Genomic DNA, 57,671 nt, shown 5'->3' on the forward strand with positions numbered 1-57,671 from the left:
CACTCACTGATTCACAATCACCTTCGTGGTGTTTGCCTCTGTGAGGGGCGCTGTCGGTCGCGGCGACTCACATAAAGTTACACACCACTTACAGAACACACAAATCCCCAGCTCAGAACATGTTTTTTAAACAAAGAGTTAACTACTTAATCCGAGAAAGCGTTCCACTGCGCCCTGTTGTGGCTCTGCACGTCGGATAAGGATCCAAGCCAGGGCCAGAAGGACACCCACCATCAGAAGGCTTATGGCGATGATCGTCGTCGAGTTGAGGGAGTAGATCGCCGCTCCGATACCAATGCCCACGCAAAGTAGAAGCATCGTGCTTTTCCATTCGCTAAGAGGCGAAGCCATGACGGCGGCTACTGGAGCTAGCAACCCGATCACAACAATTAGCGCAGCTGGATGCACGACCGCCCCGGGAGCCACGATCTGCAATAGCCATACGAAGACAGCAGCAGGAAGGATCTGAGCCAGAGCCGCACACACCAGAAGTCGTATCCATGCGAATCGAGGTAGCAGCCCTAAAGCCAGCCATTCCCGGAATCCGGTTCGTATCTGCCATGAGTCCACAGCCACCATGACAACTCCGGAGACAACAAGGCCTACGAATCCCGCCGTGCTTTCAAGCGAAAAGAAGCTAAAGCTGACCCATAGCCCGCCAAGCCAGATGAAAAGAATTGCCCAGGTAAGAGCAAAAATGCCAAACACCCATCGGATAAAAGGCATCCACACCGAGGAAACCCGGCTCGACCTTTGTGCCTCCTCGCTATTGCCCTCGGGTCCTTGCGATAGCCGTTCTGCGTAATGACGCAAGGTAGATGTAGGCGATAACAAAATTGCAGCAGCTAGCACCACGGTCACCAGTGCAAGGGTCCAAGCGAGCGAGTGGGATTCCCTGCTCAAGATGACAGTGCTGAATGCGAGGTTTAAGGCGGCCACCGGAGCTGCAGTTATCCGTAGGTCGCGTCACCATGCAGCTCCGCCCAAGTCAAACGCTTGGTAGGTGGCAATAACGGGACACAGGGCTAGCTGCCAGATAATCCCGGCGACTTGGAAAAGGAGAAGGAGCACGATGTTCCAAAGATCTGCGAGAGCCCCAGTTATCGCACCGATATAGAAGAGCCCAGCTAGCAGAAGGTCAAGCTTTTTCTCACCAAGCCAGAGATACCTCAACCGAGTCTTAAGCATCATGAGCCTCCGTGAAAACAGCTTGTTCTAGCGTCACGCGCTGTACACGTACGCCATGTAGTTCGCTTACCGACGCCACCTCGTTATGCGTTGCCCTCACCAAGGCTTTTGTCACCCCAGATACGGTTTTTTGCATAATCACTTCCACGTTGAGCTCACTAAGAGCCAGGTCAATGGCCGTGGTTGTACCCATGAGCTCCACCACGGATTCTGCGATGTCGTCTGCTGCTCCGCCATCTGCAATCGCACCGTTACGCAGAATGAGAAGCTCGTCGAAAAGCCCGGCAGCTTCATTGAGGTGATGCGTGGACAAAATGAATGTGCTCGGATGTTGTTCCTGCTCGTGACGCAGCTCTTGGTAGAAGGCTTTGCGCTTGTATACGTCAAGGCCCAGGTAGGGTTCGTCGAGAAGCGTTAATTCGCAGCGTGCCGCAAAAGCCATGACAATACCCACGACGGCAGATTTTTGCCGTCGAGAGAGCGAGGAATAGCGCTTAGCGAGGGGGATTTCAAAGATCTCTATGAGTTCTTCACAGCGCTTCTGATCCCATCGCGGATAACGGCATGCGGCGAAAGCGAACAGCTTCCGGGGACTCCAGGACTGAGGAAGCGGTGCGTCGATACCCACCAGGACGGTCCTGTCCATGACTTTTTGATTATCAAAGGAGGGCTCACCAAAGACCTCCATGAGATCCTCGTGCGGAATTTGCCCCGCAATAATTCTTAAAAGTGTGGTTTTACCAGCAGCGTTAGCTCCCACGAGGCCATGGATGCGCTCGCCCTGCAGCTCAAAGTTAAGCCCAGCAAATACGGCATGTTTGCCATAGTCCTTCTTCAATTGAACACATTTAATAACAGTGTCTTGATAAGTCATGCGTAGAGTCCTCGGCTTTCAGCCACTCGGTCGATCAAGTTGTGCAGTTCAGCTCTGGGAATATCGAGTTTGACGGCCTCGTCCACCAGCGGCGCCAGAAAAGCCGCCGCAAATTCATCCCGCCTCCGAGCTCGAATGAGATCAGCTGCCCCTTCCGTGACAAACATCCCCAGGCCGCGGCGCTTCTCCAAAACGCCCTCTTCCACCAGAATCGCAAGCCCTTTGCGGGCGGTCGCGGGATTAATGGAGTGAAACGCAGCAAGTTCATTGGTGGATGGCGCACGCTCACCCGCAGCAAGAGAGCCATCCACAATCGAATCTTGAATGAGCACGGCTATCTGCTTGAACAAAGGTGCCGTTGTTTCATCCATTCAGCCCTCCTCCATGCCAGTTGGTTGGTTACTCATGTAACTAACCATATAACGAACCATCGGCAGCCACAACCCATGCACGCTTAAAAGCAACGACAGCGTGAAGCGACATCGGGCGAAAAATCCCACACCATACCGCGACAACCTTGGCTTTTGCAAAGTTGTATCGACTAATTAGGTGGGCATGATGCACACTAGAAGCACAAGACTTTTAAATTTTTAGAACAATGAAACGGATAAAACAGGAGCCATGCTTGAGCGCACACAGGTCTTCGTCGATACCTCATACCTACTCGCGAGCTTTTATAACTCGTGGGAAATCGGCGCTAGAGCCCAATTAGAAATCGATCTTCCCGAGGTCGTGGCAACCCTGGGGAACATGATCCAAAGCCAGCTAGGACAACCCGTACACCGCCAGCTGTGGTACGACGGCATCCCGGATTCCGGCCCACACCGCTATCAGCGAGCATTACGTACCTGCGATGGGGTCCAACTACGCGCCGGTCAGCTCATTGAGTGGGGCGAGCGTCGTACGCAAAAAGGCGTGGATACTCGCCTTGTAGCAGACATGGTGCTTGCAGGGGCGCGTCGAGAGTTCACTGACATCGTTCTCGTCTCTGGCGACGCTGACATGATTCCAGGCGTACAAGAAGCCGTTAATGCCGGCGTCCGCGTCCACCTCTACGGATTTGGTTGGGACTCCATGTCCTCAGCGCTGCGCCATTGCTGCGACTCCACGACCATCCTCGACCCCCGCGAAGACTTCACCGACTGCATGCAGCTGGAGATCCTCGAAGGTCCTCTGCCACCCGTTGTTCGCACTCACGCCGACGAATTGCCGCACGAGGGCGCCGAACACGTGGATACCATGGCAGTTCGCGATGATAGTGCGGCCCCCGGATTCCCAGTGGAAACCCCCGAGACCAGCGATCTCACCGACACTGCAGCGCCCCCAATGTTCCCCATGGGCTCCGCACTGCCGCACCGTCCCGGCGAGCCAGTCCTATCCGTTGAGGACTGCCTTGCAGAGACTCCAGAGGATCGTAGCCAGCCCATAGGTCATGCCAGCTACACGCCAGGCAAAGACCTCGATAAAGACGGCGTTAGCGACAAAGTTACCGACAAACCAGAAGTCATCAACGCCACAACCACAGAGCCGCCGAAGCCCGGCGCGCATCTGGGCGGCGATAATGCCTCAATCAAGATAACCTCCACCGTGGAGGAGTCAGTGGAGGTAACGCTCGGGCGAGCAGCAGCCGAGTCCGAGGACAAAGACTCCTCGCCTCGACCGACCCCCAGCCCATCCATGATGGCACCGCGGCGCAAACTCCGTTCCCGGTACGTCCCTCTGCCCAACGAGGTATGGTCCTCCGCTGGTTACCAGACGCCCTACGACGTGGGCCGTCAGTACGCCCTATGGTGGTACGACAATGCTGCAACACCTGAACAGCGCGATTCTGCCCACCTCTTGTCCGGAGGCGGGCTCCCCCCAGAGATCGACCGGCCGCTGCTGCAGTTCGCATGCGAAACACTCCACGAGTACACGCTCACAGAAGCTCAACGCGTGGGTCTACGCGACGGATTCCACTCCGGCATACGAGGGCTTCTAATCAACAACCAGAAGGAAAGCTAACGGGATTAGCTCACAAAACCGAACAAGGGGCTCATACTCCCCGCAGTGGAATTCTGCCGGAGTATGAGCCCCTTGGTTGTCCTGAGGTTAGTTACGCCCGATGAGAATTACTCAGCGGATTTTCTCCCTTAGCGCTTTCTTTTTCGCCTTTTTCGTCTTTTCCACCCGTCGAAGCTGCTTCCTTAGGAGCTTTGGAGGTCTCATCGGCTTCACCCTTAGGAGCCCCGTCTTCTGCTGGCTTTTCCGGCTCGGCATCCCCAGATTTCAGCTCTTTTGCCGGCTGCGCCGCTGCGTCTAGCTGTGCACGGATTTCCTCCAGCTTGGCAGAAGCACGCATGTCCGCTCCGGCAGCGTCAATTTCCTGGATCCGGTCTCCCATGGTGTTATGCATGAGTTCTTGGGCACCGAGCGCGTCAGCGTAGCGTCGCTCGATCTTCTCCCGAACCTGGTCTAACGATGGAACATCGCGGTCTGGATCGAGCGCGGTGATCTGATCCATCGCCTTGATTGAGGCCTCTTGCATCTTGGTCTGCTTGACCTGGCTCGACAGCTGGTCGATCTGACCAAGCTGCTCATGGAGGCGCGCCTCGGACTCCTTGACCTGCCGAGTCGCCTGCCCGGAGGCGGACACCGCCTGAGTGTGCAGGGCTTTGGTTTCCTCGATTTGCTGCTCAACGCTCACCAGCTGAGTCGCATAGATCTCTGCAACGTTGAGCGATTCTTGCTTCTTTAACGGATCGGCTTCATTATCGCTCACCTCGATAGCGTTGCGAGCCTTCTGCTGCAGGTCCTTTTGGTCCGTGAGCAGGCGGTTGAGCTTCATCTCCAGCTGGTTTTTATTACCAATCACCGAGGCAGCTTGCTCACTGATCTTCTGGTGCTGCTCCTTAGCGGCATCGGTAGCCTGCTTAATTTGCACCATCGGATCGGCATTTTCATCGATCTTCTGGTCCAAGGATGCAGTCAAGTACTTCCAACCTTTAGCGAATGGGTTTGCCATGGAATGCTCCTAGTCTGTTCCTCAAGTAAAAGAATCGCTTGTGAAAATGTGTGCGCCTTCAGCGAAAGCCAGATCATCTAGACCTTTGCTTATCGACGTCCACTAGCGGCACGTTACGGTCAGCCCTGCCCTCGACCTGTAGGCCGGGTACACTCCACAATTCTAGGTAATTCTCAGCGCTCCTGCCGGTAATTCGCTAACAGAAACCATCAGCCCATCCCCCAATAAAAGGCATCTTTTCGGATATATTCGCGAAGGTGACAGACACTTTCCAAAAGAATTTTCCCCAATCTGGGATTTACATTAAAAATTCCGACAACGCTAAAACCACGGAATATTCGCCATCTCCGACCATTTTTCCACTTTTCAAAAGAAGAATTTATATACCAAATATAGGTAACGTAGATTAAATTTTAGATTCCCGTAAGTTTAAGATCATTTCGTCGACAACCAGTGACATTCGCCTCTACGATCGCCAAAGGTAGATTCTGGAATATAAGCGGCAAAAACAAAACGAACTTTTTAACGATTCCTCTTAATAGATCAGGAAGCCTTTCAGCGTCTCCCCGCGTAGCGAGCACAGCCAGCAGCAGCCTTTCCAGCAACGCTCAAAACCACAAAAGTAAGAGCCTGATTCCGGTAGTACAGCGGAATCAGGCTCTTAACGTTCATGCCATAACGCGGGAGATACGCGCGCCTATAACCGCGCGTTATTGCCTTTAAGCGTTATTATTCTGCTCGGCAATCTGACGCTTCACATCCTCCATGTCAAGGCCCTTGACCTGGCCAATAAGGTCTTCCAGAGCAGTAGCCGGAAGCGCACCGGCTTCGCGGTACACCAAGATCCCCTCACGGAAAATCATGAGCGTAGGAATCGACTGAATCTGCAAGGCAGCCGCAAGACCCTGGTTTGCCTCTGTGTCGAGCTTGGCAAAGACAGCGTCAGTGTGGTTCTCGGAAGCCTTCTCAAAAGTCGGCGCGAATGCGCGGCAAGGACCACACCGGGATGCCCATGCATCGACGATAACAATCCCGTCCGTGGTAACTGTCTGCTCGAATGTGTCTTCCGTTACATCAATCGTTGCCATTGCAATAACTCCTCACGGTTATTTGTCGTGTTCTAATGAAAGCCAACGAGTATCAATTCAACAATATTCCCGTGGGGTCTTGTTGGAGCAAAGCGCGGTAATAGCAACACAGTTACTAGCCCAGAACTCGCGGCAATACTTCTTGGGTAGCGTAGAAAGAGTGGCGCAACCTCTGAAGCCGGCCACTAAAGATGCGTTTTATTAAAAGATAAGGGTGAATATTCAATGACTAAGAGCTATTTTGTTGAAGGCATGACCTGCGCACACTGTGTTGCTTCCGTCACCGAGGAGGTCAACGAGGTTCCAGGCACTCAGGGCGTTGAGGTTGATCTTGAGACCGGCCGCCTTATTGTCACTGGCCAAGATTTCACCGACGCTGAGATAGCTGCAGCGGTCAAAGAAGCTGGTTTCTCCCTCAAAGAGCAGTAATTCTGCGGTATCCCCGGCGATGTAGCATTCACCACCCGCTACGTCGCCGGTTTTACTGTTTATAGGAATAGGCCAGCCTCCCCAATCGTTGGATAAAAGCATCAGGGTATAGAAGCGAGGTTAAGCATCCGGAAATGACTAACACCACCCCCATCGCACCAGTCACGATCGAGCTTGGTGTCACAGGCATGACGTGTACGTCCTGTTCAGGACGAGTGCAGCGCAAGCTCAACAAGTTGGACGGCGTGGAAGCCAGCGTGAATTTTGCCACGGAAACGGCTCAGGTGAGTTTCGACCCCGCTGAGATGACGTCGACGCAGCTCATCGACGTCATCCGTGGCGCCGGATACGACGCTTTTATCCTCGCCGATGAGACGCAGGGTGGCGTCGATAATGCCCCCGAGGCTGCAGTAGACGCTACTGAAGCGGCCCGCGATCACCACGCTGAAGAGCTTAAGAGCCGGCTCGTCTACTCCGCAGTGCTAGCCATCCCCGTGTTCGCGATGTCCATGATCCCCGCCCTACAGTTTGATAACTGGCAGTGGCTCTCCTTCGCGCTCGCGTCGCCAGTTTTCTTCTGGGGTGGGGCCCCCTTCCATAAAGCCACCCTAGCGAACCTCAAACACGGTTCTTTTACCATGGATACGCTCATTACCCTCGGGACGAGCGCAGCGTATGCATGGTCTGTGTGGGCCCTCTTTATAGGCAACGCGGGCGAACCCGGAATGCGGATGCACATGAGCCTCTCGGCCCATGCACACGGAGGCATGGATGAGATTTACCTGGAATCCGTTGCGGTTGTGATCGTGTTCTTGCTGCTGGGACGCTGGTTTGAGACACGAGCAAAGGGCCACAGCAGCGCGGCCTTGCGTGAGCTGCTTTCCATGGGAGCAAAAGATGCAGCGGTGCTTCGCGACGGACGCGAGATACGCGTACCCATCGGGGAACTCGCAGTCAACGATGTCTTTGTGGTGCGCCCCGGGGAGAAAATCTCCACGGACGGCGTAGTCGTGGAGGGGCACTCTGCCGTCGATGAGTCGATGCTCACCGGCGAACCCGTCCCCGTGGAGGTTATTCCAGGGTCAGCGGTGACCGGTGCCACCCTCAACACCTCGGGCAGGCTATTGGTGCGTGCAACACGCATTGGCGCGGAAACCACTCTGGCCCAGATGGGGCGGCTCGTTTCCGACGCTCAGGCTCGCAAAGCCCCTGTCCAAAAACTCGTAGATCGTATCTCCCAGGTTTTTGTCCCCGTCATCGTCGTCATAGCCTTGATCACCTTGGGAGTTCATCTGTGGCTAGGAAACCCCACGGCGGATTCTTTCGGCGCAGCGGTCGCAGTCCTCATTATCGCCTGCCCCTGCGCGCTAGGGCTAGCCACGCCTACCGCCTTGCTAGTAGGCACCGGCCGGGGCGCACAACTCGGCCTGCTCATTAAAGGCCCAGAAGTCTTAGAGTCCACACGCAAGGTGGACACAATCGTTCTGGATAAGACCGGAACGCTAACGCAAGGCACGATGACAGTCACGCACGTCTCTCCGGTAGAGCACTGGGCTACCCCCGAGATTCTGCGGTTTGCTGGTGCCGTAGAAAATGCGTCAGAGCATCCCATCGCCCGGGCAATAACAGCCGCTGCCCGCCAATCCGTTGCGACGGCCCTCCCCTCCGTTTCCGGTTTCAGCAGCACGCCCGGCGCGGGAGTCCACGGAATGGTCCTCGACGAGGAAGGGGTCGAACGTGAGGTGAGCGTGGGCCGCCTTAACAACGTAGCCCCCCAAAGCTCCCAAGAGATCGTCGATCTTGTGGCGACGGCGGAAGCCGCTGGCGGAACTGCCGTGGTGGTCACTGTGGATGGAAAACCCAGTGGGGTTATTACCGTTCAGGACGAGATCAAGGAAAGCGCAGTGGAGGCCGTCGACAAGCTACGAGGTCTAGGGCTTACTCCCGTGCTCTTGACGGGCGACAACCAGGGAGCAGCCAACGCAGTCGCAGAGCAGCTCGGTATTCAGACGGTTATCGCAGGGGTGCTTCCCGAAGGCAAAGTGACGACGGTTCGCACGCTGCAGGAGCAGGGCAAGGTAGTGGCCATGGTCGGCGATGGCATTAACGACGCCGCCGCCCTCGCACAGGCAGATCTGGGCCTTGCCATGGGCACCGGCACCGACGTAGCCATTGAGGCCGCCGACATCACCCTTATGAACGGCGATCCCCGCGCCATTGTCGACGCAATCCTGCTATCCCGTAAAACGCTTGCCACCATCAAAGGCAACCTGTTCTGGGCATTCGCCTACAACGTGGTACTGGTTCCAGTTGCCGCGGCCGGACTCCTCAACCCGCTGTTTGCGGGAGTGGCGATGGCATTTAGCTCAGTATTTGTGGTGAGCAACTCGCTACGATTGCGATCCTTCCAGGGCAGCGTGCGCTGACTCCTGGCGCAGTTATTGCCCATATTCATCCCCGTGCGAAACACATGATAGATCCCTGTTTCGCACGGGGATTGTGCCGTTCAAAAGGATGTTTACGGTGTTTCACGCCGTGCAATCGTTACCAAAAACAGGCCGTTATTATTTCAGCATTAAGTAAATTATTAACCCTTGCAATGCTTTCTTTAATGTAGATAATATGTCGTGAAACTTATTGTTTCGTCGACAGGAATTGTGATGCATTTGAAGAAACTAGAAACTTCACTCATTAGCACTCGCCACCGCCGTAGCTACCAGCTACTCCGTGGTACATACAGGAATCGCACAAGCCACCGAGGCAGAACACCTAGACGGCAACTGCATTCCCGTCACCCAAGGCGTCAGTGCTCAGCCCGCAGCCGACACAGGAGTCCTTTGCAATCTCCCCAGAGATATTCGGGTTGCCGATGAGAACAACTCCTCTTCCCGCGTGGTCAAGAAAGGAAAAGAAAATGGAAAGTACTACTACCTCATCGAGGTAATCCTCAAGGACAAAGACGGCCTTCCCGTTACTCGCGACTGGTTAGATGACGGAGATCGATTAGTACGCTATCTTGAGCTAACTCAGCACAACCCCGGCCAAGACTTTACATTTGAACGCTTCCGTAACGGCATAGACGGAGAGGGGCTGGTCTTTAAAGCGTCCTTTGATGCACTAGATACAAACGGCACAAAACCAGTCAAGCTTAAGTATCGCTCCGCGCAGGCAAGCGCCGTCGTGGTGCCCAGCACCGAAGCCCCCCTTTGAATCAAAGTTCCCCCACGGATCCTCACCACATGGACACGGCTTTATCCCCTGGCTCATCGGCGCTGGTGCCGGCATTCTGGCGCTTACCGGCTTGGGCTGGCTGTTCACCCATAAAGATCTTCCATAGATAAACCAGCACTCAGTCCTTTGCGCTGATCAACAGTGGTTTTTAACAAAAGCCCATGTAAAGAACCCTCCGTTCGTCAGCCTAAAAAGCGCCATTTTAGTAGTGTTTACGTATTTATCTTTGTGAAAGACACAATAAGCTCTAGGAAAAGTGGCAAAAATCTCTAGCGCGCTTTCCTTATAAAACTTGTATCGCTTCTCACACTGTGGTGTTGTTGGGAAATAAAGTGACCGCTGCATACCTCTTGGGTGCAGCGATCATCCTTTTCTCGCAAAAGTGGATACCCCTCTTTTCTTCGTGCGCCTGGAGAACACACCTATGCCCAGCTCAGCTTCCGTCTCTGCAGATCGTCTGACTAGAAACGACAGACTTGATCGGCTTCCGTTCACTCCAAAACATCGCCGGTTGCTATGGGGGTCCGGCGTTGGCTGGGCCCTTGATGCAATGGACGTGGGGCTCATCTCGTTTATTATGGCGGCCCTCGTTTCACACTGGGGCTTGAACCATACGCAAACATCATGGCTGGCATCGGCAGGATTCATCGGAATGGCGATCGGCGCTACTTTTGGTGGTTTGCTGGCAGACCGCTTCGGTCGTCGGCATATTTTTGCTATCACGTTGCTGATCTATGGGCTTGCTACTGGCGCTTCGGCGCTATCCATGAGCCTGGGCGTGCTGATCGCGTTCCGCTTTATCGTCGGGCTCGGGCTTGGCGCAGAGCTACCTGTAGCGTCCACGCTGATTTCCGAGTTCTCCCCACGGGTTATCCGGGGCCGCATGGTTGTGGCGCTCGAAGCTTTTTGGGCACTGGGGTGGATTGCTGCGGCGTGCATCGGCGCCTTTGTCATTAGCGGTTCCTCCAACGGCTGGCGTTGGGCCTTAGCATTGGGTTGCGTCCCTGCGCTTTACGCTATTTATGTGCGCCTAGGGCTGCCTGAATCGGTTCGCTTCCTTGAGGCTAAGGGGCGTCACGACGAAGCCGAGCAGGTTGTGCGTTCTTTTGAACAAAGCGCCGAAAAAGATGGCTGCGATCTAGCTCAGCTGAAGGAACTCCCCCACGCTGATAGGGAAGACGACGCGGGAGAAAACCAGGGCATCTTTTCCGGTATGTACCGGAAGCGCACCGTTGCGTTGTGGATTATTTGGTTCTGCATCAACCTCTCTTACTACGGCGCCTTTATCTGGATCCCATCGCTGCTTGTCTCTAGCGGTTTTCCGCTGGTCAAGTCCTTTGAGTTCACGCTGATCATCACACTAGCTCAGCTTCCGGGATATGCCGTGTCCGCATGGTTGATCGAAAAGTGGGGCCGTCGCTCTACGCTGGTGCTCTTTCTTATTGGTTCTGCGTGCGCCGCGGGGTTCTACAGCGTATCGAGCACAGAGACCATGATCATCATGGCGGGATGCTGCTTGTCCTTCTTCAACCTTGGCGCTTGGGGCGCTCTCTACGCCATCGGGCCCGAGCTGTACCCGTCTCGTATGAGGGGCGCTGGTACCGGGGCTGCCGCTGGCTTTGGCCGCATCGCCTCTATCATCGCCCCCCTCATCGTGCCGCCCATCGTAGCTATCGGTGGCACCATGGCACTCTTCGTTCTTTTCGGCGCTGCTTTTGCCATCGCAGCTGCCGCCACCCTCTTACTGCCGGAGCAAAAGGGTAAGGCGCTTACATAAAAGAGCGAGTTAACCGCGGGCCATATCAACAAACCGTGAGTAGTGCAGCTGGTGGGCTACCTGCACGGTATCAATCGGCCCGCCACGGTGCTTGGCCAGGATAATGTCGGCTTCTCCGGCGCGCTCGTTTTCCTTGTCCTGCGAGTCTGGGCGATAGAGAAGCATAACCATGTCGGCATCCTGCTCCAGGGAGCCCGACTCACGGAGGTCCGCGAGCTGGGGACGTTTGTCGGTACGCGACTCAGGGCCACGGTTGAGCTGGGAGATAGCGATCAGAGGGACGTCGAGTTCTTTAGCCAATAGCTTTAGTTGACGGGAGAACTCCGAGACCTCTTGCTGGCGCGACTCTACCCGACGGCCAGAGCTCATGAGCTGCAGGTAGTCCACCACGATCATCTGTAGATCGTATTTCTGCTTCAGCTTTCGCGCCTTCGAGCGAATCTCCATCATGGTGAGGTTGGCGGAGTCGTCGATAAAGATAGGTGCCTGCTCAATCTGGCCGACGCGAATTGCCAATTTAGACCAGGCGGCGTCGTCAAGCTTGCCCGAACGCATGTCGGAGAGCCGGACCTCCGCTTCCGCAGAGATCAAGCGCATAGCGATCTCGGATTTTGACATTTCTAGGGAAAAAATCACCGCGGCTTTTTCATTCTTAATCGCACAAGAGCGCACAAAGTCCAACGCCAGCGTGGATTTACCCACACCAGGTCGAGCCGCAACAATGATCATCTGGCCGCCATGCAGACCGTTGGTGAGGTTATCCAGGTCAATGAATCCGGTGGGAACGCCCATGGCTAAGCCACCGTGGGCTGAAATATCATCCAGCTCTTCCATCGTGGGACCAATGATGTCCCCCAGCACCGTGTAATCCTCAGCGCTGCCTTTCTGATTGACCTTGAAAACCTCTTGTTGCGCAAGGTCAATCACAGACTCGATCTCAGCGCCCTCAGTACCTTCATAGCCAAGCTGTACGACGCGCGTCCCGGCGTCGACAAGCTGGCGCAATAAGGCTTTCTCCGCAACGATTTCCGCGTAATAGCGGGCGTTAGCAGCAGTGGGGACAGAAGAGATCAGGGTATGCAGGTACGGTGCCCCGCCCACTCGCTCCAGATCGTTGTTACGATCAAGGCGCGCGGCGACGATAACCGGGTCGATCTCTTTGTTGTCGGAGAACAAATCGATCATCGCAGAGTAAATCAACTGATGCGCCGGGCGATAAAAATCTTCTGGAGTTAAAACCTCCACAATTTCTATCACCGTCTGAGGGCTCAGCAGCATGGCCCCCAGAACGCCTTGCTCAGCCTCCACATCATGCGGAGGCTGGCGGAACTCGCTCGTGGGAGCAGCCTCTCGACGCCGAAGGGAATAGGATCGCCCCTCTCCATCCGGCATACGCGGCGCATAGACCCCTACGTCGCTTGGGGCATCCTCGTCACTGGGAGGAACGTAGGCATCATCATCAAAACTTGGCGAGATTCCCGAGGTCATGGAGTCATATCACCTATTTCCCTGCTCGTTTTCATCATCGCGCGCATAGACACGACGCTCACCTACTCTACCCCCAAGTACATCAGCTCTTAGTCACCCCTGCCCTTCTTATGCCGCTCTATGGCATCAACAGCGCGGATAAGCCCAAGATGGGAAAAGGCTTGCGGGAAGTTTCCAGCCAGTCTCTGCGCCTGCGGATCATATTCCTCACTGAGCAACCCTAGATCATTGGCATATGCAGCCACGCTATCCAGGCGTTGCTGAGCTTCTTCTATCCGGCCAGACATGGCGTACTGCTCAATCAGCCAGAACGTACAGATAAGGAACGGATACTCATGGCCGGAAAGACCATCAATTCCGCCGTCGGTGCGGTAGCGGTACACCAGCCCATTGGAATCGACCAGCTGTTTCTCAATCTGGGCAACTGTGCCCAGCATGCGTGGGTCATCAGCAGCCAAGAAACCAGTGTGCGGGATCTGCAGCAAAGACGCATCCACGTGCGTGTTCTCATAGGCCTGGGTAAAGGATCTCAGCTCCTCGTTATAGCCACGCAGCAGCAACTCGTCCCGCAGACTGTCGCGGTGATAGCGCCACACGTCTGCGTCGCCGTCTAGCCCGTATTCTTCTACTGCCCGAATCCCCTCGTTAAAGGCGGCCCACATCATGACCCGACCATGCGTGAAGTAATGCAGGTCCCCGCGCATCTCCCAGATGCCGTGGTCCTTCTGGTGAATATTCGTGATCGTATAATCCAGTAGTTTCTTTTGCAGCCCCCAAGAAAACTCATCCTCGGGATAACCGGCGTCGCGTAGCTTGGCGAGCGCAAGCATTACCTCGCCCACCACGTCCGCCTGATATTGCCCTGCCGCTCCGTTACCGATGCGTACCGGACGCGAGTTCTCATAACCCGCCAGGTGGTCGAGTTCACGTTCCTCTAGCTCACGTTCTCCGCCCAGGCCATACATAATCTGCAGATTTTCTACGTCGCCCGCGACCGCTCTTAGCAGCCAATCTCGCCAATTCATCGCGCCTTCTACAAACCCATGCGCGACCATCACCTCGACGGTCAGCGCGGCATCGCGCAGCCAGGTATAGCGGTAATCCCAGTTGCGCTCCCCACCAAAGTCCTCGGGAAGCGACGCAGTAGGGGCTGCCACGATGCCACCGGTATCTGAGTGGGTGAGCGCACGCAAAACTAAAAGCGAACGACGCACGAGATCACTCCGCGTATCGCCTACGTCGAGATGCCCAATCCAGTGCTGCCAGAATTCCTTGGTCACGTCAAAAGCCGTATCGGCCTTAACCGGCACTGGTGTTTCCTGCCACGAGGGGAACCAGGTCATAGACCAATCGAGTTTTTCTCCCGCTTTCAGAGCAAAATCTCCGACCAGACGAGGCGCCACAGAACCCTGCCCGGAATGATCGTGGTCCTCATCCGGCTCAGTGGTGTCATAAAGCAACGGGCCGGCGATAAGAAGCCCATCGGGGCCCGCAACACAAAGCAGCGCGGGATCCTCGGTCTCGGGGATGGTGATTTGCCTGAACCATGGCAAAGCACGGGCATAGCTAAAACGCACGCGGAGATCGTGGGAAACCGTCACTTCGCCTTCCAAGCATTCCACGCTGCGGATCAGATCAGCTTGCACTGTCGACGGCGGCAGATAGTCGAGTACCCGAGCTTTCCCCGTCGGGGTCTCCCACAGGGTTTCCAGGATAAAGGTGTCCGGGATATAGGAACGCGACGTGACCACGCCATGGCGCATAAACAGCTTCCAGCGCCCGTCGTCTGGGGTCCCCAACAATGCCGCAAAAACTGAAGGGGAATCGAATCTGGGTAGACACAACCAGTCCACGCTGCCGTCGCAAGAGACCAGCGGTCCGGTCTGCAGATCGGAGAGCAACGCATAGTCCTCAAGCGGGGTAGAGCGGTGTCTATTTCCGCTTATCGTATGGTGCTTCTCCGCGAAGGCTAGCCCAGGCTCCAGCGCCTTATCGCGTGGCACATCATGTTTGCCTGGGTCGTTGTGGTCTTCCTTAGCAATTCCCATAGTCCCTTTTTACCTATGCTGCTTCTCCTCTGCTTGGCCCTTGATTCTTCTCATAGAAAGTCACCTCTCAGGTTTTCACTTCCGGCCCTATTCCCACTACCCCCGCACATGGTGAAATATGCAGCATCATCACCGAGTTATCCACAGGGTTATTCACAACCTCTGTGACTAGAGAAAAGAATCACTGCTCAGTTATCCACAGACCTTGTGGACAAATTGTGGATAACTTTGACCTCATGGTGAAGAATTTTTAAAAACTAGCAGCTCAAAATACCTTTTTACTGTTGTTAATGGTTTACATAACAAAAATAAATCCGGTGCATAACTCCCTTAACCTGCATATTTGACATGGGTTATCCACAGCATATAAAGCAGCATTATTGCCCTGAGCTGGCAATTTGCTGTGAATGTTTTTCACAGCTCTCAACAGCTCCGACAAGCGGGGGTAATTTCACGCATTATGCAAGTCTCACGCAGCGCTTTTAAGGTCGGATAAATATCCCCAAAGGCCATCACTGGCAGCATCTCTGCTACCTGTGGAATCTTGAAAAAGCCTGCGGGCCCCGTCCCATCCATGTGGATGAAGCGGGGACCGCAGGTTGCTGTTGTCGTTGGGCTAGTCAGAGCTAGCCGTCGTCAGGCGCGCTTGTTAGGCGGCGACGACCTCGAAGTTAACCGTTGCTGCGATGTCGGAGTGCAGCTTGACGTTCACAGAGAACTTGCCGATGGACTTAACCAGTCGCTTCGACAGCTCGATGGAACGCTTGTCCAGGTTCGGACCGCCAGCCTTTTTAACGGCAGCGGCAATATCCTCGGCGGAAACAGAACCGAAGAGCTTACCCTTCTCAGAGGTCTTCACTGCTACGGTGACACCCTCAAGTGCCTCGAGCTGTGCTTTGACCTCACGTGCATGGTCCAGATCGCGAATAGCGCGAGCTTCCTGGGCACGCTTGATGCCCTCAATCTGCTTCTCTGCGCCGCGGGTGGCTACGATGGCCAGGCCGCGAGGAAGCAGAAGGTTACGTCCGTAGCCGTCCTTAACCTCAACGATGTCACCAGGGACACCGAGGTTTTCAACGGCAGCGGTGAGGATCAGCTTCATGATCCCTGCCTTTCGTGGTACTAACCGAGTCCCGATCTCAGGAGACCGAAGCGGCTCGGTGAAGTGTGATTAAAGTTGATACGTGGTGTTGAACTGGCCGTTAGAATGGCGGCTCAGCGTCAGCACCGCCGAATCCACCTGCTGGCGGGGCGCTGCTCCACGGGTCATTAGCCGGTGCGGAGTTTTGGCTGCTCTGTTGGCCACCGCCGAATCCACCTTGGGATCCGCCGTTGCCACCAAAGCCACCGCCTGAGTTTCCACCGAAGTTGCCGCCACCATAATTTCCGCCGTTACCGCCCTCACGAGGGTTACGGTTCATGCTTGCCGACGCGTACCGCAAGGATGGGCCGACCTCGTCGACCTCAAGCTCCATAACGGTGCGCTTTTCACCCTCACGAGTCTCGTAAGAGCGCTGGCGCAAGCGCCCGGTAACAATCACGCGCATGCCCTTAGTCAAGGACTCTGCGACGTTCTCTGCGGCCTGGCGCCACACGTTGCATTGCAGGAACAAGGCCTCGCCATCTACCCACTGGTTTGACTGAGAGTCATACCGACGTGGAGTCGAGGCGATACGGAAATTGGCAACCGCCGCACCAGCTGGGGTGAAGCGAAGTTCCGGGTCAGCAACTAAGTTGCCAACGACCGTAATGTTGACGTCTCCTTGAGCCATTGTCAGCCTTTCTTTACAACGTCAGCGCCATAAAATATGTGTGACGTTTTGGTGTTCTTCTGTGGAAAGCGGGATTCGCTTGCGCTAGATGAAACTTTCTGCGCGAAGAATAATCTGCTTAGCGACTAACAGCCGCCAACCGGATTACTTATCGCCACGCAGAACCTTGGTGCGGAGAACGCCATCGTTCAGGTTCAACACGCGGTCGAGCTCCAGAACGGTTGCAGACTCGCAGTTGAGGTTGAGAACAGCGTAGATGCCCTCTTCCTTCTTGGCGATCGGGTAGGCCAGACGGCGCTTACCCCAGATATCAACCTTTTCCACGGTGCCGTTTTCTTTGCGGACGATCTCGAGGAACTTGTCCAGGGACGGGGCAACAGTGCGTTCATCCTGGGAAGGATCCAGAATGATCATGACTTCGTAGTGACGCACGGACCTCATCACCTCCTATGGTCTTGTATTTTTAAAGTTCGGCCACACCCCGGTTGGATGTAGCAGGAGGGTCGTTGCGTCAGCAACCGTTCAAAGATACCCCACCAACTACCAAAAGTCGATTCTTTTCAGCAGTTTTGTGGCCGAGGCCATCGCTCAAAGGGAAACGTGAACAGAAAATAATTGCTGGGCACAACGAGCCTGTCATTAGCAAGCACATCTCAGTGCTTAAGCCAACCGTCACAGCGTAGCCTCTTTGGACTCGTTACGCAGAACCCGCCGCGATGAGCCCGCCACAATCTAGTCGTTGCGCACAGCGACTTACACAGCCACCGAGATCGCAAGAACCACGGGAATAACAGTGATGAGGAGAACCGCGATAGCAAAAAGCGACCAGGTCAATTTTCCGGGTTTTCCATAGGAATAACTGGCAAAAGCGCCGGTAAAGAACGCAAAGCCGAGGAACACACTCGACATGGTGGCAATCATGATGGCAGTAGACATCAGCTCTTCATCGCCTCTCGCTCAATTGTCTTGTCGGGTTGGGGGTGCTTTGGACTCAATGCCCACCTGTCTTGGCACCCAAAAGGTCCAGCCAGCGCCAGCGGGTCGCACCCGTCGTGATCGCGACTCACCTTATCCACCGATTTTCCGAGCATCTGGCGAATCACCAATGCCACGATAATAAGAATCAAACCATCTCGACCAAGAATGAAAAGATCGAGTAACCCCGCCGGAGCCCCCTTGTTCTCAGCTCCAAGAAGGTGCCACATGAGGATGGTCCAGGTGGCGGCGTCGATAAGCCCCCAAGCAAAAATCAACCGCCAATAAGGCAGCGCAAGGACCGCGAGCGGAACCAGCCACAACGAATACTGCGGACTCCACACCTTATTAATCAAGAGGAACGCCGCAACGATAAGAAAAACAAGTTCTGCAACCCTGGGTCGCCTACGCACGCATAACCCTAAAACGGCAATGCCCACGCACGCCGCAATGAACAACAGCAGAGTCACCATGTTGAGGTCTGTCGGGGTCTTCCCCGCAGGATCCAGGCCAGACCATCCCAATTCCCGAGAAAGCACAGCATAAATGGTGGTCCATTCCCACCCGCGCTGAGAGTTAAGCCGCAGGAACTCACCCCAGGCGTTGGGATAAGCAAGCATCACGGGGACGTTAATAACCAGCCACGTGGCCAGTGCTCCCGCAACAAGGACACACCAAGCTCGTAGTTTTTTGCTCCGCAGCGCCACGATCAACAATGCGCCGAGCAGGAAAGCCGGCCACAGTTTGAAGGAGGTGCCCACGCCGATCAATATGCCTGTGGTCACCAGATGGTGGCGTCGAAAAGCTACGAGCGCCCCTATAGCCGCAGCGATCGCGAGAATGTCCCAGTTAGTAAAAGCATGAACAACAACAAGGGGCGACGCAGCAACCAGCACCACATCCCACACGCGATTTCCCGCCAGCTCCGCGAGCATCGCCACCACCGCTGCCCACAGCACTGCCATAGTCAGCGCAGTAATGGTGAAGTAGAAAGAGACCTCAGGGACACTAGGGAACAGCGCATGAATGGCCGGATACCCCAGCCGAGTGATCGTTGCCATGATCCATTGGAAGATTCCCGTCAACACGGGATATTCCATGTATCTAGTAACGCCATTTTCCTGCCAGGAATACGAATAAGGGAAGCCCGGTTGGTCTAATCCACGCCCGCTGTAGAGCGGAATAATATCCGTGTAGCAAGCGGAAACATACTGTTTGTTACCGGACCAATCCAGCTGGGCTGTGCCGGCGACCTCGTTTCCGTGGAGACAGTTGGCCTTTGCCATGTACGCGAGACTGAGAAAGCTCAGGGCGACGGTCACGAGCAGGCGCAGGGGTGTCCACCAGCGTTGTGTCCCTACCTGGGAAAATCTCCCCAAAGGTCCGCCCAGAAACTCCGTAAAACTACGCGCGATGGGTTCGCTGCGGCCAGGGGAAACCCGAGAGTGAGGGTTACCAAGTGTTAGGGCACCTCGTCTAGCGCCTCTTCGCTCCTTAGTCATCGCTGGTGTGGATTCCCTTCGGAAAGAATGTCCTGCATAGAGCGCGGCCTGTGTCACGCGTATCTATACAAATAATCGTGTTTTTATCTCCCAACGGTAGTGCATTATCGACGCACACCGTCGTACGTGCAAGGCCTGCTCGCATACAACAACTCTCCACCGCGATCTGCACTCGTGGTGCAGAACTTTGCGATGGAGAGTTAATTCTGCGCATTACTCACAGGACTTAGCAAGACCTAGCCGAGCTTAGCCACCAAGCAGCGGAAGCAGGAGATCAGGGAGAAGACCTCCGCCACCACCTGGCGCTGCAGGAGGTTGTCCGTCAGGAGCTCCCGGCACTGCTGGGGCCCCAGGGGCTTGTCCGTCAGGGGTCGGGGCTTCTTCTGGTTTAGGCTCATTGCGGCGCGTAGTGGCCACAGGCGGCGGCGCGTAGGTGTACTTGCCGCTAGCCCAACCGATGGATTCTGCGGCCTTGAACTTCTCCACGCTCTTGCCTTGGAGAGAGTTATCTTCGATGTCTTTCCACAGCTCTGCCGGGAGGTTCGAGCCGTACATCAGACCGCCCCACGAGTTAAGCAGCGGGGAGTTGTCAGAGGTTCCAGCCCACACTGCCGTCGCCAGCTGTGGGGTGGCACCGAGCATCCATGCGTCTTTGTTGGAGCCGGTATCCCCGAGCTGTGTGGTACCCGTCTTGGCAGCAGAAGGACGTCCCCCTGCGAGACTATTGCCGTTGGACCACGCTGCGATCGGTGCCATGGCGTCAAGGACGTTGGTCGCCACTTTTTCGGAGACGCGGCGTTCGCCGTCGGACTTTTCGTGCTGATACAAGACTTTGCCGTCGACGGTCTCGATTTTCTCCACAAAGTATTCTTTGTGCCAGACACCGTAGTTAGCCAAGGTGGCCATCGCGTGCGCCATGTCCAGAGGGCGCGACTGGTACTGACCCAGAATGACGCCCTCATAGGGCTGGTTTCCGTTCTCGGTCAGGGTCTTTTCAATCCCCGGCAGCGAACGCGCTACGCCCAACGCGTGGGCCATATCGGCGGTGTCCTGGCTACCGTTTTTCAGATCTCCCTGTAGACGAAGGAAGCTAGTGTTGTAGGACTTCTTCAGGGCTTCCTTAATGGTGCAGCTACCACAGCCCTGATCAACGTTTTTCACGGTGATGCCGCCAGGCAGAGTGAAGGGATCTGAGCTGTAATACGCAGACGTTGGAATTCCTTGTTGCAGCGCTGCTGCGAGCCCAAAGATTTTAAAGGTCGAACCGGTTTGCAGCGGAGCGTTGGCGTAGTCATATCCACCAGCGTCTTCTCCGCCGTAGTAAGCGCGCACCGCGCCGGTGCTTGGCTCGACGCTCACGGCGGCCACGCGAGTCTTTGCCTGCTCGTCCGCCAGGTTCTTCTTGACCGCATCGACGGTGGCCTGCTGAGCCTTTTGGTCAATGGTGGTGGTGATGCGTAGGCCCAGCGTTTGGACCTCATCTTCCGTGATTCCCAGGCTTGTCAGTTCCGCCATAACCTGGTTCTTGATCAGACCGTTTGTGCCGTCAGCCTCGGTGTATGCCTGGTTGAGAGCGGGGTCGATGGTGTCCGGATAGACCAGCCCGGCGCGCTCATGGGGGTCGAGCCAGCCAGAGCTCACCATGCCGTCGAGGACGTAATTCCAGCGCAGTTCAGATTCTCCGCGGTTGGTCCAGGGGTCAAGTTGACTTGGGCGCTGGATGGCCGCAGCGAGTACTGCAGATTGCGCAACGTTGAGATCGGAAGCAGGGATCCCAAAGTAGGCGCGTGCCGCAGAGTCGATGCCGTAGGCGTTGCGTCCAAAGTAGATGGTGTTGAGGTAAGCGCTGAGGACTTCGTCTTTGCTCCATTCATTAGCCATTTTGACGGAGTAGACGAGCTCCTTTACTTTGCGCATATAGGAGTAATCGTTACCCACCACCATGTTCTTCACGTATTGCTGGGTGATGGTGGATCCGCCACCGGCTGATGGATTGCCGGTGAGTTGGCCGATGATAGCGCGCCCGAAACCGGTGAAGGAGAAGCCTGAGTTGGTGTAGAACTCGCGGTCTTCTGCCGCTAAGACAGCGTGGCGGGTTACTTCTGGTACCTGTTCAATGGGCACTTGGGTGCGGTTGCCGTCTGGTGGGACGATTTTTGCAAGCTGGGTTTCACCGTCAGAGGCAAAGATCTGAGAAACCTGTTTGGTTACCAGCTCGCTTGGCTCTGGCACGTCGGTGACTATGTAGGCCGCTGCGAAAGCCACGAATGGTGCGATCACGAGCGCCGCGATGGTGGTCAGGATCGTGGGCTTCACCCATTTTGGCCGAGCTTGAGGCTTGGCTTTTTTGGGGCGCGAGTTGCGGGTGCGCGCGCCGGCAGCGGCTTTGCCCGCGGGGCGTCCAGGCTTCTTTTTTTGCGGCTGGCCAGAGCGGCCTGCGGGGCGCTTGGCTTTAGCGTTGCCCTTGTTGGCATCCGATGAGCCGTTGTTCGGCTTTCTTGATGCCTTGTCCTTATCTGAATCTGCCAACTGACTTGTGCTTCCTTGTTATTTATCTTTGTGCAGTGAAACTTGTAGTCACGTTATTCAAACTTTACTGCTCATTCCGCGCTATCACTAGGTCCCACGCGTACGCAGCGCCAGCGGCTCCACGCGACTGGTTGCTAAAAGAGCGTATCGACGCCCACCCAACTGCGCCGTTCACTTAGAGCTTAAGGGCAGGTCACCAGGGGTTTATGTGCGCTTGTTACCGTCGTCTGAGGCGGTCACAGAGCGCAGCAAGTGGTTCCATTTGCACGCTGCGCAGACCCCTACAGTGTGGACCGTAAATTCTTTTCCTTGTGCAGCAAATTCACCTATCTCCTCAAGGCTGCGCGCACTTCCGGAAGCCCGCCCGAGCTCCTCGCCATAAACCCAATAGACGGTCCTAAGGTCAGGGTCTTCACAAATTGGGCAGGGGCGGTGTGCTGGTTCGCCGTGAAATCGTGCGGCCGCGACGAGAAGGAAGTCGGCGTCGCATAGCGAATCTGTGGTGATCGCGCCTTGTTTCCACAATCCAAGGCTGTGCCGACGATCCCATTGATGCGATACTTCGTTTCTGAAGACGAGCATCGCACAATTCTAGCGCAGTTTTCTCACCCCTCACGGGTGTTCTTCTCTTAACCCCGCGTATCCGCCTCCGAGCGCGAGCAAAAAGCCACTTACGTGCGTCGATAAGCTGCCGCACGTAATTATTCCGCCGCTTTTGACTGCGCAACGGGTGTGCCTCAATGTGTTTGTTGCACAAAGTACTTGGTGCTTATTACCACCAAACTATTTTTCAGTAATTAGAATACGTTTTATGACGTCGCAGACTCCTTACGAACTTGCAGAAAAGATCCGCCCGGCTCTGACCCAGCTCTATGTGCTGTACTTTCGGGTCGCGGAGCAGTCTGACCTGACGCAGCCTCAGCTCACCATCATGACGCGTCTGTCCAACTCCGGCCCCGCCCGCATCAGCCACATCGCCCAGGCTGAAGGCATCCGTATGCCCACTGCGTCTAATGCGCTTCATCACCTGGAAAAACGCGGGATCGTCGAACGCATTCGCGACGAGTCCGACCGCCGCGGCGTCAAGGTGCAGCTCACAGAATTCGGCCAAGCTGAATTGCTGCGCGTGGGAGAAGAGCGCACAAAGTACCTGGCAGATATGCTCGCCACTTTGCCGCCCGAGGAATACGCCCAGATGGACAAGGTTGCGGACGTTATCAACAAGCTCTCCACCACGTACACGTCATCCATGTTGGAAAACGAAAAGGACTAATCCCAACATCTTGCGTAGGAAGATTCGCTTTCCCGCTCACGCGCTCAGCGAATCTCTCATGCTGCGGTAGAGTTTTGAGTCGATGGCAAAGAAGTCAGATAGTTCTAAGAAGTCCTCCCCCACAGGCTTCGCGCACGACCCAGTCCGCGTCCTCGTCGCATGGACCCCTAATTCCACAGGCTCAGCGGCCCTTGATTGTGCCGCATGGTTTTCCCGAACCACCAGCGTGGAAGTCCGCTGCGTGACCACTTTCCTCCGGCCCTGGCCCTCTCGCACGGGCAAAAAACTCGGAACGAAATACAAAAAGTGGTTCAAAAAAGAAGCCGCTGCCTGCGAAGAAGCCGTAAAGCGGGACCTTATCCGCGCGGATATCTCCCAAGAACATTGGAACTCAACCGTCTCCGTCTTCTGTGACGGAACCAACGAGGCGGCACTTCTCTCCGATGTTGCCGCAGACTTCCGCGCAGACATAGTCATATTGGGTTCTGACGCTGCAGCCCCTAAAGGTCGTTTCCTCGCTGGATCGACCGCCGACGCATTGCTGCACTCCTCCCCTAACCCGCTGGCGCTTACGCCACGTAAACCCAGCCTTTCCAAGCGCGGCGTCACCAGGGTCAACTTTGCCTACACCGGCGACGACACCGATAGTCAAGCGCTCATCCGCGCCGCGGCCCTTGCCGCTGCATGGAATGTACCGTTGCGCGTTCTTGCTCTTTCCCCTAGCGATTTTGGGGTTCCGCCTATCTCAGACTCCGTGGAGTTGCCGCGAGACATCGCCCTTGAGTGGCGGGAAAACACCCTTGCGGTACTGGATCGAGCCAGAGATACCGTGCACAAGGAACAACCCGAGGTCAACGTAGAGACGCACATTGCTTCTGGTGCCGGATGGCAGGGAGCTATAGACGCAGTGAAATGGAAAAAAGGCGATCTTCTGTGCTTTGGCTCCACCCCTCTTGGTGCTTTTGAGCGGGTGTTCATCGGGTCTCAAGCAACGGAGATCCTCCCCTACGTGAGCGTGCCCGTGTTGATGATTCCGGCAACGAGCAAGTCTTCAAAGTAGCCTCGAACGCACGACATCACACACGGCAAGGAAGGTACGTCATGAGTCGCTGCGCAGTAGTCACAGGAGCCAGCCAGGGCGTGGGGTTAAGCGTTGCCCAATTACTCCTGGAACACGGCTGGACCGTCTACACCCACTATCGCACTGCCCCCGCCGCCATCAACCACCCCAATGTGCACTGGTGGGGCAGGCAGATTTTGCACAAGATCTCCCCGCAGGTGCCGTCTCGGAGCTGACCCAGATCGGCCCTATCGACGCTCTCATCCACTGCGCCGGTGTCGCTTCCCTAGGCAGAGTCTCTACCGTTAAGCGTTCCGACTGGGAACTGCATATGTCCGTCAATCTCCATACCCCGGTGGAGCTCACCGCGGCCTTGCTGCCGCAGCTACGATCTGCTTCCGGCCATGTTGTGTACATAAACTCGGGAGCGGGAATGCGGACGAACCCACAGTGGGGGGCTTATTCCGCTAGTAAATTCGCTGCACGGGCCTGGTGTGACGCACTTCGCCTTGAAGAGCCTATGATTTGTGTTACATCCGTGTTTCCGGGAAGGATCGACACAGGGATGCAACGAAGCATCGTCGAACAAGAGAGTGGCGTTTACAACGGATCTGCGTTTATCGCCCCTGCTTCCGTGGCAAAACTTGTGCTCACCTCTCTAGAAACCACCGTGGACGCCCACATACCCGAGATCATCGTCCGGCCGCGTTAACGCGTAGTGCCGGAAGGACAAGAGAGTTCTTTATGGCCAAGCACCTCGAACACCCAGAAAACGACCTCCAGTCCGACGCAGACTATGTCAATCGGCACCGCCCGGATCCCACAACCTTTGATGAGCTTGCCGACGCCCCCGACCCGCTCCACCAAGCAACACTCAACCGGCATTCTACACGACAAGCCGTGGCCTGGGCGATTGGCACTCCGATTGTCACGGGGATCGTCGCATTCATTCTGGCGATTGTCTCCCGCACACTCGGCGGCCCACTCTGCGATTCCGGCCACGCCACCTGGATCTGCAGCCGTTCTGCGGAAATCTGGTGGCCACTGCTGACCAGCCTTATCCCCCTTGCCAGCACTCTCAGCTGCGGCATCATCCTGTGGCGCAAGTACATCACATACACCCGGTGGCGCCCGTGGATGGGCACATTTTGGGTGCTTGTGCCCTGGATGATGCTGTGGATGGTCACTGTATTCCAGATGACCATCGTGGGGCATTAGGCAACAATGCTAACGCCCCAAGGCCCTCATGCTTGGGCGAGGGTGGCTTCCCGCGCGACCTCCACACAGTGGTCCCGGCCGCAGTTCCTGGTAGCAGGATTCTCATAGCATTCCGGGCACATCAGTACTAGGTCACGGCACTCATCTTCATTGATGCAGTGCTCAAACTTATTGGTGGCTTTACCGCACTGAACGCAGTGCCCTAGCTGAATAAATCCTGGGTCTTGTACGCCATTGCCAAACTCCATGTGCATGCGTTTATCAAAGACATACAGGGAGCCTTCCCACAGGCCCTCATTGCCGTATTTTTCGCCATAACGCACGATGCCGCCATCGATTTGATACACCTCTTTGAACCCGCGGTTCTTCATAAGCGAGGAGAGGATCTCACAGCGGATGCCGCCAGTGCAGTATGAGACGACCGGCTTATCTTTCATCCAATCGTACTTACCGCTTTCCAGCTCACGAATAAAATCGTGGGTGGTGTTTACATCTGGCACAACGGCATTTTTAAACTTACCGATCTGCGCTTCCATCGCATTACGGCCATCGAAGAAGACGACGTCGTCGCCACGCTCTTCAACGAGTTTGTTAACTTCCTCCGGCTTCAAGTGAACGCCGCCGCCGATCACGCCGCGTTTGTCCACCTTGAGTTCACCTGGCACGCCAAACGCCACGATCTCATCGCGAACTTTCACGCTGAGCTTGGGAAAATCTTCTGCCTCGCCATCAGACCACTTGAATTCTGTTCCACGGAAACCAGGATATTCACGGAACTTCCTGATATATCGCTTGCAGGCTTCCATGTCACCGCCAACGGTTCCATTGATTCCATGCTCAGAAATGAGAATGCGGCCTTTAAGACCAAGCAGCTCACACATATCGCGCTGCCATAGCATCAATGCCTTGGGGTCAACGATGGGAGTGAACTTGTAATATAGGAGGATTTTGCTTTGGGACACAAAGGTCATCGTACTCTGTAGAGCAGAAGGAGAAAAAGCGAAAATGGTGTTTCATAAGGCGCGATGCGTCATACAAACCACCATAGGGCCGTAGCTACCAGCCAAGAGGTTCGATTTTCACGATTATTCCACAGGGTATTCCCATAGCTTTACCCGACAAAGAGGTCTAAAGTTTCCAAGACTGATTGTTTTGATGACATCTCAGCAATCTCAACTATCTTTCTTTAGTCACCGAGAGGCTCGTCGTGACCGAATTTTTACATATGCTCCAAGATACTCAGGGGCTTCTTACCAGCGTTGGCCTGATTGGTCTAGCACTGATCGTCTTCGCTGAAACCGGCATCCTGCTGGGATTCTTCCTTCCCGGCGACTCACTCTTATTTGCAGCCGGAATGCTCGCCAACGGCGACAAACCTCTCGCTCCCCTATGGGTAGTGTGCCTCACCGTAGGCATCGCCGCATTCGTGGGCAACGAAGTCGGCTACTTTGTGGGGAAGAAAGTCGGCCCAGCCGTTATGAATAGCTGGGCAGGCCGAAAGATCGGAATAGAGCGGCTACATTCCGCCGAAGAATTCTTTGTGCGCCGTGGATCCGCTGCCGTATTCCTGGGTCGATTCATCCCCATCGTGCGAACCCTTGTCCCAGTACTCGCAGGCATGAACAAGATGAACTACAAAAAGTTCTCCTTGATCAACCTAGCTGGTGCCATCGTCTGGGGCATGGGAGTTCCCGTCCTTGGCTATCTACTCGGCGGTATTTCTTTTGTGCGCAACAACATTGAAACCCTGCTCCTCGCCGTGATCTTTGTTTCAGTCATCCCAGTGCTCATTGAGTTCTTGCGCGGCCGCAAAAATCGGGTGAAGATCATCGCTTCAACCGAGCCCATGGAGCGCACTCAGGCATAAGTGAGTCTTTCCCCAACGTTCTTCAGCCCGCTTCCCGCGGGCTTTTTTCTTGCTTGCGAGCATCGTTTTGCCTGTATCAAAGGAATTGTTTGGGGGATCAACCATTAGTCGCAGCAACAACTAAGTAGCACCTAAGTAAGACAAACCTTACCCCCACAAAAAGAAAGGTTAGGCATCCCTTACCTATTTGGTTATATTTAGACCCCGACATAGCAAGTTTTCCCTCATCTGTCGGAAAGATAACCCGTGAAGAACAAATATTTCTATCGTTCGCTCATCGCGACGACCACCCTCGCCGCACTACTGCCCGTAACCGGACTACATGCGACCGCAGAAGAAAGTGCCTCCAACAGCCCTCTACCTGCCCCGAGCGCACCCAGCGCCACAAACACGCCGACCGCAGACACTGCAGTATCTGAAACCCCAGAGGGAACGTCCACAACGGACGAAAAAGACAGCGATGCAGATTCTAATAACAAAGAAAACAAAGCTGCGACGCCTACCGACGTTCCCACCGGAACCAGGAATAACAATCCGGCAGAGAAAGAATCAAAGACCCCGGTCGCAGAGCTCGCAGAAGGCATTTCCAACACAGGATCCCTCACGTGGGGAATCCGAACCTCTTTCAATAATTACACCGGTGGTCCTACGTCGGTTTTTGGTGGAGCTAAAGAAAACGCGAACAAAAACGAGTTTACTTTTGAACTAGAAAAAACAAGCTACAACCCTACCACCGAACGCTTTGAAGCCCAGTTCAAGGGTGGCATCCAGTATAAAAAGTATTGTAATGGAACAGACACTTGTGAATTAGATCTAAAACTGGAAAATCCACGCATTGTAATAGAAAAAGAAGGTTCTTTCATCTATGGAAAAGTGACTTCCAAGCAATATAAAAAATCGGAAACCTATACTAACAACGGTGATGTCCCTATCGCAGAACTTTATACCGCCGGTGCAGATTTTAAACACACAGATGATACTGCTTCTTGGAGCAATATCCCCTCTACTTTGACCCAAGCTGGCAACAAAATGTTTTCCGAGTTCTACAGCGTGGGAAGCGGATTAGCGCCACTCTCTTTTACTTTTAACACCACTCAACATCCGGAAATTAAACGGCCAACTTTTGATAATGCTAAGTTCCGCGTAGCAAGCAACAGCTTCAACAACAAAGTGCCCTACGAGCTTCACAGAAGTATATTCAACTTCAATGGCAATATAGTTCTTGCGACGTCCGGGTACAGATTTACCCAGCATCAAGGATCGGGAATCGCTCTATTGGACCGTGATTTGAATCAAAAACATTTCACAGATATCAAGATTAACGAGTACGGGGCAACAACATTCGATCCAGAGAATGGAGACTTCTATTACGTAGGTAAAAAAGAAGAAACTACGCGAAACAAAAAAATATATACCGACGATAAAACAACTTTATTTAAAGTTCATGTTGATCAGAAAAGTGGCTTTGGAAATCCTGAAAAAGTTCACACTTTTGAACAGGGGATCACAGCTCTTGGGTATCATCCACAAACAAAAACAGTCGCTATAGTCACCCCATCCCAACTAGGAATCATAGAGCAAGGAAAATTTACGACCCAGCCTCTACCCAGTAGTTCAGATCTGCTCAAACAAGAGAACTTCGAAGACTATTCAGAGAGTTATTTATACGGTTCTCCTAGCAACCTTAATGAGCCTTTCGAACTATTACCCATGGATGACGGAACTTTTATCTTGAATGCAGACGGAGAAGGCAAAAAAGATGGAAGTAAAGTATACGGTCTTATGGTTTCAATTGACCCACATAAGACCTATGGAGTTACCGCTAAACTGCTAAAAGAATCTGGTACTTCTTTTGTGAGTCTTGCAAGGTCAGCAGCACATAGCAATGGCTCGACTATTGTAAGAGCAAATAATAATTCGTATTCAAAACTTTCATATGCTCAAAGTTTTGAATACAGTTCTGGAAACCTCTCATCGTTTGAACCTGTTCAGACTGAAGACATCGCCGGATGGGGCAATCTCTTTGTAAACAAAGAAGGACAGGTCATTTCCTTAAATGGCAGTACTGGCAAACTCGAATGGCGCGATTCCCAAACATTCAAGCCAATTAAAGATATTGATCCTGTTGCAATCCCTGATGGAAATAAAACCTACGAGCATATTCATGGCCCAATTCTTCAACTCGATGAGGGCACCTTCTATGTGCCGTCTTATGATGCCTCTGCAGGCGAAGGCAACGAGACTTATTCGCTGAGGAAAGTTTACAATCCGAAATTCGTTCCTTCAGTTAAAGATACGGATAATCGGGAAGATCTACTAAAAGAAAACCCAGATAACTCCGACACTCATCAACCAGCCACACCAATCTGGAAAATTGTCCTTAGTGTCCTTGGCGGCCTCGGCCTAGTCGGTGCCTTAGTCGGATTCCTCTTCCAGACTTTTCTAGCCCGATAGCCTTAGCTCCTAACCTCCGGAGATAAGCTGTGCAGCCACAGTAAAAAATAAGTGGCTGCACAGCACTAGTTCAAAGAGATAAAAATGGGGTGTTTCCCAACCATTCTGCGTTGGGAAACACCCCTTGAGAACAACTCTTTACAAGTTCCCGTTGTCGTCGACAATGTGCTCGCGCACGAACCATTGGAACTTCTCTAGTTCAGCCGCTTGCCCGATATACATGTCTTCGGTAACCGAGTCGAGGTCGCCGGCGCTAGCCATGGATTCGCGAACTCCTTCTAGAACCTTGGTGTATACCTTGTTCAGTTCCATGAGGTGGTCGTGGGTGCTTGCGCTGTTGACCGTGTACTCCAGTGGCGTGCGGTTTTCCACGTGGCCGGCTGGTGTACCGATGGGGGAGCCACCAAGGGTGGCGATTCGTTCTGCTACTTCATCGGCGTAACCGCGCACGATGTCGACCTGGGGGTCGATCATCTCGTGGACTGCGATGAAGTTTTGACCGTGGACATTCCAATAGGCGTGCTTGAGAAATGAGATGAAGATCGTTATAGTCGGTGAGCCGCTCCTGCAGGTGATCGATAAGCTGCTTGGCGTCTGCTTCATTGATTCCTGGAACAGTGAAATTCTTCATGATCCCTATAATACACTCTACTTTTTAATAAGCAAGGTTTGTTAGGGTTTCCGTATTTATCTATGATAGATGGTATGCCAGAAGGCCATGTCATCCACCGGCTCGCTCGCGAGCTCAATAAGCATTTCCAAGGAAAAGCGCCACGTGTCACCTCCCCTCAGGGGAGATTCGCCGCAGAAGCTGCGCTTATCCATGCCACACCACTCCATGAGGCCCATGCATGGGGTAAACATCTTTTCCTCGAATTCGAGGCTCCCACGCCAGAGCACATTGTGCACATTCATTTAGGCCTTATCGGCAGCCTGCATTTTGACCCAATTGACGAGCTCAAGGGTCAGATCCGGCTGCGGATAGAGAACGACGGGGTAGCGGCAAATCTACGGGGACCGCAGTGGTGCCGCCTCATTACGGCAGAAGAGATGGAGGTAGCCGTCGGCAAGCTTGGCGCAGACCCGCTGCGTCCAGACTCGGACCTCAGCGTCGTGCGGCAGCGTGTCGCTCGTTCACGGAAATCAATTGGATCATTGCTCATGGACCAGCATCTTTTTGCTGGGGTGGGGAATATCTACCGTGCGGAATCGCTCTTTCGGCTGGGGATAAGCCCCTTCTTGCCCGGCCGCGAAGTGGAAAATCTTGACGCCATCTGGGAAGACTTGGTTTATCTCATGCAGGAAGGCGTACGAGTAGGGCGTATCGACACCGTCCGGCCTGAACACACGCCTCAAGCCATGGGCCGGGCACCCCGTAAAGATGACCATGGCGGGGAAGTGTACGTGTATCGCCGATTGGGTCAGCCCTGTTATATATGCGGCACGCCGATCAGCGGACAAGTGATGGAGGGACGAAACCTCTTCTGGTGCCCCACCTGCCAGCCTCAGCCATAACCCGCCAATAGTGGTGCCGAAATCGCCGCAGACCCTACAGCACGCGGGCTATCCTATGGAACATGCATGCTTACTCCGTCGCAGACATTCGTGCAGCCGAGAATCCCCTTATCCAAGCCGCCGAACCTGATGCGCTGATGCGGCAAGCAGCGCAGGCGGTCGCCGAGGCAGCCCTGTGCATGCTTCCACATACACCAGCAAAAGTACTGGTCGTAGCGGGTAGCGGCGGTAATGGTGGCGATGGACTTTATGCCGGCGCGCTACTTGCACAGCTTGGCCACACGGTCCACGCAGTCTTGACATCTTCCTCGGCCCAGGCACCAGCGCTTGTGGCCTTTGATCAAGCAGGCGGCGTGCTGGCGCCACTCCCGGATGCAGACCTGGTGATCGACGCGATCATCGGGCTGGGAGGAACCGCTGGATTGCGAGACAAAGCATGGAGCATCTGGCGGGAAGCAGTGACACAGGGACCTGCGATACTCGCCGTCGACGTCCCTTCCGGCGTAGATTCTGATACCGGGTCAACCGGCCCCAACTCCGCCTGCGTGACCGCAGATGTAACCATCACTTTTGGGGCCGCCCGCATTGCACATGCTGTCTCCCCACGTTGCGGTGAGGTCCTTGTCACCGATATAGACGCTGGTCAGTCACTCGCGCAGGCTCTTTCTACACAGAACCCCGCGGCCGAGTTCTTCCAGACACTCCAACGGAATCGCTTCTCTTGGCCAGATCGTTTTCTTCGCCCTGAGCCGCTACGCATCACAGAGCCCCTGGAGCCGGCGGCTGAGCACAATAAATACAGCGGGGGAGTAGTTGGTGTTATTGCGGGCTCGGAAACGTACCCCGGCGCGGCTGTTCTCACCGCTACGGCGGCAGTGCACGCCACGCCGTCGATGGTGCGCTTCGTCGGTTCGTGCGCACGGGATGTGGTTCGTGCGCGTCCCGAGGTAGTGGCTACGGAAATGCTTATCGACGCCGACCGCGTCCAAGCCTGGGCCTATGGCCCCGGCGCGGGCGACACGGATTGGCTGTCCGACCTGCTCCAGCGACCAGAACCACTGATCATCGATGCCGATGGCATCACCCAATTAGCGCAAGAGTCCGAGCTGCGTAACGTGCTGACTCGTCGTAGCGCGCATGGGTGGAACACTTTGATCACGCCTCACGAGGGCGAGTTCGTTCGGTTAGCCGCACGGTATACCGGCATCCGAGATGTTCATGAGGATCGGATAGGTGCAGTCCAGGATCTAGCGCAGGCATTAGGGTGCCAGGTGCTTTTGAAAGGTCGGGTCACGATTATCGGATCAGCCGATTCCGTGGTGTGCATCAATGCCGGACACTCCTGGGCTGCAACTCCCGGTAGTGGCGACGTACTCACTGGTCTCATAGGCGCCTGGGTCGCCCGTTCCGGCATGGATGTTGTTCCCCTTTGCGTTTCCATCCACGCCATGGCCGCGTGGTTGTCTGCACAAACAGACTATGGCCCAGCCCCCACGTGGGCGGCAAAAATCGCTGATTTTATTCCGCAGGCAACGGCTGCTTTACTTCACCAACACAGCAGTTAGAAGACGACGGAGAGCACCATCTCTGCAAGGATGCACAGAGCATCCACCAAGAAAAGTGTGACCACGAAACCGCGTCCGCGGTGTCCTAGGACTCGGGCAAAGCAGGCACCCAAAAAGGCGCCGACCGTGTTGCATACAACATCATCTACGTCTGTGTATCCGATAGCGTAGACGTATTGGGCGGTCTCTATTCCCACGCTCACAAAGAACCCGAGCAGCGTAGAAAAAACTATGGGTATCCGCCAGCGCTCAGCAATGATGGTGACCAGGAGGAAACCAAAGGGGATAAAAAGCGCCACGTTTCCACGGCATCTAACCAGGGCGCGTACCACAGCGTGGGGTTGCTCCAGGCGTCGAAAAGCTGGAGGTCAATGGAACGATTCCTGTGTGCCTCGGTGCTCCAGAAACCGCCGAACGAATAGGTTCTTTTCATCAACGTCAGCGCAAATACCACAGCCAGCGCCGCCACAAGCGTCGCCGACGCCGCCTTCACAGAACCCATTCGTTGCAAAACCATGCCGGCCACCCTAGGCAGGGAGTCTGACAATAGACTGTCCGTTTCCTTGCTACAACCTTGGCGCTATACCTTTACAGCTTTGACCTCGACCGATACCTCATGCAAACGTTTCTAGCTCTCTGAATACAAAAAGCTGGCAGAGCTTCTGCCCTGCCAGCTTGTTCAAGTCCCGCCTACATTAGACCAGTGCGGGTTCTGGGGCCTCAGCGGAGGTGTCGTTGCCGTGTTCCTCGCGCAGCTTCTTCACACGAGCAGCCCTAACCACAAGGGTAATGGCTAGCGGAATGAGGGTGAAGGCGAGAAGAACCAGGATGGCTACTACATAGGAACCATTGAGTTCTCCCTGCGATGCCTGAACAAAGGCGTTACGTGCATAGGTCATCGGGGTGATCGGGTGGAACACCTGGAAGAACGATGGGACCGTAGCCAACGGCCACACGCCACCGAAGGAGAACATTCCAAAGGCAAAGGCCGCGAGAATGGCTATGCCGCCGGTAAAGCGACCGAGCAGAGCCCGCAGCATCTGGTTTGTTGCGGCAGCTGCGGTGGCAGTGAGCAAGAAGCCTAGAGCGATACCCGCAACAGAAGCCGGCTTCCAACCCACCAGAGATGCTCCCGTAGCGAGCACGGCAAGGGTGATCACTTCGATTCCAGCAAGACCAGCGAAAGACTTCAGCGTCGGGCCAACAAAAGCGGAACGACGATCAGTGCCAAAGACGTGGGGGATAAGGATCGCAGCCATAGCCATAAGCAGGAAGCCGAAGACCATAACGATCAGCATCGAGGCGCCACCGGAGAGAGACTTGACCGTGGGGTCATGGGAGTCCACCACAGTTTGCACCGGGTTGGAGTTGTTCTCTTTATAAACGATTGGCACGGAAACCTGCTTTGCGGATGCTTCCACGTTCTTGGCGCTTGGTGCGGTGGAAGCACCCTCTCCGAGTTTGCCGGCCAGCTGCGAGGTTCCGTCCTTCAGCTTCATGGAGCCGTCGTGAAGTTGCTGGGTTCCGTCGGCAAGCTTGGTGGTTCCGTCGGCAAGCTTGCCTGCACCCTCGTTGAGTTTGACAGCGCCGGTGTTGAGCCGTTCGATACCGTCTTTGAGCTTGAGAACGCCGCCGTAGTACTCAGAGTTAGGGTCGCTGAGCATAGTCGCTAGGGTAGCGGTGCCATTTTTCAGCTTGTGCAGCTGAGCGACCTGGTTATCAGGATTGTTGGCGTCAAACTTGGTGGCCAATTCCTGCACCTTGTTGGCTTGCTCCACAGCTCCGATTGCACGGAGTGCGTCTGCCGCCTGTTGCAATTGTGGTGCCGCGTTCTGCGCGGTGGTCAGCACGGGGATGAGGGTATCCGTAAGCTTGCCGACGCCCGCGTCAATCTGCTGTGCGCCATCACCCAGGCGAGCAGTGCCCTGTGCTAGGCGACCAGCACCAGCAGCAAGCTGGGAGCTACCGTTTACGAGTTGGGAGGTGCCGTCGGAAAGCTGATGAGCGCCACCGTTAAGTTGCTGCGCGCCAGACATGCCCTTAGCCAAACCCGCCTGCAGTTTGCCGGCACCCTCATCAAGCTTTGCAGATCCATCAGCGGCACGGGTCAAGCCGCCACCGAGGTTATTCACACCGTTGAGGAGCTTCTTGGCATAAGACTCCGAGATTGAGGCAGACACAGCTTGCTGAATCTTAGGCACAAGTCCACCGGTAAGCACCGAACCATTGGTGCCGTTGAAGTCGTTATAGGAGATCGTGATCTCTGGGTTGGTGGGCTTTTCCGCCAGCAAAGTGTTGACGTTCGCGGAGAAAGACTCCGGGATGGTCACCGTGAACAGGTATTTACCGCTGTCTAGCCCCTTCTTAGCCTCGTTGGCATCGACTTCACGGAAGGCCAGATAGTCGCGAGCCAACAGCCCCTTGACCACCTTGTCGCCGTAGCGCTCAAATTCACCGTTGCGAGTCGCACCAGCATCCTCGTTGACCACAGCAAGGTCTACTGAACGCAGATTTTTAGTGGGATCCCACATGGCCCACATATAAACAACTGAAGCAACCACGGGGAGGAGCAGGAACACCACGGCGCACAGCCGCTTCCAGCTGAAGTGCCTCGTGGCCTGAGACGTAAGTTGAGACATGAGGGAATCCTCCGGTTTTAGAATTAAATACCGGACAATTATTACCTATGCGGTTTTGTATCTAAAACCAAAACAGCGTGGCACAGTCAAAAAAGTACCCCCACAACACCCCTGCACCACATGAAAATAGCAGGTCTGCCAGCTTTTGAAATTCAAAAAAATTAGCCTTAAGCTGCGAAATCATCCCCCACGCATCGACGTAAACCCCTTATTTACGAGCCAGTCACCACCCCTTATAAGTGACAGCAGTTACACCCCACATAACTCGCAAAAGTAGCTCAAATATAAAATTTACCGTCACATTAGAAAAACATCAGGATTCTTCTCGAGTCATACCCGTCGGACAAGCTACTCGGAACATATACCCAGTTGACCCGTTGCACATCTGCCGTCATTGTTCAGCTGAGAAATACCCTTCTCGCCCCCCATTACATGGGATACTAGAGGGGTGGAAATTTTAGGAGCCTTGCCTAATGGACCGCCTAGTCACAGTCACTACGACACGCTGCAATGACTTTGAGGAGCATAGATGGTGACCAAACCAGAATTCTTCTTTGATCAATTCCTATGGTCGACCTTCATTCTCGTCTTGCTTCCCACTGCGATAGCCCTATCACGTATTTCCACGCTGGAATCACGGCGCCATCAATCGAATGTGAAATCGATCTTTTTCATCGGATTTTTCATAGGCTTCCTCACTGCTGCACTATGGCTGTCCTGGAGTCCCAGCACTCCGATAAGCAGGGTCTTCACCTATGGTGCACCTGTAGATTTTGCTGCATGGCAGGTTATGGGATGTGGCATGACGCTCATAGTTGTGAATGCACTGTTTCTTAGCCGCACCGTGCGAACGCCCTATAGCCCACTAAGTTTCTCCATCTGCACCGCTGCCGGATTTGCCACTGCCTTTTCACTAGGTGTCTCTTTCGGAGTATCCACTCAAGAAGGGGTGGGCATTCTTTTTTTTTCCTATGTCGGCGTGGGAGTACTTCTCTTAATCACCAATTCGATCTCCATGAGGTTCCTCTCCCGGACTCGGTAATCGAACCCTAGGTAGCCAAAGAACAAGGCCGGGCTCCTTCACAGAGCCCGGCCAGTTGCATATACGTGCTACTTGATCACGAGGTTAACCATACGTCCCGGCACAACGATCTGCTTGAACAGGTTTTTACCCTCAAGGTGGCTTTGCACAGTAGGTTCCGCAAGCGCGATCTCTACAATCTGATCCTGGGTGGCGTCGGTAGGCACCATAATGCGGGCGCGCACCTTACCGTTGATCTGTACAGGGAGCTCTACCTCATCGTCTTTGAGCCATTTTTCCTCGTAGGAAGGGAACTGCTCAAAGGTAATGGTCTCCTCGTGGCCGAGGCGCTTCCATAGTTCTTCTGCGATGTGTGGCGCAACAGGCGCAACCATAATCGCCAGCGGCTCCACAGCCTCCCGAGGTGCGCCCTTGGAATAGGTCTTGGTCAGGTAGTTAACGTATTCAATAGCCTTAGCCACTACCGTATTAATCCGCAGACCTTGGTAATCATCGCGAATACCTGCAATGGTGCGGTTGAGTGCCTTGAGATCATCATTTGTGAGCGAGGCATCGGTGACCGAAAGCTCACCGGTCTCCTCGTTGACAACCAAGCGCCACAACCGCTGCAAGAAGCGATGCGCACCGATAACGTCCTTGGTAGCCCACGGACGAGAGGTATCCAAAGGACCCATCGCCATCTCATAGACGCGGAGGGTGTCTGCACCGAAATCAGAGCAGATCTCATCCGGCGCCACGGCGTTCTTCAGGGATTTGCCCATCTTGCCGTATTCCTGGTTCACTTCTTCGCCGTTGTAGAAGAATTTTCCATCCTTTTCTTCTACCTCAGCGGCAGGAACGTACACTCCACGGCTATCGGTGTAGGCAAAAGCCTGGATATAGCCCTGGTTGAACAGGCGGCGGTAGGGTTCGCCAGAAGTGACATAGCCAAGATCAAAGAGAACCTTGTGCCAGAAGCGCGAGTAGAGCAAGTGCAGCACCGCGTGTTCCACACCGCCAACGTAAAGATCCACGCCACCGAGATCGTTTTCTCCGCGCGGGCCAGTCCAATAGCGTTCATTCTCTATGTTGCAGAAGTGCTCGCTGTTGGTGGGGTCGATATAGCGCAACTGGTACCAAGAGGAACCGGCCCACTGCGGCATAACGTTTGTGTCGCAGGTATAGGTCTTCGGCCCATCGCCTAGGTCGAGTTCCACGGTGGTCCACTCCGTGGCTTTAGCCAGCGGTGGCTGCGGCTCAGAATCGGCATCGTCTGGGTCAAAGGACACAGGTTTGTAATCCTCAACCTCAGGCAGCTCCACCGGCAGCATGGACTCGGGTAGCGCATGAGCAACGCCATCCTCGTCATAGACCACGGGGAATGGCTCGCCCCAATAACGCTGACGGGCAAAGAGCCAATCCCGCAACTTGTACTGGATCTTTTCCACTCCAGCACCCTGTGCTTCCAGCCATTCGATAACCCGAGCTATAGCCTCTGCTTTGTCCAGACCATTGATATCCAGGCCACGGTCATTGGCGGAATTAATCGCAGTGCCAGGCTCTACATAAGGCCCAACGCTCACGTCACCACCTGCTACAACCTCACGGATGGACAAGCCAAACTCGGTGGCAAACTCGTAGTCACGCGCATCATGCGCTGGGACGGACATGATTGCGCCCGTGCCATAACCGGTCAAAACATAATCTCCGATAAATACCGGGATCTGTTCACCGTTTACAGGGTTAGTGGCATATACGCCCAAGAAAACGCCGGTCTTTTCCTTGTTCTCCTGGCGCTCAAGATCCCTCTTTGCTGCGATAGAGGCGCGATACGCAGCCACAGCCGAGGCCGGGTCAGCTTCGCCGAAGGTCCACCGGGCATCAACCCCCTCATAGGAACCGGTACCGGCGGCAACGAGGGCGTCGACAAGCTCATGCTCCGGAGCGAGCACCATGTAGGACACGCCAAACAGCGTATCGGGGCGAGTGGTAAACACAGTGATGGTCTTGCCGGCCGTCTCAAAGTCAACCTCTGCGCCGCGGGAACGACCGATCCAGTTGCGCTGCATGCTCTTGACCTTTTCAGGCCAATCGAGGACCTCAAGATCATCGATCAAACGGTCAGAGTACGCAGTAATCCGCATCATCCACTGGGAAAGGTTCTTGCGGAACACCGGGAAATTACCGCGCTCCGAGCGACCGTCGGCGGTGACTTCCTCATTGGCCAGAACCGTACCCAAACCAGGGCACCAGTTCACCGTGGAGTTGGAGCGATACACAAGACGGAAAGCGTCCACGACCTTGCGCTGAGTCACAGAATCCAGCTCGTTATACGGCGCGCCGAACTCGACAGGTGTTTCAACCTGGCCAGACTCAAGCAGCGGAATGAGCTCAGAGATCGGACGGGCCTTGTTGAGATCCTTGTCAAACCAGGCGTTGAAAATCTTCAGGAAGATCCATTGCGTCCACTTGTAAAACTCCGGATCCGTGGTTGCCACGCTACGGCGCGCATCATGGCCTAGGCCTAAAGCCCCGAGCTGGCGCCGCATATTCTCAATGTTGGCCATGGTGGTGGTCCGAGGATGCGTCCCTGTTTGGATCGCGTATTGCTCAGCCGGCAGGCCAAAGGCGTCATAGCCCAAGGTGTGCAAAACGTTTTTGCCCAGCATTCGGTTAAACCGCGCATATACATCCGTAGCGATGTATCCCAGGGGGTGGCCTACGTGCAGACCAGCGCCGGAAGGGTAGGGGAACATGTCTTGAACGAAGAGTTTGTCTTCTGGAAGTTCCTGCCCCGCGACGGCTAGATCGCCGACAGGGTTAGGCGCGTTAAATGTGCCATTGTCGATCCAGAATTTCTGCCACGTACGCTCAATATCCCCGGCTAACTGCGCGGTATACCGGAACGCAGGACCAGTAGTGCTCTCGCTCGGATTAGTCATGGAAAACAGTGTAATAGCACCTCGCAGCGCTTCCCCCATCAGAGCCATCACTGAGTGCTTAACGACGCCTCCGAGCCTCTTTCACCCACGCATTCCGGGGAACCTCAGCGCACTTTTCTGCTTATTCCCCCATCACTACACCCAGTTGACCCCACTGACCCCTCTAGACCCATCCGAATATTCCCTGCTCACTAGCCCCATGTCAGTGAGGGTGATGAAAATTTTTTATTCTTAGACACATTCTCTCGCAGCCTTAACCATCCCTTGTTACTTTATAAGTACTTCTTGTCACTTCTACCGATTGGATTTATTTATGTCACCCGAAATTCTCGCTAGCGCATCCAGCCTCCCAAGCCTGTCCAGCGCTTTCCAGATCCTCAAGCCGCTCTTCACGTTCGTGCAGATCCTCCTCAAGATCAAGGGAATCTTCTCCTAAGCCCGAGCTTTATGGCGGTTTTTTCTCATCGCACATAATAGAAAAGCCCACTACAGTCCGTGTTTCCTGTAGTGGGCTTTCTTAGTCTCCCATGTAGCAACAGACCCTAGCCTGCCAAGCCGGAGCCCGTCGAGAGCCGAGCAAGTGTTAATCTGCTAAGGCGGCGGACCGGAAAACCCCATCGGTTCCGGTGTAGAGCACTGACATTCCCGCCACCCATCAGAACCCCATTCAGGCAAGCAACATACTTGGCTAACCTTAATGTTTCTCATGAGCATGGACCTTCTTCTATGTCTTCCTTAGCAAGTGGGGCAGTCTTGGCGCCCTGCTCCAGATATGGAGCTAGTTACAGCGGGCCACCAAGTCCCTCACTCTTGTGGGAAAAGTTTTCACATTATCTACCAGGAGCAGTTCGGAACTACCCCGTATTTACCAACAGGAATTCCCTGTTGCTGGACTTTCATACGCGATAGCCGACTCCTTTCGTTGATCTTCCATCTAGATCTGACAGCCCCTCGCTGCCGATACTTTGAAGCTAACCCCGCACGCAGTTTCAAACAAGCGCCCGAGCACCACACAGGCCACCCTTTCCATGAGGATATGAATTTACTGAGAAATGCCACCCCAGAAAGTAGCAGGTTAGCCATGCAACATAGCCACTATAACAACAGAAGCACCCTAATGTAAGTAAATGCTGTGAATAGTCTCAATTATTTCATATTTGCAGGTCGTTTTCCCACTCTTAGGTCGCCATGTACGTTCCGCATCCCGTAAAGCATTGAACAAATATGCCAAAACCCCACGAGTGAACTTCCACTCGTGGGGCTCTATGCGTGTTTACGTGATATTGAGGTGTTTAGTCTTTACGGGCGCCGTCGATAAGCTCCACGACGGTATCAGCATAGGAAAGCTGGCTCAGATCGTGAGTGACCATCACAGTGGCAACGTCAAACTCTTGAGTGATCTCAGAAAGCAACGACACGATCTCCACACTCATGCGGCGATCTAACGCGGAGGTGGGTTCGTCGGCAAGCAATAACGAGGGGCTGCCCATAAGCGCACGCGCAATGTTCACGCGCTGGCGCTGACCACCAGAAAGCTGCGCAATCCGGCGGGTCTCCTTGCCCTCAAGCCCCACACGCGCCAGCAACTCATCAGCACGATCACGACGAGCTTTCAGCTCCGCGCCGCGTATCCCGCGAACGTGATCCGTTACCAGAAGCTGCTCCCGGGCATTGAGCGAGCCCAAAAGATTAGCCTGCTGGAAAACAAAACCAATCTCCTCACGCCGCAGCTTCGCACGACCTGCATCATCTAAATTTGGGATGTCATGACCCGCAACCATCACCGTGCCCGACGTCGGAGTTTGAAGCGCACCAGCCACAGACAACAACGTGGATTTACCCGAACCGGACTCGCCGACCAGCGCTAACAATTCGCCAGAGTGAACCTCCAGGTCAACGGCATCCAAAGCGGTAACCGTAGACGAACCATCTGGGTATACAACGCTTGCTTTTTTAAGAGAAAGAACGAGAATCATGCTGCAGCTCCTAGCGCGATATGCGGATCAACCTTAGTAACATTTCGGACCGCAACAAACGATCCCACCAACCCAAGCAACCAAATCCCCACTGCCGGGCCAAGAACACTCAACACAGACACCTCAAACGGTACGGCCTGGGAAACAATCAGCCCAAGAATCGCGCCAACGGCTGCACCAGCTGTAACGCCTATGGCAAGAACGATCGCTGCCTGGCCGATCGCATCTTTAAGCAAGTAGCCCTTGGATGCACCCAGAGCAGTCAAGACTGCAATGTCGCGGGTGCGCTGCAGCGTCCATACGGTAAGGAAGGAAACAGTAACCAGAGCAGAAATTGCGTAGAGGAATCCCTGCATGCTCTTCAGTGATGACTGCTCAGACTTGTAAGAAGCAAGGGCAGCAAACGCTCCCTTGAGGTCAGTGACCTTCTCATTCTTCAGGTCCTGCGGTTGGGCGTCACCGCGCACAAGGAGCACCGTGGCAATTCCGGGGCTATGGCTTTCCTTCTTCCAGACCTCGGAATTTACCCACACAACAGAGGAGTGGCTGTAATACGTATCTTCCACCACGCCATCCACCGGTACAGCGACGCCGCCGATATTGAGCGTGTCTCCCGCCTTGACACCAATCTTGTCTGCGATGGACTGAGGAACAAACGCGCCTTCACCTATCGTCGCGGATGTTCCCTCCACTGCGGTCCCCACGGGCAGGCCCATCACTGCAGCCGAATCGGCTTTATCCTGTGATTCAATTCGCGTCTGATTCACACCTAGTGGCGTCACGTTCTCTGCGCCAGCTGCGTCTTTCCACTTATCCAGGATCTCCTGGCTAATCTCCGACGAGCTAAAAGAAGCCTCACCCGTAGGCGCCGTAAAAACAAACTTGGCACCGTCTTTACCCAGGGATTCCAGCGCCGCAGTGTTTCGCGACCCCAACCCCTGCGTCAGACCAGTGAGCATCACAATCAAAAGGGTGATCAAACCCACCACAGAGGCAATCAAAGCGAAGCGACCGCCCGCCGAACGAATATCACGTAAACCGAGAAACATCTTTTCTCCTTTCCGCCATCAATTCTCGGCGTTCCGGAGATCTTTTCCATCGGTGGCTCAGGCGAAACTCGAATCAACCATGTGGTTGATCGCAGATCCATGAGTTGCCTGCATTTCCATAGACATTCCAGCCCCCTCAGAAGATTTTTTCGAGCTTTGTCTATGGAAATGCAGGGTGCTAGTGGGCTTCTCGACGCAACCGCGCCCATCCCAGCACGGCAAAACCAACACCAAACGCGAGCATGGCAATGGGCACAACCCACTCGGCATCCGCACCGGTCTGCGCCAGGAATTTCTTTGCGGGATTCTTGGACTCTGAGCGCTTCAGAGCCTCAGACTTGGAGGACGCATACACAGCGTTAGACCGACTGGGAGAGTTGGTCAAGCTACGTGCAAGATTCTTAAGCTTTACCGGCTCATTAGGCGCACTAGTGCGGCTAGTCGTCTTAGACGGTGCCTTAGAGAGAGTGGGGGCCTTCGCGTCTTTCCCCACGAGGAAGGTCAACGGCTGCGCCTCAGTCAGAACCTTTTCCTTCCCATCCTTCCCTGTACCTACCACTTGAAGATACAAACGATAAGTACCCGGCTTGCTAAACAACCAAGACCCATGCAGGTGCATGTGCTTAGTAGTCTTCATCTCCTGATGCTCGGAATCATCAGTATCAAAGTAGCGGATAGGAGACCCACCGATGTCTCCCGTAAAGAACACGGCACGCCCACCCTCAGGGACCTCTGACTTCACCAGCTTGAAAGAAACGCCTTTGGCATAGTCTGGCTTCTTATAATCAAGGTCTTCCGTGCTAAAGCCCGGCCACGGCTTTTGCGGTGCCTCAACCTGCGGCAGAAGATAGAAATCCTCTCCCATCTTCCCCAAGAAATCCAGCTCCGTATCCTTGAGCTTCTGAGTACGCGTCATCTTGGCATTTTCGCCGACCCGAATAGCAGTCTTTTGGATAGGGCGCACAACCGAGGGGCTGGGTTTATCTGCCTTGAGCGCAACAAACGGGTCTCCAGAGTCGTCTGACAGGCGAATATCCATGTGTCCCTCAGAGAACTCAACGACTTCCGAGCCAAAGTCGGGTCGCTTAATCAAGCCAGTATCCGAGTTCGAATCACCGCGCGATGGGGGAGGAGTGGAAGGAGAGTCGCCCTTGTCCAGATCCTCTTCTTCCTCGTCCTCATCCCCTGGCTTTTCGGTTTCAGGATCCTCGTGCTCTTCATCCTGATAGGAGTCTTTGGGGTAGGGGTTCTTGTCTTCGTCGCCGGGCTTGTAGCCATTGAATTCTTCGACGGTTGGCAGCTTGTCTTTTTCCTCGGTGACGGACAACTCAAACTGCAGTTCAGAACCCTTTGTGAGATCAACTTCTTTGATCTCATCCAGGGGGTCCGCGTTCACCAGCGGGTGCGGGGTAACGCGCAGTCTTAGGAATTTATCGTCTTTACATGCGGAAAGGTCGACTTCTTTTTCGTATTTTCCTTCTGCATCAAACGCACCCTCAACGCTGCAATCGGCGTATCCTTTTGCTTTGTCTTTGCTGCCATATAAACCAACAACAAAGTCGCCCCGCATATTTTTGTCTTTGGCTTCAATGGTCAGCTTTGTGGTGGAAGAATCAGTCTGCTCAGCTTTGAGGGTGATCCCACCGTTGCTCAGGGAGGCCGGGGCTGAAGAAGTAAAGTTCTCCGGTTCACCCGGCTCAACTATGGACTCAGACTCTTCGCTGACGGTGACAGCATCGCCGCCGGTCTGGTACTTGATCTCTTTAGAGAGCCATGGGGCCGCATCATCCGAGTCGTTGGGGATAAAAATGGCCTGGTAGGTGGAGCTATCGGAGGCTAGATACGTTTTGGTTGTTGCTTTGCCGTCTTTCACTTCCAACTCATCAAGGAAGTGTCCTTGGTTGGTCAGGACAAGGCGCCCGTTGCCTTTACCGGCAAACGTGATGTTGGTAAAGACCCCTTCAGGCTTAAAAGTTATCGACGCCTCTTGCTCCTCATGCCCTTTCTCCTTGGCCTCTTCATAGCTCTTGGCAAAGTCCAGAATTTTTCCGCTCTTTGGATCTTGTCCGCCCACTTGCCATGCCACTTTCATGGGCATAGTCGGGATGGGGGTTCCATCTTCCTTATATCCCACTGCCTGATAGGTAAAGACGTATCGACCTGGCTTAGAAAAAGTGGTGTGGAAGTGCGAGTGACGTGGCTGAATGAGGGATCGCAAAGAGGTATCGGTGCTTGAATACACCCTCCGAACGCCCGTGACGGTTTTTGTGAATACCTCCACGTCACCAGGTCCTTCTACCCCGAGTAGATCCAGGGAGTAGTTCCCGTTTTTAAGCATCTCAGTATGGGACTTGAGCGAGCTATCTGTGTTGTATCCGAAATAGATGGGGAGCTGGCTCGGACCGACGTCTTGGGGAGCCTGCCACACGCCCTTATCTTTAGTGCCAAGAAACTGCGTGTCATCAGTCGGATAGAAGTAGTAGTTTCCGCTCATCGGAACCCACATGACGGTCGCCTGCGCAGGAATTTCTTTGGCGCCCGTTCCGGTCACCACGCCTAAGCTTTGAATATCGTTCCCATTCACGCTCGCTGCTGGCGATAAGTCTACGTGCGTCCCGTAGACGAGCTTCTTGTTTTGGTCTGGGCCCGCTAGTGCGGGGCTCGCACCAGTCGCAGCGACAACAAAACAAGTGGCAGCAATGCCAAGGATTCTGCGGGAGGGAAGGCGCATGGAAGTAGCTTCCTTGTTGATATTGGGTTTTATTTTCATAAGGTAAACCCAAACATCTTGTTTAGCAAGTTCTAAGTTCACTATGGTGCAAAACACTCCCACAAGGCAATGAACTTCCCCGAAAGACCCGAGCAAATCACCACGTCAAACCGGTTTTTAACACCCAAGGGGAGACATCGGGGGTGTCAATGTTGATGCCCCGCATTAGATTCAAGAGCATGAGACCCCACGTGATTCAAATCCTTACATTGCTCCGCGTCAGCCTGCACCTGATGTTCGCCGCGCTGCTTGGTTTTGGAATCATCCGATTCACCCTTAAACCCGGAGTCCGAATCACCGTGGAAACTATCGATCATCGCCCTAGCACTAGGGCTGGGCGCCTTTTATATGTTTGGAACCGCCTGGGAAAACCGTTTTGCCCGTGGCGATAACATCAAAGATCCCATGCCCCTGAGCGGCTGGTGGATGCTCACGATCACATTGATGTGGGCACTTTTGATGGGGACGTCGGGCAGCTTCACATGGCTGATGTTTCCGCTGGTGTTTATTGCACTCAACCTGCTACCCGGGATCCGTGGCGTACTAGGGGTGCTAACGCTGCTGGGGATTGCCACCATTATTCCCTGGCTAGCCCGACCAGAAGACTGGACACTCGGGCAACTGCTTGGCCCCGTAATCGGCGCTTGTTTTAGCGTCGCGGTCTATTACGGTTACTACGTTTTAAACCAAGATGCCATGCATTATCGACAAGTGGCCGCCGAATTACTCGCCGCCCAACGAGATCTTGCGGCCTCAGAGCACCAGTCGGGACGTCTTGAGGAGCGCGAACGATTATCGCGAGAAATCCACGACACTGTGGCCCAAGGTCTTAGCTCTATCGTCCTTTTATCCCGAGCCGCACATGGACACCTTGAGCGCGGAGAATTAGAAAATGTTCAACGGCAGCTCGCTGTCATTGAGAAGCAAGCGGGGGAGAGCCTCGCTGAGGCACGGCGATTTGTTCGCGATCTCGCAGCCCCATCATTAGGCGATTCGCTGTCCACAGCCCTCCAAGGCGTTATCGACGGCATCCGTGAAAAACAGGCGGCACTCGGATGCCCCCTTGACGTTCATCTTGAGCTCGTCGGAGATGCGGAGACGAGTCTCCCCGAGCCGGTTACTCGTACTGCGCTGCGGGTAGCACAAGAGGGGCTCAACAACGTTGTCAAGCATGCCCAGGCCAGTAAAGCAGTGGTCACGCTTGGGACATGGGAGGATGAGGTCAGCATTGACGTTGTAGACAATGGCCTAGGATTCGACGCCACACGCCTTAACGTCTCCGCAGAACAAACCGAGGGAGGATTTGGACTCGGAGGACTCAGAAAACGCATATCCACCGTTGGCGGCACTCTCGTGATTGAATCAGATGAGTACGGTACCGCATTGGCGTGCCGTATCCCGCTCACCAGCCGTAGGGAGACTCAATGATCCGCGTCATGCTTATCGACGACCACCCCGTCGTCCGAGCCGGATTACGCACAATACTCGACAGTTTTGAAGACATCTCCGTTGTCGCGGAAGCCAGGAATGGCGCCAACGTGGACACCGAGGGAATCGACGTCGTTGTCACAGACATTCAAATGCCGGGAACCGACGGCATTAGTCTCACCCGCGCGCTTGCCGCCGCTGGCGGCCCCCCGGTGCTCATTTTGACCACCTACGACACAGAAGCAGACATTCTCGCGGCGGTTGAGGCCGGTGCCATGGGTTACCTCCTCAAAGACGCACCCGAGGCAGCCCTGCATGACGCAGTGGTGGCAACGTTTGAAGGCCGGCGCACGCTAGCACCGGAAGTAGCCAACGCGCTTATGCAGCGCGTGAGCAAACCTCGACAAGCCCTATCTACCCGAGAAATCGAGATTCTTCAGAACCTAGAGCAGGGCTTATCCAACCGGCAGCTGGCAGCAAAACTCTTTATCTCTGAAGCAACGGTAAAAACGCATCTCGTGCATATCTACGCCAAACTAGGCGTAGATAACCGCACAGCAGCCATCACCGCAGCCCGACAGCAACGACTCATCTAGCTCAGCGCTATTTTTCCAATAGCAATCGGACCAGCAAAGACATCCTGCACTCCATGAATACCGTGGACAATCCCCACTTCCCGGCGCTGCATGATGTCTTTGCCCACATTGGAGGCTGTTGAGACGTCAAGAGTGAGGGCCCAGCGTCCGTTACCTCGTGGCTCTAACCATGGGTTTGCCGCCGCTATCTCCACCACGTTATATTTCGCGGTTGCCGTGACGGCTCCACGGAAACGCACAATGCCGTCACTACTCTGTGCCTCATTTTTGCTAAAAGCCACGTCGTTCCCAGCAAGCAGTGCGCCGTCGGCAAGCGCTAGGCCCCCACCCGCCGCGGTCGTGAGTTTTTTCAGGATCTCGGCAGAAAAACGCAGATCAGGGGTAGGTTCTGCCGGGGTGTTCGGCCCAGGTTCCGGCGAATAGGGAATCGGAACGTAAAATTCCTCTGCCGGATTAACGGACCCCGCGGCAGCATACACATACACTCCCCAGTTATTGCCAGGAACAGTCTCCGGAGGATCCACAACCAGACGGGCATGGAAACTCCCATCGGGGTTCATCCGTTGCGATTCCCTTGCGATAGAACGACGAAAATCAAAAGGAATAGTCGGGATGGCATCAAGCGTCCCGTCAGGCATGACCCAGGCCATCCGATTATGAGGGTGCTTACGTGCGCTGCCGGGAGCGCCTTCGCTTGGCTTCCACGCATCAGGAAAAGCGCTGTACACGGCATATACTCCGTTAGGAACGCCTGGCGGTATGGGGATTGGGAAGCCTCCACGGTTAGCTTGCGGACTAAAACCAGTGCCGTGCACAACGATGACATCACCCCGATGGACAGGTCCGCGGAGTGGATTTCCTGCCTCATCGGTCACAGTAATGCGCGGTGACTCCGCAACTGGCCCAGAGGAAAAGAGAGAAGGGTTGTCCGGAATCGTGGGCATCGCCGCAGCAATCCCACTAGAAGTACAACAGAGACACGTTGTCACGCCCACAAGGAGGGCTTTTCGACGGCTACAGGAGGGGATCATAATCTTTAGGATAGCCAAACCTATAAGGTGTGAGACTATGGGATTGGCAACACATGCCCCTTACCACACACCTCAAGCCCTATGTGTTTTTCACAATCTTGTCCGGGTCGCCTAAACGTTCTCCTAAGCCAACCAATACTGCAAAAACGAGACCCAATAAGATCGCTAGCCAGACCCACAGACGGAAAAATCTTGGACCCAACGCCTTGGGCACATAATGTCCCTACAAAAGCACCCAGGGTGTTCATCAACAGATCGTCAATATCCGAGTATCCAAGCGAAAACAGAAACTGGCTCACCTCGATAGCAAGGCTAACCAGAAATCCTGTAAGCGTAGACCACAGCACCATACGCGTACCAACACCGCGCAACTGGTGGAACCACACATAGGCCAGCATTCCAAAAGGCACAAAGAAAGCGATGTTTCCCCCGTAGCCAAACACTGGGATAAACCAATTGGAATTACTCATGACCTCGTTAAACGGCACCAATTCCACAGACCTATTGCGATGTGCCGCGGGATCCCACAGATAACCGATGCGATAGAAAGCCTTCAACATGGCCAATGAGACCATGACCGCCAAATACACAATCAGAGCAACGAGAGCTAGGTTTCCCGGGCCATGGTGGTGTGCAGCATTGCGCCCAGAAAAATTTTCACGTAGAGGCATGCTTTTCATGCTACGTAACCCACAAGAAAAGGGGTGCTGTGAGCTTCACAGCACCCCCTACCAAGTCCGAGAACTAGCTCCGAATATCTGCTTGAAGCGAATAAGCAGCTCCATCGGTTAGCTGCAATAAAAGTGAAGCCTTCAATATGCTCGAAAATTGAGGTATTCCTGGTTAAGGAACCTAGTGCAGCACAGGACACATAGTGGACCGGCACCCAATAAACACCATGCAACCCTGGGATATTTGGCTCATTCCTGTGACAAATATCTAGTCCAAGACATTCACAACAACCGAGGAACACGTAAAAGAGCAGAAGAAAACGCAATGTCCTTGCAATTGCCACGTATTTTAACTCTGCGTTGTGCGCCCCCTTTAAGTAGCTAAAAATACGAAAGAAGAAAGGAAAGACATGGACGCAGTAAAAGAAGAAAGACGTTGGCCTTGGGCTAAATCGATCTCAATCTTGCTCTCAATATTTACTATCGCATTTCCCTATATCTTTCCTTCCATTTTCCCCCAAGGAACAATGCCGTATTACACCATCACTATGCCCCTAGGGATTATCGCTGGAATCTTTGCTTATCGTATTCACTCATGGTGGCTTATAGTCCTAGCCGTCGTCGCAGGATTATCCCCTCTATTATTTGCTTGGATGCTCTGGTTCGGCATCAACCTCGTCGGCCTAGTAACAGACATGCTTCTAAGTAGTTAGCTCATGAAGGTTAACTTGTCTTCATACTCTCACTGTTCTAGTGGTCTGGCATCTAAATAACTTCTCCTGCCTATTAATTTGTTCGAGTTTGTTCTCGGAGACGTGAGCATCGTCGATGCTTATGTCTGTCGGAGTAGGAAGCTATACGTACCCATGAGCAGGGGAGCGCCCGCCCGGACTGCTATTTGTCCTGCGGTGCAGGCCCTACGACCAAGTGCAAAGGCCGGTGAGTGAAAACTCACCGGCCTTTTAGTTATGTTTTTTTGAAGTACACCAGGTGCTCGTTTTTCAAAGGTCAAACTACCTCTTGGCAAAACACCGGAGCACCCCCTACCAACTCATAATTTAGAGCTCTTCTGCGCCTTTCATCCGACGGTAACCAATCGCCGCGAATCCTACGCCAACAAAGAGCATCGCCAACGCAAGTGCTATCTCAGGAGAAGCACCCGTGTTTGCCAGCAAGCTCTTCACGCCTTTTTTAGGAGCGTTATCGTTTTTGGCCAGAGCAACTGTTTTAGAGCTCTGGGTTCCTTTAGACGATGACGACGTGCTTTGCACACCTGTGGAGCCGCTGCCGGACGCAGCCCGAATGGCCCCTTCACCTCCTACCTCAAAGACAATCGTCTCCCAGTTTGTCGCAGTTTCGCCGCTTGCGACCAAGCCAATGTTGATCGTCTTGCCATCAGAGGTCATGGCTTGCGTGGATGTGCCCGACTCATTGGCCACTGCGCGCATCTTGATTTTGTAGGTTCCCGGCTTAGTAAAGAACCAATCAGCATGCTCATGGAACGGTTCTTCACGATCAATCACTGCCTTGCCACTAGAATCCGCAAGCTTAATCAGATCATTGGACAGGCTCGGAAGATGCCCAGCCCACCACTTTGCACCGTCTGGCATCGACTCTGGCTCAATCTCAATGCTCATTCCCTTGGGGAATGCATTGCGCACCTTGTTCGTGTCAAAGCCCGGCCACACCGCGTTGTGATCTTGGGTGTTGGGCAAGTAGTAAACATGGTCTCCCTTCTTACCCAAGAATGCGGTGTCATCGTTCTCAGGGATGCCACGGTTGCCCTTTTCCCCGATAGTAAAGCGTCGATTCTCTCCAACAACCAGCGCAACCTTATCGGGGTGGTCAAGGTTATGTCCGCCATCAGAGACTGCGTCGTGCTCACGCTTTACGTCATCGCCAATGTAGAAGCCCAGTTTTCCGTCAACAAACGCCGGGCCGAAGTCCAGGTGGCCATCGACAAGCTCACGACGTCCATCACTGCGGTCCTGCTTAGCGACGGGCTTAGTGGTAGGACGCGCCAACGAATCCTGCTGAGGAACGGTGGTCTTCGAGTTGCCGGACGTACCCTTATCCGGCTTACCCGGTTTCTGAGTTTCAGACCCTGGGGTGCTGCCAGCAGGGACGCTAGAGTCACGCACGTCAAAGGTGAGAGTCACCGGCTTGCTGACCTCATCCCACGTGTCCTTGACCTCCACGTCCATCGTGTACTTACCCGGCTTGGTAAACACCCAGTTGAGGTGGCGGTGGGTCGACCCCTCAGCCTTGTACACGTGCTTCCCGGAGGAATCTCCGATCCGGTTCTCGGACGAGTTAGCATCACCGCTATATGCAACCCACTTTCCGCCTTGAGGCGTGGACTTCGGCGTTATCGTGAACTCATAGTTATCCTCGGTCACACCGTAAATCTCCTCGGTGCTAAAGCCCGGCCACACCAGACCAGTCTTTTGCACCTCGGGGAGCATATACACCCGCTCACCCTTCTTAGCGATGTCCTTTATGTCGCCCTTAAGCAAGGTCTTGGCCGACTGCGGCACCACAAAAGTCACCGAATTGGGATCGCGCAGCACTGCCTTAGAGCTATGCTGACCGCTCTCATCTTTAACCACCACGGCCAAAGTGTTGTCGATCTCCTTGGGGGAAATATCCACATGTCCCTTGGAAATTTCAACTTTTTCCTTGCTCAAAACTCCCGATGCAGACTCAGGCTCCTCGGAATCTTTCCCCTTCTCAGGAGTCTTGCCCTTGTCCGGCTTGCTGCTCGTAGTCGTCCCAGTGCTCTCCTCGGGCTCTCCACCATCTTCGGACTCATCCGCAGGATCGTCCTCAGACGTTGCGTCATCAGAGGTTTCGCCGCTTTCATCAGACTGCTCGTCCTCGGACTCCTCGGAAGTTTTCCCATTGCCGAGTGTGACGGTTGTCTCCTCAAGCGGGCGATATTTACCGTCATGAGAATCGATGACAGTCGCTTTACCTGGAGCTTCAGTGCGCGAGCTTGGAATAATATCCAACAACAGCTGATAGTTCTCACCTTCACAGCCATCGACTATCTGACGGCTGGTTCGGTTATCGGGAGCACTCGTAAAGGTGATGGGGCACGAGGCTGCACGATCCTTAGGAACACTCGAGAGCGCCTTCCCAGACTCCTTCTCATAGAATCCGCCCACCGCATTCACGGTCAACCTGTCATCTTTAGGCTTCACGGTGAGGTCGAAGCTTTCACCGCTTTCGCTGTTGATCTCGCTCGTTGAGACGGCAACATCCAGGCTTGTTGGTTTGATGTCCTTTAGGTCGAATTCTTCGCGAGGTTCTTCTGCCTTAGCCTCGGGGAACGACCCCTCTTCTTTTGTTGAGTTTTTATCGCTACCGGTCGCATGCTCAAGCTCTTTAGATACCCACGAGGGGCTCTGAGAATCTTCACCCGGAATATAAACAACTTGGAACTTGGATTCGAGGCTGCCGATCATCTCAGACCACGTAGCCTTGCCCTCTTTCACAGGGACTTCGGCCAGGTAATAGCCGTCGATGTAGAAAACGGCGTGTCCGGAGTCTTTGGTGTTTCCGGTTGTAAAGTCCAGCTTGGTTAGCAGGCCTTTTTTCGCTCCATAAGCATTACCAGTATCGGGAGACATGGTGAACTCAGGATTAAAGGTCCCCGACGCATCGTCGTTCGCAGACTCTGAAGCCTTATCGTAGGCCTCTTTTACATTCCCCAACTTTGCATCTGCTGGATCCGGCCCACCTACCTGCCATATCAACTTCTGCGGCTCGGAAGCAATCAACTTTCCATCTTTGCCACGAGCAGAGGCCCGATAGCTGATCTCATATAGACCGGGACGGGTAAAGGTAGTGGCGTTGTGGGTGTGGCTTCCCTTTTCCACCCACGTAGAGCGGTAACCAGCATCATGCGACGACCATAGGCGTTGGAGGGGCATGTCCTCGTCGCTGTACGTGAAGAGTTCCATTTTGCCCGGGCCATCAAAGTCAACGATGTCTAGGTTGAAGGACTCATCACGGAATTTCTCAGTAGGCAAGTCAATGGATGCACCAAAACCAGCCCAAATCGGCATGCCGTCAGAAGGGGAGCCGTGTGCGGGTCCCCCGTAGTACATGAGCTGGTCTTTTTTCCCTAAGAACTCTAAGCGCTCGTCTTCCGGAACATTCCACGCATAGAGTCCGCGATCAACTTTTCCTTTACTAACCCAGTTGATTGTTTTCTCGATCGGAATCATTCCGCTGCTCTTAGAGACCAGGGAAAAATTATTGTCCTGCCACACTGCGTGCGGTGAATCAACATGCACTTGGGTACGAACGGTGAGGGATTCGTTCGAGTCCGCGTTCGCGGAGGGAACGGGGATTACGCTTGAAGCGATAAGTCCGCCAACGGCTAAAAAGCCCAGGCAGGCTGCCGATATTCTTCTAGGCACGGGGGGATCCTTTGTTGAGTTATTGAAAATAACACTCTTTAACCTAATGAGAATCATTTTCCACGTCAACATCCTCCCCATACGAGGGAGAGAGCACCTAAAACATCACCGCTCGACACTGCTCGCGGAACGCACTCTCCAGCGAAAGCCGCCCCCTTCCCACCCTTGTACAACGCCAATAATTGACAATAAAACGGCCCCGCTCCACCCCACAGCTTTCAAGGCACATCACGCATCCACAGCGTATTCCCCCACGAGAGTGGGGAAACTTCATCCCTAATACCTGGTAGAACCCATATATCGCAAGATTAAAGTTATCCCGCTGCCACCATGTTTCCTCCATACCCGCCGTTACCGCCTCCTTATACAGAGGCGGCTTCTACAGCTAGACAGAGAAAACGGTTCTAGGCTCCCGCGCCAACTACACCAACCACATCAAACAGATATGACTTAAAACTTCTGCCATTCTGGCTTATGGGTCAATGCGTAGTTGTAGTACTCGGTATTTTCGAGCTTACTAGCAGCTGCTTCATCCAAAAGCACGGTTACGTGCTTGTGCATCTGTAGTGCTGAGGCAGGGATCATTGCGCTGACGGGACCTTCCACCATGGCCTTGACTGCGTCGGCCTTGTTTTCGCCGAAGGCCAGCATGACAAGATGCCCGGCTTCGCAGATTGTGCCGATACCCTGGGTCATCACGTGGTGCGGCACCTGGGATTCGTCGTTATCAAAGAAACGCGAATTGTCGCGGACGGTGTCCGGGTGCAAGGTCTTGATGCGGGTGCGACTTACTAAGGATGACGTCGGCTCATTAAAAGCGATGTGCCCGTCGGTTCCAATGCCCAAGACCTGGACATCTACACCTCCTGCATCGCGTATCGACTGGTCGTAGGCGTCAGCGGCAGCGCTTGGGTTTTCCGCTGTGCCGTCGGGGCTATGAACGGCAGCATCGTCGATATCCACATGAGACGTGATCTCCCGACGAATGGTCTGGTAATAAGTCTGCTCGTGTTCACGAGGCAAACCCACATACTCATCAAGCAGGAATGCCTGGCACTGAGCAAAGGATAATCCCTCTTCCCGGTGCCTGCGCACCAGCTCAGCGTAGGTGCTGCCCGGTGTCGAACCAGTAGCCAATCCTAGGGTCTTTCCCTGCCTGATATATCCCTCAAAAATGTCCGCAGCGATAATTGCCGCTTCTTTGTGGGTGGGAGTAATGACGATTTCCATGGTTACTGTCTCCTAAAAGTCGAGCTTTTTCCCGTTTTCATAAACCGCAACCACGTCAAAGTCGTTGCGGCACACAACAAAGTTTGCTTTCTTACCCACGGCAATATCACCGCGATCATTGAGCCCTAACAGGCGATGTCCACTGGTTGACGCCCGAACCACATCAACCACGCTATGGCCTGCGGCTACTTGTCTCCGCACTTGGTCGATCACGCGCGACGTCCCACCCGCGATAGCACCCTGCGAACCATCCTCGGTACTTAAGCGTGCGACGCCATCAATAACCGTGACAGCGAGCGCCCCGAGAATATAGTCCCCATCCGCTTTACCTGCGGCACCCATCGCGTCAGAAACAAAGGTGACGTTCTCCGAGCCCACAGCATCCAAAACCATGCTCACCGTATTGTCATCCAGATGCACGCCGTCGGCAATGAGCTCAACATGAGCCAAGGAACGCGCGGCTGCACTAATGAGCGCAGCCGCAGGGCCCGGCGCGCGGTGATGAACCGGGGGCATGGCGTTGAACAGGTGAGTTGCAGTGACCACAGCCCCGCGCTGTTCCGCATAGCGGATCATGTCCATGGTGAGATCAAAGTCGGCATCTGTGTGCCCCAGCGACACAACCACGTTGTGCTCTGCGCACATATCAACGAGCTTCCGCGCATGAGGCGTCTCCGGCGCAAAAGTCATCGAGCGTAAGAAACCGCGTGAGGCTTTGATCATCTTTGCAAATAGTTCTGGGTCGCCCCCAATAATCGCGTCGGGATCTTGCGCACCACAGCGACAACTATTAACAAACGGGCCCTCCGCGTGGATGCCTGTTATCTCGCCGTCGCTAGCCAGCTCAGAAAGCAAGATCAGCTGCGGCAACAACACCTCTTCCCTCATGGAGACAGTGGATGCGAGCAGAGTGGTAGACCCATGCGCACGGTGATGCCGTGCGGCCGTAACGCAGCCCTCGATCCCTGAGGTAGGAAACGATTCTCCAGCGCCTCCGTGATTGTGAATGTCGGCCAGCCCCGGAAGGATCGTCAGCTCGTCGTTTAGCTTCTCATCCGGCGCTGGGACAATCGCGGTGATCGTTCCCGTTGCGTCATAGTCGATGCGATGCCCTTCGAGCACGCCGTCAGCCGTAACTACGGTTCCTATGATGGATGCGGTCATGAGTGCTGCTCCTATTTAGCTGCCGCGGCAAACTGCGTGGTGATCCACGCAGTATCAGTAATCGCGGTGCCTACGATCAGCGCGTCGGCTCCGGCTTCGCGTCCTTGCTTCACATGCTCGGGGGAGTGGAATCGACCTTCACCAATAAGGAATACGTCTGGCCCCAACTTCGCACGGATTTCTCGAATCAGGTCCAGATCTGGCCCTTCGGTTTTCTCGCGGTGCTCCGTGTACCCAGCTAGGGTCGTGGAAATAATGTCGGCACCTGCTTCATGTGCTGCCACTGCTTCCTCGGCAGTCGCAATGTCCGCCATCGCCAGTCCGCCCAGCGCATGAACCGCAGCCACTTGGTCGGCAAAGGTAGATCCGTCTTGGCGTGGTCGGAAGGTGGCGTCGATAGCCGCGACCGTGGCGCCCGCTTTAATCACGTCTTCCGCCGACTTCACCGATGGGGTGATGTAGACGCCCGTATCGCTTTCTTTGGTCAGGCCGATAACGGGAACGGACACAGTATCCACGATCGCCCGAATATCTTCGAGTCCGCCGTAACCGCCACAGCGTATCGCTGCCGATCCGCCATGTTCAGCAGCCTTGGCAAGAAAAGCCATCGTACGGGTGTCCCGTAGTGGGTGGCCGGTGGGCGCCTGAGCAGAAACGATGAGTTTGTTGTTGACCTGTTGAATAAAGCTCTTGAGATCCATCATGAGAGTTCGAGAGTTCCTTCTTATGTAGATATTTTGTTGATTCAGCCTTGGGTCTTACCCAGGTATGCAGCGCCCACGATGGGAGCATGGGTGCCTAGTTGCGCTTGGATGACTGGCACCTCATTGATCGGCGGAATAGCGCCGTCTCTGACCCCACGGGCAAAGGGATTGATGATGGCATCGCCAATAGTGCCCACGCCGCCGCCAACGATCACCGCGTCCACATCAATGGCGCTGATAAACCCGCCTATCGAAACCCCGCAGGCAAAGAGGTGTTCCTCAATAACATCCCGTGCGTATTCCTCGCCGGCATGGTACCGAGACATGATCTCGTGGAGATCCGCAGCTTGGTTCTCCGCATGTGCGTTATAGCAGGCAGCAAGACCAGGACCAGAGGCGAAAGACTCCAGCAGGGCTGCGGAGCCATCCGGGAGCCGACCCCACAGGTAGCGCAGCTCTCCGGCAGTAAAATGCGACGAGGCAACAAGCTCACCATCACGCACGAGCGCCCCGCCCACACCGGTACCCAGGCTAACAAACAAAACGTTGCCAAAGTCTTGACCAGCACCATAGATGGATTCGCCCAACCCCATAACGCGGACGTCGTTATGCACCGCAATGGGGAGATGGAATTGCTCCCTCAAAGTATCTGCGATCTTAGTCCCCGCCCAACCCTGCATGGTCGGCCCCGAAGACACGACCTCACCCGCAATGGGGTCAATGACCCCTGGCGCACCGATTCCTATGCTGGACACAGCGATGGGGGAGGCGTCGATAAGCTCTTGGATAACGCCCGCCACCTCGTCTATGACGTTGGTTTTGGGGGTGGGGCGGCGGCGGTAATCAATAACGGTGGTGGGGTCCGAATCCGCGACGATGCCGGCTGCTATCTTGGTCCCGCCGATGTCCACGCCGATGCGCACAGCTGTTTGTGCTTCAGCGCCTTTGTCAATCATGATGCTTGTTCCTTACCCGATTCCTTATCGGCTTCGGCAGAGTTGACACTCCGAGCGCGATCTTGTTGCTCTCTTTTCTTCCTGATCACACGAAGAAGTGGGCCGTAGTGCTCGCAGATCAATGCACAATAGCCATCTGCGTCGCCACTATGAAGCGCTTGAATCATTTTCGAGTGCGCCTCCACGGTGTCTTCCATATCCTCCGGATCA

The 57,671-nt window shown here is 54.5% G+C and carries 41 protein-coding genes and 8 pseudogenes (1 of these 49 running past the window's edge); 19 read left to right on the forward strand and 30 right to left on the reverse strand.

Features of this window, described 5'->3' with window-relative positions:
• Window positions 1–138: 138 nt before the first annotated feature.
• The 3 genes and pseudogenes from ET810_RS04120 to ET810_RS04130 all read right to left on the reverse strand — a co-directional run bounded on the left by ET810_RS04120 (window position 139) and on the right by ET810_RS04130 (window position 2,433).
• A pseudogene (locus ET810_RS04120) lies at window positions 139–1,188 on the reverse strand (hypothetical protein).
• Window positions 1,181–2,062, reverse strand: a complete 882-nt coding sequence (locus ET810_RS04125) for an AAA family ATPase (RefSeq protein ID WP_087454729.1) — start codon at window positions 2,060–2,062, stop codon at window positions 1,181–1,183. The pseudogene ET810_RS04120 and the gene ET810_RS04125 overlap by 8 nt, the downstream one beginning before the upstream one ends.
• Window positions 2,059–2,433 (reverse strand): GntR family transcriptional regulator, encoded by a 375-nt coding sequence (locus ET810_RS04130; protein WP_087454730.1) that lies wholly within the window; start codon window positions 2,431–2,433, stop codon window positions 2,059–2,061. Before ET810_RS04130 ends, ET810_RS04125 begins: the two co-directional genes overlap by 4 nt.
• Before the next feature lie 250 nt (window positions 2,434–2,683).
• Here ET810_RS04130 and ET810_RS13285 point away from each other — a divergent pair.
• Both ET810_RS13285 and ET810_RS13290 read left to right on the forward strand, forming a co-directional pair.
• Window positions 2,684–3,260 (forward strand): annotated as a pseudogene (locus ET810_RS13285) (NYN domain-containing protein); the annotation flags it as partial.
• A 377-nt stretch (window positions 3,261–3,637) separates the two neighbouring features.
• A pseudogene (locus ET810_RS13290) lies at window positions 3,638–4,066 on the forward strand (NYN domain-containing protein); the annotation flags it as partial.
• Between the two features lie 91 nt (window positions 4,067–4,157).
• Here ET810_RS13290 and ET810_RS04140 read toward each other — a convergent pair.
• Both ET810_RS04140 and ET810_RS04145 read right to left on the reverse strand, forming a co-directional pair.
• The gene (locus ET810_RS04140; protein WP_087454732.1) at window positions 4,158–5,066 is read right to left on the reverse strand and encodes a PspA/IM30 family protein; all 909 of its coding nucleotides are present in this window, start codon (window positions 5,064–5,066) and stop codon (window positions 4,158–4,160) included.
• Between the two features lie 719 nt (window positions 5,067–5,785).
• Entirely contained in the window at window positions 5,786–6,154 is a 369-nt protein-coding gene (locus ET810_RS04145) for a thioredoxin family protein (protein ID WP_087454733.1), read from the reverse strand.
• A 225-nt stretch (window positions 6,155–6,379) separates the two neighbouring features.
• Here ET810_RS04145 and ET810_RS04150 point away from each other — a divergent pair, with 225 nt between their 5' ends.
• The 4 genes from ET810_RS04150 (at window position 6,380) to ET810_RS04165 (ending at window position 11,591) form a co-directional block, all read left to right on the forward strand.
• Window positions 6,380–6,583: a heavy-metal-associated domain-containing protein gene (locus ET810_RS04150; protein ID WP_087454734.1), complete on the forward strand. Its 204-nt coding sequence runs from the start codon at window positions 6,380–6,382 to the stop codon at window positions 6,581–6,583.
• 134 nt (window positions 6,584–6,717) lie between these two features.
• A complete protein-coding gene (locus ET810_RS04155; RefSeq protein ID WP_087454735.1) occupies window positions 6,718–9,009 on the forward strand; it encodes a heavy metal translocating P-type ATPase in 2,292 nt (763 codons plus the stop codon).
• A gap of 301 nt (window positions 9,010–9,310) precedes the next feature.
• Entirely contained in the window at window positions 9,311–9,793 is a 483-nt protein-coding gene (locus tag ET810_RS04160; protein WP_225870224.1) for a hypothetical protein, read from the forward strand.
• A gap of 445 nt (window positions 9,794–10,238) precedes the next feature.
• Complete coding sequence (locus ET810_RS04165) at window positions 10,239–11,591, forward strand: MFS transporter (protein ID WP_087454736.1); 1,353 nt, start codon at window positions 10,239–10,241, stop codon at window positions 11,589–11,591.
• A 9-nt stretch (window positions 11,592–11,600) separates the two neighbouring features.
• On the opposite strand, the gene dnaB is transcribed toward ET810_RS04165, so the two are convergent.
• The 9 genes from dnaB to ET810_RS04220 all read right to left on the reverse strand — a co-directional run bounded on the left by dnaB (window position 11,601) and on the right by ET810_RS04220 (window position 22,487).
• Window positions 11,601–13,079, reverse strand: coding sequence for a replicative DNA helicase (dnaB, locus tag ET810_RS04170; protein ID WP_134316130.1), 1,479 nt, complete (start codon window positions 13,077–13,079; stop codon window positions 11,601–11,603).
• 89 nt (window positions 13,080–13,168) lie between these two features.
• Entirely contained in the window at window positions 13,169–15,127 is a 1,959-nt protein-coding gene (locus ET810_RS04175) for a glycoside hydrolase family 15 protein (protein ID WP_087454738.1), read from the reverse strand.
• Between the two features lie 649 nt (window positions 15,128–15,776).
• Window positions 15,777–16,229, reverse strand: coding sequence for a 50S ribosomal protein L9 (rplI, locus tag ET810_RS04185; protein ID WP_013912605.1), 453 nt, complete (start codon window positions 16,227–16,229; stop codon window positions 15,777–15,779).
• A gap of 100 nt (window positions 16,230–16,329) precedes the next feature.
• Window positions 16,330–16,899, reverse strand: a complete 570-nt coding sequence (locus ET810_RS04190; protein ID WP_087454739.1) for a single-stranded DNA-binding protein — start codon at window positions 16,897–16,899, stop codon at window positions 16,330–16,332.
• 144 nt (window positions 16,900–17,043) lie between these two features.
• Window positions 17,044–17,331, reverse strand: a complete 288-nt coding sequence (rpsF, locus tag ET810_RS04195) for a 30S ribosomal protein S6 (RefSeq protein WP_013242888.1) — start codon at window positions 17,329–17,331, stop codon at window positions 17,044–17,046.
• A gap of 321 nt (window positions 17,332–17,652) precedes the next feature.
• On the reverse strand, window positions 17,653–17,835 hold the full coding sequence (locus ET810_RS04205) for a hypothetical protein (RefSeq protein WP_087454740.1): 183 nt from the start codon (window positions 17,833–17,835) through the stop codon (window positions 17,653–17,655).
• On the reverse strand, window positions 17,835–19,376 hold the full coding sequence (locus tag ET810_RS04210; protein WP_087454741.1) for a glycosyltransferase family 87 protein: 1,542 nt from the start codon (window positions 19,374–19,376) through the stop codon (window positions 17,835–17,837). Before ET810_RS04210 ends, ET810_RS04205 begins: the two co-directional genes overlap by 1 nt.
• A 246-nt stretch (window positions 19,377–19,622) precedes the next feature.
• On the reverse strand, window positions 19,623–21,905 hold the full coding sequence (locus ET810_RS04215) for a transglycosylase domain-containing protein (protein ID WP_087454742.1): 2,283 nt from the start codon (window positions 21,903–21,905) through the stop codon (window positions 19,623–19,625).
• A 204-nt stretch (window positions 21,906–22,109) separates the two neighbouring features.
• Entirely contained in the window at window positions 22,110–22,487 is a 378-nt protein-coding gene (locus tag ET810_RS04220) for a DUF5318 family protein (protein ID WP_087454743.1), read from the reverse strand.
• Between the two features lie 229 nt (window positions 22,488–22,716).
• Between ET810_RS04220 and ET810_RS04225 the strand changes: the two genes are divergently transcribed.
• The 4 genes and pseudogenes from ET810_RS04225 (at window position 22,717) to ET810_RS04240 (ending at window position 25,456) form a co-directional block, all read left to right on the forward strand.
• On the forward strand, window positions 22,717–23,178 hold the full coding sequence (locus ET810_RS04225) for a MarR family winged helix-turn-helix transcriptional regulator (protein WP_087454744.1): 462 nt from the start codon (window positions 22,717–22,719) through the stop codon (window positions 23,176–23,178).
• A gap of 82 nt (window positions 23,179–23,260) precedes the next feature.
• Window positions 23,261–24,238 (forward strand): universal stress protein, encoded by a 978-nt coding sequence (locus ET810_RS04230; RefSeq protein WP_134316129.1) that lies wholly within the window; start codon window positions 23,261–23,263, stop codon window positions 24,236–24,238.
• A 41-nt stretch (window positions 24,239–24,279) separates the two neighbouring features.
• Window positions 24,280–24,950: pseudogene (locus ET810_RS04235) on the forward strand (SDR family oxidoreductase).
• Window positions 24,951–24,982: 32 nt separating this feature from the next.
• A complete protein-coding gene (locus ET810_RS04240; RefSeq protein WP_087454746.1) occupies window positions 24,983–25,456 on the forward strand; it encodes a hypothetical protein in 474 nt (157 codons plus the stop codon).
• A gap of 26 nt (window positions 25,457–25,482) precedes the next feature.
• Here ET810_RS04240 and trhO read toward each other — a convergent pair whose 3' ends face one another.
• Window positions 25,483–26,418, reverse strand: coding sequence for an oxygen-dependent tRNA uridine(34) hydroxylase TrhO (gene trhO / locus ET810_RS04245; protein ID WP_087454954.1), 936 nt, complete (start codon window positions 26,416–26,418; stop codon window positions 25,483–25,485).
• Between the two features lie 245 nt (window positions 26,419–26,663).
• On the opposite strand from trhO, the gene ET810_RS04250 reads away from it, so the two are divergent.
• Both ET810_RS04250 and ET810_RS04255 read left to right on the forward strand, forming a co-directional pair.
• Entirely contained in the window at window positions 26,664–27,323 is a 660-nt protein-coding gene (locus ET810_RS04250) for a DedA family protein (RefSeq protein ID WP_134316128.1), read from the forward strand.
• A gap of 246 nt (window positions 27,324–27,569) precedes the next feature.
• Window positions 27,570–29,777, forward strand: coding sequence for an HtaA domain-containing protein (locus tag ET810_RS04255; protein WP_087454748.1), 2,208 nt, complete (start codon window positions 27,570–27,572; stop codon window positions 29,775–29,777).
• A 138-nt stretch (window positions 29,778–29,915) separates the two neighbouring features.
• On the opposite strand, the pseudogene dps reads toward ET810_RS04255, so the two are convergent.
• Window positions 29,916–30,408, reverse strand: a pseudogene (gene dps / locus ET810_RS04260) (DNA starvation/stationary phase protection protein Dps).
• Window positions 30,409–30,470: 62 nt separating this feature from the next.
• On the opposite strand from dps, the gene ET810_RS04265 reads away from it, so the two are divergent.
• Window positions 30,471–31,292 carry an Fpg/Nei family DNA glycosylase gene (locus ET810_RS04265; RefSeq protein WP_134316127.1) on the forward strand — a complete coding sequence of 274 codons (822 nt, stop codon included), beginning with the start codon at window positions 30,471–30,473 and terminating at the stop codon, window positions 31,290–31,292.
• 62 nt (window positions 31,293–31,354) lie between these two features.
• Window positions 31,355–32,857 (forward strand): bifunctional ADP-dependent NAD(P)H-hydrate dehydratase/NAD(P)H-hydrate epimerase, encoded by a 1,503-nt coding sequence (locus ET810_RS04270; protein ID WP_087454749.1) that lies wholly within the window; start codon window positions 31,355–31,357, stop codon window positions 32,855–32,857.
• Here ET810_RS04270 and ET810_RS13125 read toward each other — a convergent pair.
• Window positions 32,854–33,374, reverse strand: a pseudogene (locus tag ET810_RS13125) (VanZ family protein). The gene ET810_RS04270 and the pseudogene ET810_RS13125 sit on opposite strands and share 4 nt — an antisense overlap.
• Before the next feature lie 178 nt (window positions 33,375–33,552).
• Window positions 33,553–35,496 (reverse strand): YhgE/Pip family protein, encoded by a 1,944-nt coding sequence (locus tag ET810_RS04280; RefSeq protein WP_134316126.1) that lies wholly within the window; start codon window positions 35,494–35,496, stop codon window positions 33,553–33,555.
• A 529-nt stretch (window positions 35,497–36,025) separates the two neighbouring features.
• Here ET810_RS04280 and ET810_RS04285 point away from each other — a divergent pair.
• Window positions 36,026–36,538, forward strand: coding sequence for a hypothetical protein (locus tag ET810_RS04285; protein ID WP_134317665.1), 513 nt, complete (start codon window positions 36,026–36,028; stop codon window positions 36,536–36,538).
• Window positions 36,539–36,606: 68 nt separating this feature from the next.
• Here ET810_RS04285 and leuS read toward each other — a convergent pair whose 3' ends face one another.
• Window positions 36,607–39,459, reverse strand: a complete 2,853-nt coding sequence (gene leuS, locus ET810_RS04290) for a leucine--tRNA ligase (protein ID WP_134316125.1) — start codon at window positions 39,457–39,459, stop codon at window positions 36,607–36,609.
• Between the two features lie 313 nt (window positions 39,460–39,772).
• Here leuS and ET810_RS12970 point away from each other — a divergent pair, with 313 nt between their 5' ends.
• On the forward strand, window positions 39,773–39,895 hold the full coding sequence (locus ET810_RS12970) for a hypothetical protein (protein WP_263970150.1): 123 nt from the start codon (window positions 39,773–39,775) through the stop codon (window positions 39,893–39,895).
• A gap of 856 nt (window positions 39,896–40,751) precedes the next feature.
• Here the strand turns inward: ET810_RS12970 and ET810_RS04295 are convergent.
• From ET810_RS04295 to ET810_RS04305, 3 genes are all read right to left on the reverse strand, one after another.
• Window positions 40,752–41,435, reverse strand: a complete 684-nt coding sequence (locus tag ET810_RS04295; protein ID WP_134316124.1) for an ABC transporter ATP-binding protein — start codon at window positions 41,433–41,435, stop codon at window positions 40,752–40,754.
• On the reverse strand, window positions 41,432–42,484 hold the full coding sequence (locus ET810_RS04300; RefSeq protein WP_087454753.1) for an ABC transporter permease: 1,053 nt from the start codon (window positions 42,482–42,484) through the stop codon (window positions 41,432–41,434). The genes ET810_RS04295 and ET810_RS04300 overlap by 4 nt, the downstream gene beginning before the upstream one ends.
• A 178-nt stretch (window positions 42,485–42,662) precedes the next feature.
• Entirely contained in the window at window positions 42,663–45,215 is a 2,553-nt protein-coding gene (locus ET810_RS04305; RefSeq protein ID WP_134316123.1) for a choice-of-anchor M domain-containing protein, read from the reverse strand.
• A 218-nt stretch (window positions 45,216–45,433) separates the two neighbouring features.
• Here ET810_RS04305 and ET810_RS04310 point away from each other — a divergent pair.
• Both ET810_RS04310 and ET810_RS04315 read left to right on the forward strand, forming a co-directional pair.
• A pseudogene (locus ET810_RS04310) lies at window positions 45,434–46,682 on the forward strand (sensor histidine kinase).
• Window positions 46,679–47,278 (forward strand): response regulator, encoded by a 600-nt coding sequence (locus ET810_RS04315; RefSeq protein WP_087454754.1) that lies wholly within the window; start codon window positions 46,679–46,681, stop codon window positions 47,276–47,278. Before ET810_RS04310 ends, ET810_RS04315 begins: the two are co-directional and overlap by 4 nt.
• Here the strand turns inward: ET810_RS04315 and ET810_RS04320 are convergent.
• Both ET810_RS04320 and ET810_RS04325 read right to left on the reverse strand, forming a co-directional pair.
• Entirely contained in the window at window positions 47,275–48,309 is a 1,035-nt protein-coding gene (locus ET810_RS04320; protein ID WP_225870221.1) for an HtaA protein, read from the reverse strand. The genes ET810_RS04315 and ET810_RS04320 overlap by 4 nt on opposite strands.
• Before the next feature lie 79 nt (window positions 48,310–48,388).
• Window positions 48,389–48,884 (reverse strand): annotated as a pseudogene (locus ET810_RS04325) (VanZ family protein).
• Window positions 48,885–49,507: 623 nt separating this feature from the next.
• Here ET810_RS04325 and ET810_RS12445 point away from each other — a divergent pair.
• Entirely contained in the window at window positions 49,508–49,693 is a 186-nt protein-coding gene (locus ET810_RS12445) for a hypothetical protein (protein WP_225870465.1), read from the forward strand.
• A gap of 345 nt (window positions 49,694–50,038) precedes the next feature.
• Here the strand turns inward: ET810_RS12445 and ET810_RS04335 are convergent, their stop codons facing one another.
• From ET810_RS04335 to ET810_RS04360, 6 genes are all read right to left on the reverse strand, one after another.
• Window positions 50,039–53,407: a choice-of-anchor M domain-containing protein gene (locus ET810_RS04335; RefSeq protein WP_134316122.1), complete on the reverse strand. Its 3,369-nt coding sequence runs from the start codon at window positions 53,405–53,407 to the stop codon at window positions 50,039–50,041.
• 450 nt (window positions 53,408–53,857) lie between these two features.
• The gene (nagB, locus tag ET810_RS04340) at window positions 53,858–54,637 is read right to left on the reverse strand and encodes a glucosamine-6-phosphate deaminase (protein ID WP_087454759.1); all 780 of its coding nucleotides are present in this window, start codon (window positions 54,635–54,637) and stop codon (window positions 53,858–53,860) included.
• A gap of 12 nt (window positions 54,638–54,649) precedes the next feature.
• Window positions 54,650–55,801 carry an amidohydrolase family protein gene (locus ET810_RS04345; protein ID WP_134316121.1) on the reverse strand — a complete coding sequence of 384 codons (1,152 nt, stop codon included), beginning with the start codon at window positions 55,799–55,801 and terminating at the stop codon, window positions 54,650–54,652.
• Between the two features lie 11 nt (window positions 55,802–55,812).
• Window positions 55,813–56,502 carry an N-acetylmannosamine-6-phosphate 2-epimerase gene (locus tag ET810_RS04350; RefSeq protein ID WP_134316135.1) on the reverse strand — a complete coding sequence of 230 codons (690 nt, stop codon included), beginning with the start codon at window positions 56,500–56,502 and terminating at the stop codon, window positions 55,813–55,815.
• 44 nt (window positions 56,503–56,546) lie between these two features.
• Complete coding sequence (locus ET810_RS04355; protein WP_134316120.1) at window positions 56,547–57,461, reverse strand: ROK family protein; 915 nt, start codon at window positions 57,459–57,461, stop codon at window positions 56,547–56,549.
• On the reverse strand, window positions 57,458–57,671 hold the 3' end of the coding sequence (locus ET810_RS04360; protein WP_087454761.1) for a FadR/GntR family transcriptional regulator. Its footprint extends 563 nt past the window's final position; the window shows 214 of its 777 coding nt (coding positions 564–777); the start codon falls outside the window, past its right edge; it ends in the stop codon at window positions 57,458–57,460. Before ET810_RS04360 ends, ET810_RS04355 begins: the two co-directional genes overlap by 4 nt.

Origin of the sequence: Corynebacterium silvaticum, assembly GCF_004382825.2 — a bacterium.
Taxonomy (GTDB): domain Bacteria; phylum Actinomycetota; class Actinomycetes; order Mycobacteriales; family Mycobacteriaceae; genus Corynebacterium; species Corynebacterium silvaticum.

Coding starts and splice junctions, on each gene's coding strand:
- ET810_RS12970 (WP_263970150.1), top strand. CDS start 39,773: ATGTCACCCGAAATTCTCGCTAGCGCATCCAGCCTCCCAAGCCTGTCC.
- ET810_RS04305 (WP_134316123.1), bottom strand. CDS start 45,215: ATGCGCCTTCCCTCCCGCAGAATCCTTGGCATTGCTGCCACTTGTTTT.
- ET810_RS04345 (WP_134316121.1), bottom strand. CDS start 55,801: ATGACCGCATCCATCATAGGAACCGTAGTTACGGCTGACGGCGTGCTC.
- ET810_RS04175 (WP_087454738.1), bottom strand. CDS start 15,127: ATGGGAATTGCTAAGGAAGACCACAACGACCCAGGCAAACATGATGTG.
- ET810_RS04125 (WP_087454729.1), bottom strand. CDS start 2,062: ATGACTTATCAAGACACTGTTATTAAATGTGTTCAATTGAAGAAGGAC.
- ET810_RS04350 (WP_134316135.1), bottom strand. CDS start 56,502: ATGGATCTCAAGAGCTTTATTCAACAGGTCAACAACAAACTCATCGTT.
- ET810_RS04130 (WP_087454730.1), bottom strand. CDS start 2,433: ATGGATGAAACAACGGCACCTTTGTTCAAGCAGATAGCCGTGCTCATT.
- ET810_RS04300 (WP_087454753.1), bottom strand. CDS start 42,484: ATGTTTCTCGGTTTACGTGATATTCGTTCGGCGGGCGGTCGCTTCGCT.
- dnaB (WP_134316130.1), bottom strand. CDS start 13,079: ATGACCTCGGGAATCTCGCCAAGTTTTGATGATGATGCCTACGTTCCT.
- ET810_RS04240 (WP_087454746.1), top strand. CDS start 24,983: ATGGCCAAGCACCTCGAACACCCAGAAAACGACCTCCAGTCCGACGCA.
- ET810_RS04315 (WP_087454754.1), top strand. CDS start 46,679: ATGATCCGCGTCATGCTTATCGACGACCACCCCGTCGTCCGAGCCGGA.
- ET810_RS12445 (WP_225870465.1), top strand. CDS start 49,508: ATGCCGTATTACACCATCACTATGCCCCTAGGGATTATCGCTGGAATC.
- ET810_RS04220 (WP_087454743.1), bottom strand. CDS start 22,487: ATGCTCGTCTTCAGAAACGAAGTATCGCATCAATGGGATCGTCGGCAC.
- ET810_RS04280 (WP_134316126.1), bottom strand. CDS start 35,496: ATGTCTCAACTTACGTCTCAGGCCACGAGGCACTTCAGCTGGAAGCGG.
- ET810_RS04230 (WP_134316129.1), top strand. CDS start 23,261: ATGGCAAAGAAGTCAGATAGTTCTAAGAAGTCCTCCCCCACAGGCTTC.
- ET810_RS04205 (WP_087454740.1), bottom strand. CDS start 17,835: ATGTCTACTGCCATCATGATTGCCACCATGTCGAGTGTGTTCCTCGGC.
- ET810_RS04270 (WP_087454749.1), top strand. CDS start 31,355: ATGCATGCTTACTCCGTCGCAGACATTCGTGCAGCCGAGAATCCCCTT.
- ET810_RS04155 (WP_087454735.1), top strand. CDS start 6,718: ATGACTAACACCACCCCCATCGCACCAGTCACGATCGAGCTTGGTGTC.
- ET810_RS04320 (WP_225870221.1), bottom strand. CDS start 48,309: ATGATCCCCTCCTGTAGCCGTCGAAAAGCCCTCCTTGTGGGCGTGACA.
- ET810_RS04150 (WP_087454734.1), top strand. CDS start 6,380: ATGACTAAGAGCTATTTTGTTGAAGGCATGACCTGCGCACACTGTGTT.
- nagB (WP_087454759.1), bottom strand. CDS start 54,637: ATGGAAATCGTCATTACTCCCACCCACAAAGAAGCGGCAATTATCGCT.
- leuS (WP_134316125.1), bottom strand. CDS start 39,459: ATGACTAATCCGAGCGAGAGCACTACTGGTCCTGCGTTCCGGTATACC.
- ET810_RS04285 (WP_134317665.1), top strand. CDS start 36,026: ATGGTGACCAAACCAGAATTCTTCTTTGATCAATTCCTATGGTCGACC.
- ET810_RS04165 (WP_087454736.1), top strand. CDS start 10,239: ATGCCCAGCTCAGCTTCCGTCTCTGCAGATCGTCTGACTAGAAACGAC.
- rplI (WP_013912605.1), bottom strand. CDS start 16,229: ATGAAGCTGATCCTCACCGCTGCCGTTGAAAACCTCGGTGTCCCTGGT.
- ET810_RS04265 (WP_134316127.1), top strand. CDS start 30,471: ATGATAGATGGTATGCCAGAAGGCCATGTCATCCACCGGCTCGCTCGC.
- ET810_RS04225 (WP_087454744.1), top strand. CDS start 22,717: ATGACGTCGCAGACTCCTTACGAACTTGCAGAAAAGATCCGCCCGGCT.
- ET810_RS04140 (WP_087454732.1), bottom strand. CDS start 5,066: ATGGCAAACCCATTCGCTAAAGGTTGGAAGTACTTGACTGCATCCTTG.
- ET810_RS04295 (WP_134316124.1), bottom strand. CDS start 41,435: ATGATTCTCGTTCTTTCTCTTAAAAAAGCAAGCGTTGTATACCCAGAT.
- ET810_RS04355 (WP_134316120.1), bottom strand. CDS start 57,461: ATGATTGACAAAGGCGCTGAAGCACAAACAGCTGTGCGCATCGGCGTG.
- ET810_RS04190 (WP_087454739.1), bottom strand. CDS start 16,899: ATGGCTCAAGGAGACGTCAACATTACGGTCGTTGGCAACTTAGTTGCT.
- ET810_RS04210 (WP_087454741.1), bottom strand. CDS start 19,376: ATGACTAAGGAGCGAAGAGGCGCTAGACGAGGTGCCCTAACACTTGGT.
- ET810_RS04145 (WP_087454733.1), bottom strand. CDS start 6,154: ATGGCAACGATTGATGTAACGGAAGACACATTCGAGCAGACAGTTACC.